Here is a 46,332-nt window from a genome sequence, read left to right on the forward strand (position 1 = left end):
TTATCCATAAACAAAAAATAGGCTACTTTTTCCTTCTTATCAATCCTTGTTGAGAGGATGAGCAGATAACCCGATGAGGAGGAAAATATGTCAAGAAAGAAGACCTGGGATATTTCGGATGCCTTTTCGGGAATTGGTGCAACCCCTGATTCCCACAGATCCAAGAGTCTCCAACAAGACCTACCAACGCCAATGAGGGGGTGGCAGGAAACCGAAATATTCCAACCGCCTCTACTTTTCGGCAATGGTTTACGTCTTACGGACTGGCATCAACTGGAATGCCTTGCCCCGTGAAAAGTTTGGCGGGCTGAGCTCCTCGGCACTTCACGATAAATTCCAGCAATGGAGTGTGGCCGGTGTGGTTACTAAAATTTGGCAGCGAGGTCTGGCCGAATACGACGAACTGCAAGGAATTTCTTGGGCTTGGCAAGTGGCAGATAGTTCTAGCATCGAAGCACCACTGGCCAGAGAGTCCGCTGGTCCAAACCTGACGGATCGGGGAAAAGAAAGGCTCAAAACAACATGTTCTTGTCGACGAGAATGGCATCCCTATCTCGCTCGCTACTCGTCAGTGCAGCCAACCGGCATGACAGCGTGGCTCTGGAGCCTTTACTCAAAGCAGTCCTCGTTTCACCGACGCCAGCAACGCAGCGGAACTTGTGCCTGGATGCAGGGTACGTCGGCAAAGAGGAAGTCGTCCAATGCCATGGCTTCATCCCACACATCCGTGTCCACGAGGGGCGGAGAAAAAAGAGATGGAGACCAATCCCAAGTTCAAGGCGCGAAGATGGGTCGTCAAGTTGACTCACTCCTGTTCAATCGTTTTCGAAAGTTGATTCCCAGGTATGAAAAAACGGATTGCTCCTACCAGGCCTTGACTAGCTTAGCGGCAGCAATAATCACTTTGAATAAGATAATGTCTATTTATGGATAAGCTCTAAATGTGAGGCAGTCCGGAGTTTGGATTGGTTTCACTAGGATAGTCACCTAAAAATTCCTCAGACTCGAATAGAGACGAACTCATTTGACGGTTATAGTCAGATCTGGGAAAGCCAATCAAACGGATCTCTATTGCATTCACTCGAAGGAATGAAAGGAAATTCACATGCTTACAGCCCAAGAGGCACTGATGCGGTTGCAGGAAGGCAACAAGCGTTTTGTGGAAGGACAATCAACCTATAATAACAATGACACACGCCGCCGAAATGAATTGGTGGATGGTCAAACGCCCTTTGCCATCATTTTGGGTTGCTCAGATTCAAGAGTTCCAGCCGAGATTGTCTTCGATCAAGGACTTGGGGATCTATTTGTGATTCGAATCGCTGGAAATATTGTCGCCCCTTCCCAAATAGGGAGTATTGAGTTTGCGGTAGAGACCTTTCAGACTCCCTTGGTCGTCGTGCTAGGACATACACGCTGTGGAGCTGTCGCAGCGACGTTAAATCAAATCCGTCAACCCCAAGCCAGTCGCTCTCAGCATCTGCGTTCGATTGTGGAGCGTATTCGTCCTGCAGTGGAACCCTTATCAGAAATTCGGACCGATCTCACTCACGAACACCTGCTTGAACGGGCAATCCGATCCAACGTAAGAATGTCTGTCAATCAGTTGCGACATGGATCTTCTTTCTTGGAAGAAATTCATGATAGTGGTTCTCTTTGGATTGTTGGAGCCGAGTATTCTCTTGAAAGTGGACAAGTAGATTTTTTTGAGAGCCAACACTAATTTATATTTGCTTCATTCGAATCATAATGAAATCCTTGAATTCGAATCATCTAGTCATTAAAGAAACTAATCTTTATTGCAGATCTGAGAGTCTATGAAAATTTAAAAAAATAATTTTTTAAATAAGCCAATTACAAAAGAGATTTAATTTTAAATTCACCGTAAGAACTAATTTAGTATCTAAATGACAAAAATAACGCTCAATTCTATCATAAAAATAATTTAATTATTAAAAATTAAATTATAACGTTATAATATTAAAATATAATACAAAGATTCTGATAGATGGTAGAAACTCGTTTTGAGTCAAACAATGCAAAGCCATTATAGTGGTATTTCGTTGTTTAACTGTTTTTTAATCAAAGAAAGGAGAAGGTCATGAAGAGACTTATTTCATTACTAGCAGTCTGTCTGTTGGCTTCAACTGCAACTGCTGCAAAATTAAATATGCTGATTAATCAGTCGCCATGGTTTGATGGATTTCGTAAAACACTTGTCATGTATGAGGAGGAAACGGGAGAAACTATTGAACTCGATGTGACACCCTATCCAGGAATGTCAGAAAAAATAAGGAATAGTATTAGATCACCAGAAGCCATATACGATATCGTCATTACTTCGACTGAATTTATGGCTACTTATGCCAATAGCGGAGAATTTATTAATTTCAATGATATCGATCCAGATTTCAAATTAGATAGTGGAATCTGCGGTTACCAAGACACTAGCTATTGGAATTATGAAACCAGATCATTTGATGCAAAGAATGGTGAGTTTATTGGTATTCCAGTAAATGGCAATGTACAGGTTCTATACTATAGAAGAGACTTGTATGAAGAGAAAGGACTACAACCTCCAAAGACATGGGATGATTTGATTAAAAACGCAGCTGAATTTCACAATCCTCCAAGAATGTATGGAATGATTCAGAGATCGGAACGTGGTGCCGTAACCTATAATTTTGGTCCATACATGTTTAGCCACGGTGGCGCCGTTTACAAGGACCCTCAGAATGGAGATTTCAGTATCGTTTTCAACAGCGAAAACAATAGAAAAGCCTTGGAGAAGTATCTAGAAATCCGAGACAAGGTTGGCCATCCAAATGCTCACTCAATTGGTCAAGGAGAGATGATTCAGTACTTACGAACGGGTAAAGCAGCTCATGCAATCGCTGTTATCGCAGCTTGGGGAGGAATGGATGATGAGGAAAAATCTGCTGTAATTGGCAAGATGGGTGCGGCCTTGATTCCAAGTGGGCCCAATGGGAGCGCAAGCAGTCTTGGACACTGGGAGGCACACATTCCAAAGAACGTGAAGCCAGAACATCAAAAGGCAGCTCTGAAATTTCTTAAATGGCTTGTAACAAAAGAAAATCAGATCAAATACACAGAAAATGGTGCTGTACCAGTAAGGTGTGATCTGATTTATTCTCCAATAGCGAAAGAAGATCGATTTAGATTCATTGAAGCTCTTGGACAGAACTCTGAAGTTGCTAAGTTTATTGCACCGACAGTAACCGCAGTAGAGTCAACAGCCATTACGAATCTTTACCTGAATAAAATTGTTGCAGGTGAGATATCAATTGTTGATGGCTTGAATCAGGCAGCTGAAGAATTACATAAAATCACTGCCGATAACGGTATGAAGACTGGAATGCTGCCCAAGCTCAAATAGTAAATAAACTAGGGCGGTTCATCCGCCCTTTGAGTAAAACTATGGAAAATCGTTCAAAAGAAACTGACAGGTATTGGAATGTTTTATCCCTTGCACCACTATGCTTACTTCTGTTTTTTCTAACAATCATTCCTCTGCTAAGCCTTATCTATACATCATTCTTCAAAGTTACATGGAGTGGTGGTTATTTGTATGAAGGAGTTGGTTTTCAAAACTTCTTCGATTTAGTTGAGAATAAATTTTACATTCCTGGTGTTAAAAATACTATTCAGTTTGCTCTAATTACAGTCATAATTCAGATTTTAATTGCCTACGTAATTTCAATTGTTCTCAATAAAATTAAATATAGGATTATCTATCTATCGATTTTCATGCTGCCAATACTTTTGCCGCCAATTGTGATTGGCTCAATTTGGCGGTTGATGTATGGTTTTGATTTTGGACTTTTCAATTACTTACTTTCATACCTCGGAATAATGCCAATTGATTGGTTGGGAGATCCTAAAATTGCTTTCATATCTATTATTATTCTTGATATTTGGCACTGGACTCCTTTTTCAGTTATTTTGTTAATTACAGCCATTGAAGGAATTCCGAAAGACATACTTGAAGCAGGCTTAGTTGATGGAGCAAACTTTTTGAAAGAGGCTTACTATTTAATCACTCCATTGATTATGCCTACAATTATTGTAGCGAGTCTCTTTAGATTTATAATGTCATTCAAAGTTTTCGATGAAATTTATCTACTAACTCAAGGTGGACCTGGAACTGCTACGGAAGTTGTCAGCTTCTCTATTTATGAAACATATTTTGAGTCTGACAATATTGGTCTGGGTTCGGCAATGTCTGTAACCACTCTGATCTTAATTATTCTTATCATGTATGCTGTTCAGAAAATTTATATAAAGCTGAGATTGAACGCGCATGACTAGATTCTTATCACATTCACTATTAGTGATTCTTTCATTCATTTTCTTGCTTCCATTTGGTTGGATTGCCAGCCTAGCGTTTAAACGCCAAATTGATATTCTCATGACTAATATTATTTCACCTATTAGTTATGGAAATTTCATTAAATTGTTTGCATCGAAAGAATCTACATTTAGTAATGATATCCTAAATTCTTTATTTATTGGATTGAGTTCTACACTTATTGTGCTGATTGTATGCTCACTCGCGTCATTTACACTGACGCGATTAAAAATCGAAAAATGGGTGGGAATTATTATTTTTGGATGGTTGTTGGTGTTCCATATGATACCACCCATTACATTCATTGGCTCCTGGTTTGTTTTAGCAAATTCACTTGGTTTGTTTAATTCTTACAGTGCACTCATCATTGCTCACGCTACAATAAATTTACCATTAGGACTCTTTATCATTACTAACTATATGAAAGAGATTCCTCATGAAATTCAGGAAGCTGCAGTAATTGATGGTGCGTCCAATTATCAAACTTATTTTAAAATTTTTCTACCCTTGCTATTACCTGGTTTGTTCACAGCGGCAATAATTATTTTTCTCTTCAGCTGGAATGACTTCATGATATCTATCAACCTTTCTGCAAAAGCAACACAGACTGTCCCTGTTTCAGTAGCCACCTATGCTCAACAGTACGAAGTAAGATATGGAGAAATGGCGGCAGGCTCACTGGTTTCATTAGTACCTGGGCTATTACTTACAATCTTTGCAAATCGCTATATTGTGAGAGGAATAACCGCTGGTTCTGTGAAATGAATTTTAGCTTATCATTTAAAAGGATAGTCAATGAAACTTGTCTTCATCTTGTTTGATTCACTTAATCGTCATCTCCTTTCGCCCTATGGTGGACAAATTAATACCCCAAATTTTAAACGGCTTTCAGAGAAGGCTCAGACATTCAATAAACACTATGTTGGAAGTTTGCCTTGTATGCCAGCTCGCCGGGATATGCATACTGGTCGGCTAAGTTTTTTACACAGAAGTTGGGGCCCGTTGGAGCCCTTTGATAACTCCTTTCCTGAAATTCTTTTCAAAAATAATGTCTACAGCCATCTAGTAAGCGATCATTATCACTATTGGGAAGATGGTGGCCTTACCTATCATAATCGCTATGACAGTTATGAATTCATTAGAGGGCAGGAGGGTGATGCATGGAAGGCAATGGTAAAGCCACCTTGGGAACGCCTGAAAGAGAAATATGACTCCAATCAGCTATCAACGGAGAATAGAAATTACTTTAGAAACAATATCATCAATAGAGAGTATTTACTCACAGATGAAGATTACCCATGTGTTCAATGCTTTAATCATGGAATTGAATTTCTAGAAAACAACCATGAAGCAGACAACTGGCTATTGCAGATTGAAACATTCGACCCACATGAACCTTTCACTGCACCAATGCGTTTTCGGAATAATTACGAAACCAATTGGAAAGGGGGAATCAGGGATTGGCCAAAATATGGAAGAGTTGAGGAACTCGAAGACGAATATAACGAGCTAAGGTCAAATTATTTTGCACTCCTTGAATTATGTGATGAGCAACTGGGTCGTGTTTTAGATTATTTTGATCAAAATGATCTTTGGGCTGACACCGGCTTAGTGGTAACTACAGATCATGGGTTTTTACTAGGTGAGCACGATTTCTGGGCTAAAAACAGAATGAATATGTACCAGGAAATCGTCAACATTCCCTTCTTCCTCTACCATCCAAATCAAAATCAATCACAAGAGTGTAATTCACTGACACAGACGATCGATATCTGTCCTACGATTTTAGACTTTTTTGGGGTTGATCCTCCATCGGAGTGTCAGGGTCAATCTTTACTCAGAGTCGATGCAGAGAGCTTCAATCATCGAGAAGCTCTGATTTATGGATATTTTGGTGGTGCTGTGAATGTAACTAATGGCGAGTATACCTACCACAGATATCCTTTTGACTTGATGCAACAGGAAATTTTTCAATACACCTTAATGCCAACTCATATTCGTCAACATTTTTCAGTTGATGAATTACAGCACGCAATGTTGAACGAGCCATTTGACTTCTCCAAAGGAGTACCCTTACTAAAAGTTCCTGTAGTTCAACGTTCTCCAATTCATCAGTATTATGGTCCTGGCTGCATGATAGAGAATGATACTAGACTCTATAATATTATTGATGATCCAAAACAGCAAACGATGATCAAAGATTCGAAAACTGAATCAACGATGACTGAGTATATTTCTCAATTGATGAAATGGAATCAAGCGCCACCAGAAGCCTTTACTAGATTACAGATCTGAATCTCTGAGTTGTTCAGCAGAAGAGACGATATTTTCGTAGAGATGAGCCACACTACGATTTGTTAACGTTGATTCTTTAAATAGAACACCGGTTGTATAACTGATTAGAGGTTCAACCTTAACAGGATAAATTTCATGGCTCTGCAAAATCTTTTTCATCATCGAAGGTAGTCTGAGGATGTATTCGCCCTGAACCGTCAATTGAATACCCAAATAGATTGATGTGGTTTCCAGAGCATATACTGGATTTTGAATTTGATTTCTTATGCAAAATTCTTTGACACCATTATTGTCGTAAGTTTCGTTGCCCCAAGAAATCCACTGATACTTTGTTAAGTCCTTCACTGGTTTTTCACTTTTGAAAATTGGATGAGACTTATGGGCGTAAACAATTTGTGAAAGCGGAAGCAATCCACGATAGCGTACTGGCTTTTGGATTTTTTGATAATTGGGTTCAGCTCCTAATATGAGCGTGATTTCATCTTTAATTAATTCATCACGCAGCGTTGTAACAGATCCGTATTTTATATTTATAAAGACATGATTATTGTTTCTTTGATATTCCGCAAGAATTTTTGGGAGTAACACTGTACTCCAAGCATGGCCCGCTCCAATCGTAATTTGATTCCTATTTTTAATTTCTTTCAATCTTTTGATTTCAACCAGGGCCTTGCCTTCTTCTTCTAGCAATTTTAACGCATGCTCATATAAAATTTCACCTTCTGGTGTTAAGTTCACTCCACGTATTGATCGTTCAAAAAGTTGGACACCAAGTTCATACTCTAGGTTTTGAAGTGTTTTACTGACGGATGGTTGTGAAATATTTAAACGTTGTGACGCACTGTTTATACTTTTGCTCTCAACAACAGCAATAAACTGCCTAATTTCTCTTGATAGCATTATTTCTAAGAATAAAAATTTATGAAAAACACTATTGTTTTTTTCACTGATCAGCAAAGAGGAGATACTCTCGGAGCTAATGGCAACCCATCAGGTTTGACTCCCAATCTAGATTATTATGGAGCCAAAGGGATCAATTTTCGAAATGCATTTACACCCCAACCTGTATGCGGTCCAGCTCGATCTGTGATGCAAACTGGAAAATTTGCAACGAAAACAGGTTGTTTCCGCAATAAAATTCCTCTAGATCTATCCGAATGGACAATCGCTAAAACTCTAGAGGCAAATCATATCCAAACAGCATATTTTGGTAAGTGGCATCTTGGTAATCCAGACTCATTTGGAAGTGTAATCAAACCAGAAAGAGGCGGCTATGAGTTTTGGCTTGCTGCCAACCTCCTTGAGTTCGTTTCCAATTCCTATGACACACGCCTGTACGATTCCAATAATGAAGAAGTTCGTTTACCCGGATACCGTATTGATGCAGTTGTAGATGCCGCGATTCGTTATGTCTATGAGAATCAAAACAAACCATTTTTTATCTTCATTTCCTTGCTTGAGCCACATCATCAAAATCATCTTGATAATTATCCGGCCCCTCATGGATATGAAGAAAGATATCGAAATTCCTGGATTCCCTTGGATTTGCAAGCTCTAAGTGGTTCTACCTACATGCATCTGCCTGGATATTACGGAATGATCAAACGGATTGATGAAGCATATGGTCGTTTGATTGATGCACTAGCCAGTTTGAATCTGTTTGAATCCACCAACGTGATCTTTACTTCAGATCATGGCAACCAATTCAAGACCCGAAATGATGAATACAAGAGGACTCCCCATGATAGTGCTACTCACATTCCACTAGTTTGCACAGGCGGAGATTTTCTGATTTCTCGCACTGTCAGACAAATCGTAAGCTTAGTTGATATTGTTCCAACAATTCTCGACCTTCATCAATTAAATATTCCTGAAGATCTTCATGGTAAATCACTGCTGCCACTGTGCTACGAGACACATCCAAGCTGGAATAATGCAGCCTTGATTCAAATCAGCGAAACTCAGATAGGCCGTGCCGTTCGGACAGAAAAGTGGCTATACGGTGTAACTGGTAATGGAGATCCTTGGAGCGACAGCGCGGCAAGTCTTTATACAGGAACTTACCTGTATGATCTCCAGGCAGATTCGGCCCAGCTACACAATCTCATTAACTATCGCTCTCACATTCCAGTGCAGCAGGAGCTCAGATTACTGCTGAAAGAACTGATGATTCAGGCTGATGAAGCTGACTTTGAAATTGAGATCACGGATTCTGATCAAGAATACAACCAGCTGAAGTCAGAAAACACTTTCCCTTATTTTCCTGAATATCTGGTTGATTTTCGTTGAATAAACGCATTTGAATGTTGCCATTTTCTTTCTCCATAATTCTTCCAAAGCCTCTTGGAGTGTAACGAATTCCTTGATTTGATTCTTCTGAGAATTGAGCTACCCTCCTTTGATATTTTTTCAAGCAGACTTCCAGCTACTCATCCAACCTTTTCGTGTTTCATAGACAAATGGCGAATTCCTTCCGCTTCTCCATCGACCGTGGAGGCACATTTACTGATGTGTATGCCGAGGTGCCTGGAGAACCCGGCTTTCGTGTGGTCAAGCTACTCTCTGAAGATCCAGCACACTACCCTGATGCACCCCGCGAAGGCATCCGTCGGATTCTTGAAGAAGTCACCGGTCATCCATATCCCAAGGAAGGCTTCGTGTCGTCTGATATCGACTGGATCCGAATGGGAACCACGGTTGCTACGAATGCCTTGCTTGAACGAAAAGGTGCGAAGACGTTACTTGTGATCACTAAGGGCTTTGGCGACCTGCTGCAAATCGGCAATCAGAACCGGCCACGCATTTTTGACCTGGAGATCCGCAAACCTGAGTTGCTGTATCAGCAGGTGCTTGAGGTCGATGAGCGGGTTCGACTCCGCAGAGCGGATGATTTACATCCCGGTATTGTGGGTACCACTGGTGAAGAGTTCCTTATTCTTGAAAAACCTAACCTGGAAAAGGTTTGCAACTCCTTAGAAGAAGCTAAACAAGCGGGTATTAAAGCCGTAGCGGTTGTCTTTCTACACGCCTATGCGTTCCCACAGCATGAACAGGATGTCGGAGCGTTGGCCCGAGAACTTGGCTTTACGCAGGTTTCGCTCTCTCACGAAGTGATGCCGATGGTTAAAATGGTAGCACGTGGTGACACAACGATGGTAGCTGCATATCTCACCCCACACATCCGCCAATACCTCAATAGCTTCCGCTCGGGTTTTTCGGATGGACTGGAACAAAGCAACCTGTTCTTCATGCAATCCGACGGAGGCCTGACTGCCGCAGACCGCTTTCAAGGCAGCAATGCGATTCTTTCTGGTCCGGCTGGAGGAGTGGTGGGTTATGCGCTGACCACGGACCTTGGCAAGCCCGTGATTGGCTTCGACATGGGAGGCACCTCGACGGATGTTTCACGTTACGGCGGAGACTGGGAACATACCCGTGAGAGCGAAACAGCGGGTGTCCGTATCCAGGCCCCTCAACTGGACATCCGTACGGTCGCTGCAGGTGGTGGTTCCCGCCTGTTCTTTCGCCAAGGACGCTTTGAGGTTGGCCCCGAATCAGCAGGAGCCCATCCGGGTCCAGTCTGTTATCGTAAGCAGGGACACTTGGCAGTAACAGACGCCAATCTTGTACTGGGTCGGCTGCACCCTGACTATTTTCCACAAATCTTTGGTCTCCAGGAAAACGAACCGCTCGATCTGGCTGGCGCTCGAACTGTCTTACAATCCCTGACCGATCAGATCAACGATGAAACTGCGTCCACTGGGCAATCAGGTTGGACTGTCGAAGAGGTTGCCTTGGGATTCCTGCGTGTTGCGAATGAAACGATGATCCGGCCGATACGTGAGGTTTCCGTGCAGCGTGGCTTCGACATTCAGGAGCATGTGCTGGCCTGTTTTGGAGGAGCTGGAGGACAACATGCCTGTGCGCTGGCAAGAGATTTAGGAATCTCCCTCGTCTTCGTCCATCGTTTTGCCGGCATTCTCTCTGCCTATGGAATCGGGCTTGCGGATCTGACCACAGAACGCCAGGAACCAGCTGCAGAAGTGCTGGCCCAGGTTGGAGACCTTTCTCCCACTCTGCCCAGCAACCTAGCCGAACGTTTGACTGAACTGTCAGCTCAGGCAGCTGCAGAACTTCAGGAACAAGGAGCGTCTTCCTCCACCTTGCAGGTGCAGCACTTTTTGAACCTGAGCTATCAGGGAACCGACACTCACCTGATGATCCGGGAACCAGAGGATGGCAACTACGCCCTGAGTTTCCGACAAACCTATCTCCGTGAATACGGCTTTGAACTGGAGCGAGAAATTTTGGTGAATGACTTGCGTGTGCGTGTCATCTCCCCTTCTCCAAGTTTGCAGAAGTTCAAGGTTCCTCCATCCGAGGGTCCGGCTGAACCGATTGATCAGACCCGCTGCTACTTTGAGAATGGATGGCACCAAACCCCGGTCTTTCGCTGTGAATTACTGAAAGCTGGGCATCAGATTTCCGGACCAGCGTTGCTGCTGCAGGATACCTCGACGATCGTGATCGAGCTAGATTGTCGAGCAGAAATCAGCGAATACGGTGATGTGCTGATCCATGTCGAGGCCCCTACTCATCGGGAGGTTGGAATTACTCGGGACCCGATCCATTTGTCAATTTTCGGCAACTTGTTCATGTCGATCGCCGAGCAGATGGGCCGAACGCTGCAGCGCACCTCGATCTCGACCAACATCAAGGAGCGTCTGGACTTCTCCTGTGCGATTTTTGATTCTACCGGTGGCTTGGTAGCCAATGCTCCTCACTTACCGGTTCATTTGGGTGCCATGAGTGAAGCTGTACGGCAGCAGGTGCGGATCCAGGGAGATAACCTGCGGCCCGGAGATGTGCTGGTGACCAACCACCCACAGGCTGGAGGCAGTCATCTTCCCGACATCACCGTGATCACTCCTTGTTGGCAGGATGGACAACCCCTCTTTTATGTAGCAAGTCGTGGACATCATGCTGACATCGGTGGAATCACTCCTGGCTCGATGCCTCCCTTCTCTCGTACGCTGGCCGAAGAAGGGGCCTGTTTGAAGAGTTTCAAGCTCGTCGAGAATGGGATTTTCAACGAAGCAGGGATTACGGAGTTGCTAGAGGCCCCAGCTCGAATTCCCCGACTCCCTGGAGAATTGCCGATTGCTGGAACGAGGCTGCTGGCGGACAACATTTCCGACCTCAAGGCCCAGGTGGCTGCTAACCAGCGCGGTATTGACCTGATTCAGGAGATGGTCGAACACTGGTCGCTGGAAGTCGTGCAGGCCTACATGAAACACATCCAGGACAATGCGGAAGAGTCCGTCCGGCTGATGTTACAGCAACTCTCAGTTGGGAAAAATCTGCCAGAAGTTGGGACCATTCACGCAGTTGACTATCTGGATGACGGCTCACCAATCTGTCTTGCCTTGACCATTGATCGTCATGACGGCAGTGCTTGTTTCGATTTTGCAGGAACCGGCACGGAACTCTGGGGAAACCTTAACGCACCCAAGGCTGTCACTTACTCAGCAGTGCTCTATGCTTTGCGGAGCCTGATTCGTCAGGACATGCCGCTGAATCAGGGTTGTCTGAATTCCATCAAAATTCGCATCCCCAACGGTTCTCTCCTTTCTCCCTCTGAAGAGGCCGCCGTGGTCGGAGGCAATGTGCTCACCTCACAGCGCATCACCGACGTGATTCTCAAGGCCTTCGGAGCGTGCGCCGCTTCCCAGGGCTGCATGAACAACCTGACCTTTGGTAACGAACGTTTCGGTTACTACGAGACAATTGGTGGTGGTGCCGGTGCTGGCCCAAGCTGGCATGGTCAGTCCGGAGTGCACACCCATATGACCAACACTCGCATCACCGATCCTGAAATCCTGGAACGACGCTATCCGGTTTTGTTGCGAGAGTTTTCAATCCGGAAGGGATCTGGTGGAAAAGGCGAATTCAACGGAGGGGATGGTTTGGTGCGGGAACTGGAATTTTTGGAGAAGCTGCAGGTCGCAATCCTTTCTGAAAGAAGGAGCCACGCACCCTACGGCATGGCTGGAGGCAAAGACGGGCGGTGCGGTCGTAACCTCTTTCTACGTAAGAACGGTCCAGCGCTAAATCTTGGGGGTAAGAATGAGATCCAAGCTCAATCACAGGACCGCTTCCGTATTGAAACCCCCGGAGGTGGAGGGTGGGGTCAGGTGAAAGACTCATGAAGCCGAATCCAAACATTTTTCAAACAAAGTTTTCAGACTAACAGCGTTCAGTAGAATTTATTGGTCTGCAACTGCTGATTGCTCACAAAGATCCAGCAATTCCTGGATTTCGGCACCACGGGCAAAATCAGGTTGGTCGTTCACACCGCTTTGAATGCTCTGGATGAAGCGCTGGTACATGTTCGGTACACTGCCACATTCCAGTACCTCCCACTTGGCTTTGTCGATATTTGGACCCACACACCATTCCAAGGTCGTCATCGACTTGTCCAGATCGATGCGCAGGGAGCCTTCGCTACCGAAGACACGCAGCGCCACGGTGTTGTCATGGCCTGTCGCCCAACGGGAGGAATGGACAGTCCCCAGAGCGCCATTGGCATAGCGAACACTGATCACAAAGGAGTCATTGGCATCCAGAGTATACTCTCCCATTTGTGTGCCTTTGACATTTGGGAAGGTCTGGAGTGTACAGTGAAGGCTTAACAAGGGACCGATCGGATAAGTTGCAAAGTCAAGGATGTGGACACCAATGTCTCCCAAAGTACCCTTGCTTCCATGTTGAGTGGAGAGTCTCCAGAGCCACTTGTCCTCCTTCTTCCAATCTCCCCAGGCCTTGCTGACCAGCCAGCTTTGCAGATAGCTTGCTTCCACATGCATGATGTGACCGAGCTTTCCAGCCTGAATCAATTCATGCGCCTTGTGAATCGCTGAGGCATTGCGATAGCTGAAGTTGACCATGTTGATCACTCCAGCCTGTTGAGCTGTCTCAGCCATCTTCAAGGCATCAGCATGATTCTCAGCAAGGGGTTTTTCACAGAGAATATGCTTGCCAGAGGTCATTAGTGGAAGTGTGGTTGCACAGTGGAAACGATCTGGAGTGACGTTGGCCACCGCATCAAATTCGGTAAAGGCCAACAAACCTTCCAGGCTGCTGAAGGCCTGTGGAATGTTGTTCTTCTTCGCAAACTTCTGAGCAACAGTTAGATGAATGTCTGCACAGGCAACCAATTCAACGCCTTCGATTTTCTGAAATTCTTCGGCATGGCGCTGTGCCATTCCCCCCGTGCCAAGTATCGCTAAGCGAATCATCGTAATCCTTCGCTGCCAGGTTCATGGAGTTTAGGCCCTCTCTCCTGAATATCTTCAATCGGAGGAGTTGCCTTGCGAGTATAATTGTCCAGCCAGAGTCCTGGGGTAGGACAAGCCCACTTGACTGCGTTTTTCAGGACCAGTTGGATTTCGGGCTGATGATAGATGGGATAGGTTTCATGCCCTGGGCTAAAGTAGAATATTTTCCCATTTCCTCTTAGGTAGGTCAGGCCTGAACGGAAGACTTCGCCTCCTTGGTACCAGCTGCTAAAGATCATCTCATGGGGAGTTGGCACCTGGAAAGGTTCGCCGTACATTTCTGTCTGAGAAACTTCAAAATAGCGTCCCAATCCCTGTGCAATGGGGTGTCCGGGATTACAGACCCAAACCCGTTCCATTTCTCCAGCTTCTCGCCAGATCAAAGAGCAGGTTGTTCCCAATAGTCGCCTGAAGATCTTGGAATAATGCCCTGAGTGCAGCACCAATAGGCCCATCCCTTCGAGTACTCGAGCCTGAACACGATCAACGATCTGATCTTCCACCTTGCTGTGAGCTGCATGTCCCCACCAGGTGAGCACATCAGTCTGTTGCAGCACTTCTTCGGTCAAACCATGTTCGGGTTCCTGCAGTGTGGCAGTTCGAGCCTGAATTTCTGGGTCTTCATTGAGCGCATCAGCAATGCAGTTGTGCATGCCCATGGGGTAGACTTTCTGGACGATCTTGCTGGTTTGTTCATGAACATTTTCACCCCAGACAGTAACGCGAATCGACATGTTTCTCCGCTAGATTATAAATGTGACGATTGAGGAAAAAAGTTAACGCCTACCCTCACCTGAGTTGCAACGAGTGTAAAGTGAAAAAAACAGAGAAAATCTACTGAAGACGCCGTAGTTGTTGAAAAAAATCTGCCCTTGATTGTTTTTTTTGCAGCGCCTTTTGAACTACATCCATTTTGCCTCCTGGAGCTACTTGAAATAGGGAAGGATCGATATCATTGAGAAAGCGCGACATGGTTTGTGAAATCTCTTCTCGATAGCGCTTGCGTCGACGAGCCATTGAGAGGGTTAGCTCTTCTCGAGCTCTCGTAATGCCTACATAACAGAGTCGTCGTTCCTCTTCTTCACCACTTTCATCAAGACTTCGTTGGTTGGGGAAGATACCCTCTGCCATTCCCACTAGAAACAAATAGGGGAACTCAAGGCCTTTGGCGCTATGGAGAGTCATCAGGGTTACTTGGTTGCTGGCCGAATCTTCTTCCCGGTCATTCTGGGTAAACAGCATCACTCGCTCCAGGTAGTCTCGCAGACGTTTTTCAGGGTTCTGCTCTATAAACCGATCCAATCCTCGCATCAATTCCAGCACAAAGCCAACCCGCTTTTCTTTTGTCTTCGGATCGATTTTTTGTGTCTCCAGATCACGGATCAGCCCCACATCTGACAGCAAATCACGTAAGAGTTCCCCAAGTGGTTCTTGTTGAAAACGCTGCCGATAGCGCAAAATCATCCGTGCGAACGACTCCATGCTCATTGCAGCTTCAGTTGGAATTCTAGAGTGTTGCCGTGCCTGTTTGCAGATTTCAAAGAGTGGTTTTCCCAGTAACTGGCAGTAGTAGTTGGCCTGAATCAGAGAGGTCTTACCAATTCCTCGACGAGGATAATTGATGATCCGATGGAGGCTTACCTCATCAGAATGGTTATGAATCACCTTCAGATAGGCCAAGGCATCCTTGACTTCTTTGCGTTCATAAAAACTGGTGCCCCCAATCACTTGGTAAGGAATCCCGGAATCTCGCAAAGTTTCTTCAATTAGTCTGGACTGGAAATTGGAGCGGAAAAGGATTGCATAATCTGAGTGGGCGCGTCCGTGCCTCAGCACCTGAATCTTAATCCGACGGGCTACCAACTCTAATTCTTCGGTCTCATCTTTGCCCTCGATCCATTCCAGGGGCACACCGGTTGGCTTTTGAGACCAGAGCTCCTTTGGCATTCTTTGTGGGTTTTGCGAAATGACCTGATTGGCAGCCTTGAGGATTGTTGGTGTAGAACGGTAATTCTGTTCCAGGCGAATGATCTTGGCTTCTGGGAAGTCCTGTTCGAAATCAAGGATGTTGCGGACATCTGCTCCACGCCATCCGTAGATCGACTGGTCGTCATCACCCACCACACATAGATTGCGATGACGCTGGCACAGATGACACATCAGCTGGTACTGAACACGATTGGTATCCTGATACTCATCAACCATCAGATAGTGATATCGCTCTCGGATTGGTACCATGGCCTCAGAGTGTTCCTCAAAGAGCTTCAGGGTCAGTAGCAAGATGTCATCGAAGTCGATCGCATTGCAGCCTTTGAGAACGCGTTGATATTCCGCAAAGACTTGTCCAACTTGGGTGCTCCTGGTCGAGTTCCTCTGCTGAAGAAAATGATCTGGACCAAGTCCTCGATTTTTTGCTTGTCCAATCTCGTAGTGAACCCCTTTGGCATCAATCAAACCGGAATCTTCCAAATCATGATCTTCCATGATTCCTTTGATCACAGACTGCTGATCTTGGGTGTCATAGATCACAAAGTTTGAACGATATCCCAGTTGATCAATGTGCTCTCGCAGTAGCTGAACACCCAAGGAATGGAAGGTGCTCAACTGTACTCCCTTTTGCTTTCCTCTCAGTTCTTCTTTGAGCCGCCCCTTCATTTCACGGGCAGCTTTGTTGGTGAAAGTCACTGCCAAAATTTCTGCTGGTAGAACTTGCTCGACTTGGATCAACCAGGCAATGCGTTGAATGATTACCCTGGTTTTGCCACTCCCAGCACCGGCTAGCACTAGAATGGGACCTTTGGTGTAGGTGACCGCTTGATGTTGCTGGGAGTTGAGATGAGAGAGGTCCATCAATGAGCAGGTGTTTCAACAGAGGCGAGAGGTGTTCCCATTAGGACATCTCCCCGAATACTCTCCAGTTGAACCGGAATGAGTCGATTGCTGTGTATGCCTTTGTGCTTGGTAGAGTTCAGTTGAACGCGCAGGTAATTGTCCGTATAGCCACCTTGTCGACCGTCCGGTTTGGTCTTTTCCAGCAAGACGCCACGACTAGTTCCAACAAAACGCTGCATAAACTGATGACGCAATCTTTTGCTGAGTTCACGCAGTTGGGCAGCCCGTGCTCGCTTATCTTCTGGAGAAACCTTGGCTGACAACCTGGTTGCTGGAGTCCCAGCCCTCTCAGAGAAGGGGAAGACGTGCAAATAACTCATCGGCAGGTTCGCTAGCAAATTCAACGTCTCTGTAAACTCCGACTCACCTTCACCAGGAAATCCCACCATGACATCTGTGCCCACGCAAAGGTCTGGGATTTTCTGGATAGCATCTTCGACTTCACGGGCATAGTCGAGTGCGCTATAGCGGCGTTTCATCAACTCCAGAATCCGGTTGGAGCCGGATTGAACAGGCAGATGGAGAAAAGGTACTAACTTATGGCTCTGATCTCCCATTCGTTCCAACAGACTAGGGTCAACAGTGGTTGGCTCAATCGAAGAAATCCTGATCCTTTGTAGGTCTTTCAGAGAATCGAGAAAATCGACAATATCCACCAAACTGTGTCTGTGGATGTCATAGGTGCCAAGGTTCACTCCAGTTAGAACAATCTCTTGAATACCCGAAGCTACCTGTTGCTCTGCTTCTGCACAGAGGTTGTCAAACTCACGGTGTCGTGAACGTCCACGAGCAAAGGGGATGATGCAGAAGGAGCACATGAAGTCACAACCATCCTGCACCTTGAGTTGACCACGTGTTGGACCAAGAGGTCTCTCTGCTTTTCCTTCCTCGGCAAGAGGTAATGGTAGTGAGAAAGGAAGACGTCGAATCTTGTTGTGCACAATCTTTGGGGATTCTTGTGCTTCATCTAACAGAGGTAACCAGTTTGCTATTTGGTGCTTGGCTTCATTTCCAACTACAAGGCCGACACCAGGAAGATCTGCCATGGTTTCCGGTTCCATTTGAGCCTGACAGCCGGTTACTGCAATTCGTGCTTGAGGCATGCGCCGATGGAGTGATCTGATCAATTGCCGATTTTTCGAATCACTGGCTCCTGTGACCGTGCAGGTATTGACAATGCACAGATCTGCTTCAGCATCCTCAGGCACAATCTGGTAGCCTTGTTGGCTCAACTGATGTCCTAGGCTCTCACTTTCTGAATGATTGAGCCGACAGCCCAAGGTATGCAGGGAAACTCTGGTCGTCATGAAGGAAGATTGCTAAGATATTGGACAGTAATTGTTTGCAGACTCTTGAAATAAACGAATAAAGGTATCACAGGAAGGGCAAGTTGCGATGAAAAATTCCCAGTCTTGGAAGGGTCTATTATTCATACTCGGTTGTTTTGTGTGGTTTGCTTCCACAGCAGAGGCTGTAGGTGTGCGACTACAATTCCTGATCCCCACTGGGGGTTCTGCAGAAGTGAACGGTTTCAACGAGGAAGATCCACAAACCAGTGGACTTGGACTCTCTCTCCTGTTACCTGTGACAGAATCGCTACGAATCGTTGCAGGTTATAATTATTTTGCGGCAACTATCGAGGAAACTCAGGACAACGCAACCCTCAGCAGAAAAAACGATGGGGCTTTCTACGCTCATATTCTGGAAGCTGGTGTTGAATATACAGGTATCCAGCTATTCACAGATTACCAGTTGCTGCTGGGTTTGACGGCTCGAATCCCAATGAGTGCAGATGGTTCTGTCAAAACAACTGATACTGACAAAACAAACTCAACAGTCGATTCCACAAAGCTGAAAAGCACAGAACCGGTTGGAGGCGGTGTATTGGCAAACATAGGAGTTAGCCGTGGAAGGTGGGATGTAGGGATTTATTATCAGGGGACAAGCCTTGAATACGAGATCGGGGTTCCTCAACTGAGTGGGGAGGCAGAGAAGGCTAACGTGATACTGACGGAGTACGGGCTAAGTGTGGGATATCGGTTTTGAAGGGTGTTCTATACCAGTTCATTCCCTTTTTGATAAACTAGCAGCTCGTTGTTGATGCTCTACGCAGAATTCGTAGAGAATCGAAATTAATTCTGTAAGATCAATGGGTTTGCTGAGAAAGTACTGAGCCCCTGCGTTGATCAGGTCGATCAGGTAGTGGGGTTCGTCATGGGCAGAGATCACAATGATCATCTGATGCCGATCCTTCCGCCGAATGGCTTTCACCATTTCCACTCCATTGATCTTTGGCATGTTGATGTCTGTGATAATAATCTCGTACTTTCCAAGCTCGAACAACTCCAGTCCTTCCTCACCATTTTGGGCCAGATCAATTGTTTCAAAGAAATTTCTCAGCAAATGTGCTGTTTCCTGTTGCAACGTCCGATCATCTTCTACGTAGAGCAGGCTGACTCCCTTCGACACAGAGATCAGTTTCTCGATACTGTTCATCATTGAGATGCAACCTTTTTCGGATAGTTAAGCAGAGATCCCGGCTGTTCCGTTGACAAGTTGAGATTTGTTGTTTGCGCCTCAGTCATTATGTTTTGCTCAGCATTTTCGGGTAATCGCTCATTGAGTTCCACTCGAAAACACGCTCCACCATCTTTGTTTGCCACAGTCAACTTGCCTCCAAGATGGTCTTCAATGATCATCCGGCTCATGTACAAACCCAAACCGGTACCATTAAGTTTGTTTTTTGTTGAAAAATAAGGAAAGAAGATTTGATCAACCACCTCCTCAGGTATACCTCCAGCGTTATCCTGCACTTCTAGTATTTGTTTATCCTGCTGAGCATAGGTGCGCAGGATAAGCCTCTTTTTATTTATTCCACTTTCCTTCAACGCTTCTTCAGCATTTTTCAACAAGTTGATCAATGCTTGCTGGACTTCATTCGTGAACAGTTCCGACTGGGGTAGTTCGCCAAACTCCTTGACCAGTTCGATGTCCTGTGTTTGCAGAGATAATCCCATGATTTCCACGGTGCGTTGCACCAACTCGTTGAGTTGTACGAATGCACGTTGACGGTCTGGCCGAAAGAAATCCCGGAAATCATTTATCGTTCGAGAAAGAAAGGAGGTAGTATCTTGAATTTTTTTCAACTTCTCAAGTGTCCCCTCAGTGGTGGCATTACCAAGCTGCTGTTCCAATTTGATGGAGGCTGCGATCATGTTAATAGTAGCCAATGGTTGGCGCCACTGATGAGCAATCATCGCCAACATTTCTCCCATCGAAGCCATCTTGGTCGATTGGACGAGCTGTTGCTGCATCTGCTGTAGTTCTTCATAAGCCTGTTTCAACTCTTCGTGACTAGTCTGCAAGTCTGTCGCTGACTCCTGAATCAGTTGAATTTGCAACAAAAGCTGGTTTTGAAGATGTTGGAAAGCGTTGACGAGCTGGTGGGATTCCAAAGTGTTTGCGGGAATATCAGCTAATTCAAGATCTCGGAGTTGAGCTTCGAACTGCTGCAGAGAGTCACTGTTCCTCAGAGAATCTGTTTTGAGTAATGCTAGGCGGGTGGTTAATTGCTGAATCGGAGCGGCAACACGACGTGCTACCACTACAGAAATAATCAGCCCAAACAATATTAGAAGTGCTTCAATAATCAGGAGTGATTGTTGGTTTTCTGCAACAGCCTTGTCTAGTGGTTGCTGAGACAAACCAATGTGCATGACTCCAACGGGCTCTCCCCAAAAAACCAACTGGCGACGAGCTTCAAACACAACTTCTCCAGCTTTTCCACGGACTTCCTCGTCAATCAGGGCATCAGTCAACAGAATCTGTTCCCTGAGCTGATAGTCACCAGTTTGAGTTACCGTCCTTCGTCTCGGTGCATCACGAGTGTCAAGAATCTTTATCTGAGAGGGCTCCCACTCAATAACCCCGGGTTCATACTTCTCAATCAGATTATCGTCATAGGCAAAAAGAATTTCGTTCTCTATACTGCGAACGAAGACATAAACCAACTCTGGTTGTGAATCGAGAAGAGTGAAGTTGATCTCTAGCTGGGCCCAGTTGGAGGTGCCCACCCACTCTGTTGTCTTGGCGGCAAGCGATTCAGAGATCCAATAAATACGCTCAAAGTATGCGTTGCGGAGGCTCTCAACTTGGCGTTTTTGACCAATGTACCAAGTCAGGGCATTCGAGAGGAGCAAGGCACTCCCCAAGGAGATGAGGAGCACCGTGCGGAGTCGGATTGGTTGAAAAAGCATGAAATGAAAGGAGGTCAGCGTGTCTCAATTTTTTGTAGGAAAAATAAGAATTGAGGCAAACGGCCTGCCAAATTAGGATGTTCTGCGACAGGAAATACTACGCTGTAAGGTCCACCATAGGCAGAGATGATTTTCTGATTGTCAAAGGATCGAAGAACAACGATTGGTTTGCTCAAATCCTCTTTCTTCAGAGTAACAGAGTTGCCCACGTACGGAGTCAGTACAACCTCATTGAAATTATCGGAAGTTAGAAAATCTCGCAGAAATGCTCCCTCCGTTTGTGTATCTCGGTCCGGAGAAGGCAAGGGCTTACGATACCCTCTGGGAATTGGAGGGACGTAGTTTAAGAGTTCTCCAGGGAGAACTGCAATTGCTTTAGCATCCATCACTCTGGAGTTTCCACCTTCAACAACGGTTAACTCTGGAGTGAGGGAGGTTCCAAGAATTACCGTGTCGATGTACCAGTTGTATAGACCCTGATCACTGACCTGCTCATGCATCACCATATACGGTCCACCTCGATTCTTTTTAATGCGCTTTCCACCGCTGGAGAAAGCGATCATCACATTATCTTTTCGAATCTGCTCAATTGGTTCGTAGGTGACATAGACGTTGTTGGCAATGAAAGTGACCCCGTCAATGTTTTCATCAGCCTTGGTCAGCTCAATGATTTTCTCAAGCGTGATTCCCTTGAATTCCTTCTGACCATCGTCTGGGAAGTTAGGATCCTGGGAGGTGTAGGTTGTGGCGTTTGCTTCCATCATTTTCTGATCCAGCACAAAAGCTTGCCCTGAGTCTGCGCCAAGCTGTCCGATGATCTGAATTTGTGTTTGACGCGCCAAAAGGTTGTTGTTCATCAGGATGCAAGTAAACGCGAACAACCCTAGAATGAATCCTACTCGTTTCATATTTTCTCCAATCAGAGTTACCAAAGCTAGAACCACGTCGGGCTTGAATACACTAATTGCTGCTTTGAAAAAAACTTTAGTAACTTCTTTGATAGAAAAGAGCAAATTCGATGTTTGCAACCAAGTGGAGAAGGGGGTAGCAAGCAGAAGCTGTCCGAGGAGGAAAAAGATGTGATCAGCTTAGTTGAATGACCACGTCAGTAGCAGCACTAATCGCCAGACTGAAGTACCCAATTTTGCGGCTGACCACAAAGATTGTAGTCAGCTCTGGAGAACCAACCGAGGCAACTCCAGGATAAAAATTGGGCAATGCGTGCGCTATCCCATGCACCTGGCAAACCAACAGAATCAAGCCGAATAGCTTCCAAACGTTGATTCAATGGCAAGGATGGAGAAAGAAGCCGTTCAATCAAGTTCATCTCACTGTGCCCATCCCGAGACCACTGCACCTGCTGCTGCAATGCGTCTCGCAGGTCCATCTCAGCGACACCGTTGGTCGTAGCATATTTATCTGCTTCGGTAGATCCTGATTTACTGAAATTGGGAAGAATGATTTGACCGAAACACATCCAAATAACGAAAGCCATGCTTGTCAGAAAAAGACCACGGACCGTTTCTACCCCAGCCCCGGCAAACAGACTGGCAGACCAAAAACCGTATAGGTTCCAGATAATCGCAACCAGTACTCCACGATGGCGACTGTGAGTGCGAACAGCTCCCACTCTACGTAAAATCTGAGCCCGGAGTTGGTCTTCAGACATTTCCAACCAGCGAGAGGGGATGATTGTTTTTTCAATCCAAGGCAGCCCAGTGATGCCTCCAGCAAATATAGGATTCTCCTCTCGGACAACATCAGTGCGACGACTGAGTAGTTCTCCGATACGGTTTCTCAAGTTTTCACGGTCTTCACTGTGCAATTTATATCCAACCAACCAGCGAGCGAGGGGTGCTTGCAGCAAAAGCATGATTAGAGACATGCAGATCAGTAGGCCCATGACACCCCAAGTCCCATAGAGCTTTCCGATCTCCATGATCAGCAAACCAGAGATCAGGAGAATGCCTGCATGTACTAAAATCCCGCGAAGTAAACGACTCCAAAACAGCGAGAAATTGCGCTGAATATTCTGAGCCAATCCAGGGATGACATAGCCCCCTAGCAAATCCAGCGGCAACATAATCAACACATAGGCAATTACAATCAGTGCCCACCACTGCACTTCCACCAACAAGGAAGCTGGTTCTGCTGGAAATGCGCTTGATGGCCACTCATTGAATAACCCGACACAGGCCAAACCAACCCAGAAGATCAAGTTGAACAGTCCAAACCAAGCCCGTAGATTTGTGAATTTCATTATTGCTCTCTAGTTCGAACATTGAGGGATCCAACAAGATCCCTCAAGTTCACGATCAAGTGACAGACTGCAAACTGATTCTTCAGCACAGCCCCATTAACCAATCAGGCTTTGGCAGCAGCTGCCTTCGCTGGAACAGGTGCGCTGTCTACAATGGTCTTCTCACGAGCAATGAAGTAAACCATGACTCCATATCCACACTTCGCAGCAATGTCTGCAATGGTGTAGCCCACCTGAATACCAATCTCAGCGTCTGCTGTTCCTCCTGCAATGTTAAAGAGGTACGCGATTGGATAGAACATCCAGGTCACTAGTAAAACCATGCGGGTCTGTTCTACCAATTCTTTCACACGACCAGTCTCGTGCTCAATTTCAACCGCTAGTTCTTTCCAAAGCGTCCTCAAGATGTAGACGAATGGAATGAAGGACAGTACGAAGAAGATCGCCTGAGTGCTACCACTGTCAGACACCTCACCTGGATAGCCAAGTGCGATCATTAGGACGGAAGCAATAACCAAGCGTCCGAGCAAATCCATGGACTTCTCACGTGGCAATGCCAAGACAACGATCAATTCCACTAGCAGCAAAGGTACTGTCAGCAACCAGTCCACATAACGATAGGCATCGTTGAAAGGTACTCCGGTAGCCATATACATTCCATTTTCACCAATGGTGTACGCTTCATCCCAACTTTGGAAAATTCGGAAATAGTGGTAACCGGCAATCAATACCACCAAGCCGGAAACAACAATTGCTGGCCGATACTTGACCGCAATGTTCTCCTTGGCAAGAACGAAGAAGACGAAGGTGCCGAACATTGCGGCAATCGTCAGAGAGAACATGTTGTAGACCAGCGAAAATTGGTCCGGACTCAACTCAGGCATACGTTCTCCTTTTGTAGGAGTTAGGTTATGTAAGAAAGCTATAAGCCTTCTCGCCTCATGAAACAGCCGACATAACCAATGGGTTCCTTTGGTTTCTCAGCTAGTTCTTATCCTTTGACAAGAACGAAGGTTCAATCGACAAAAAGTAGACCAATTATGAAAAATTTATTTGAAAAAATAAGCTAAGAAATAAATTTTATTTTTTATGATAAAAATAACTTTTTTTAATTTTTTAGTGATAAATTTAGATCAGAGTTGATTATCACTCTAAATTTATCATTTTTCTATATTGATAAAATTATTATAGGTATTCGATTAATTAAATAGTTAAAGTTGTTTCTGGTAATGTAAAGAGTAATTTATAATTTCGTGAGAAATCTTTTGTTTAACTCTTCTTATTTTTATCACGAAAATTTATATTTTATATTTAAATTGTATTATCAGTATTTTAATAACTAAATTGGCTAAGCACACTCATTGCAAAAAGTTGGTCCTTCATTCAAACTGCATACGGAGGTTCCATGGAAATGAGTTCAAATGCTATTTATGATAATCCCTTTAGAGTATTGGGAGAGCGATATTTTTCTTTGCATATGAACCGTATCAAACTGATAGAAAAAGAATTTATTTCAGAAAATAAATGTTTGAATTCTTTAAACTGGGCAGCGCAGAAAATTAAAATTGTACCAGCAGAAATGAAATCTTTTATGCGGCAAAGTGGAATATTAAAAGATAGTGCTGACTATCATTTAATGACGGAAGGAAAACTCTTTAGAGCGCAGTTGGCCTTGGCTGCAGCGCACCTTCATCGTTTAGATGAAAAGACTGCACTACAGTTGGCCTGTGTAACAGAATTTATTCATAACGCATCGCTCGTCCATGACGATATTCAGGATCAGGACGAAACGAGAAGAAACTTTGCAACGGTTTGGAAGCAATATGGATCAAACAATGCGCTTCTTTTAGGGGATTTGCTGCTGAGCAAAGCCTATGAAATGCTAGGCATCCTAGGCATGCAGCACTACCGTGGTCCAAGATTGATCAGTCTACTTGGTGAGAAGATCGCACTGCTGATACAAGGACAGTCAGATGAGTTGGAGTACCAAAGTGATTTGACTCTGCCTCTACAAACCTATGAACACATCGCACTCTGCAAAACAGGAGCTCTGCTTTCCTTTCCCGTGGAGGCCGCCCTAATCTTGTCAGGTGTTCAAGAGAGGGAATGTGGCCGCGTAAGTCAAATTTTTAGCCGATTCGGAGTGGCCTACCAAATTCATGACGACATCATTGATTTATGCGCTTCAAACAAAGGCCGTGATTTTCCGGGTTCAGATCTGCGGGAAGGTCGGGTCAGCGCAGTAATCCTACAATTTTGGCAGCAATCCTCACCGAAAGTGAGGGAGCAATTCGAAATTTTCTTTAAGGATGAAAAATGTCGTCGTGAACCTAAGCAATTAGCCTACTGGGTCAATGCACTGGCCAACACACAGGTTCTGGAAGCAAGCTTTCAATACCTTACCGAGACGCTTGCAAACTGCCGCCAAGAAGCTGCCGAGCTACCAGATCCTCTAAGTTCATTCATGTTGTTAGTCATCTCTCAGTTGGAAAAGCGCTTTCAGCCAGAACTGGAGTTGCTGGCATGACAGCATCGCCCACAGCCCTGGTAATAGGCTCCGGTTTTGGAGGTCTCGCTGCAGCCCTTCGTCTGAAAGCCAAGGGCTATGAGGTCACAATTGTTGAGCGTCAGCAAGATCTTGGTGGAAGAGCACGGGTCTTCCATAGAAATGGCTTTGTCTATGACGCTGGACCAACCGTAGTAACAGCACCGTTTCTACTTGATGAGCTCTTTCAACTCTTCAACCGGAACCCAGAAGATTACCTAAAGATTGTTCCAGTCGAACCCTGGTACCGCTTCCGATTCAATGATGGAGAAACCTTCGATTATGGAGGCACCATTGAGGGTACTTTGAATGAAATTGAAAGACTCTCTCCAGAAGATCGTGATGGATATTTGAATCTTGTTCAGGAGTCACAGCAAATCTTTGAAAAGGGTTTTAGCGAACTGGCTCATATTCCGTTCCATCGATGGGGTACAATGCTCCGTCAGATTCCTGCGCTAATAAAACTTCGCAGTTACCGTTCAGTCTATCAGATGGTTTCAGCTCACCTGAAAGACGAACGCCTCCGTCAGGCTTTCAGTATTCAGCCCCTCCTCGTGGGTGGAAATCCCTTTACTACTACCTCGATTTACTCGCTGATTCACTATCTTGAACGCAAATGGGGTGTACACTTTGCCATGGGCGGCACAGGCGCCATCGTGGCTGGATTCGAGAAATTGCTTCGAGAAGAAGGTGTTGAAATAAAAACGAATACTACTGTCACCAAGATCATCACCCAACACCGACGGGTAACCGGAGTAGAACTTGATAACAGTGAGAAACCATTATCAGCAGATTTAGTAGTTTGTAACGCAGACCCCCCCTTCGTCTACGAACATCTGCTTGATTTTCCTCAGCGCAAACGTTGGTCGAGTTGGCGCCTTCGTCAGTTGCGCTACTCAATGGGACTCTTCGTTCTCTATTTTGGGACAACTCGTCAATACCCAGAAGTAGCTCATCACACAATCACGATGGGACCTCGCTATAAGGAACTGCTAAGCGATATTTTTCACAAAAAGCATCTTGCTACAGACATGAGCTTGTATCTGCACCGTCCGACAGCAACAGATCCAACGATGGCTCCTGCTGGTTGTGATACTTTTTATGTTCTCTCTCCTGTCCCAAATAACCTTAGTGGGATCAACTGGGATGAAGTAGGGCCGCGTTATCGTGATGCCGTTGTCAAAGAGTTGGAACGTACTCTTCTACCTGGCTTGAGCGAGTGCATTACAGAGGAATTTTTTGTGACTCCTGATTACTTTGAGCAGGAACTTCTGACACGCCATGGCACTGGATTTTCGATCCAACCACTGTTTACCCAATCTGCCAATTTCCGTTTTCACAATAAGTCAGAAGAAGTGGAAGGCCTCTATTTTGTGGGCGCTGGAACACACCCTGGAGCAGGGATGCCAGGAGTATTGAGTTCTGCGAAAGTTTTGGATCAACTGATCTCTTCAGTATCCAACAAAACGACTCCGCTCAGGGCTCTGAAAAAGACATCATCATCCCGCACAAAATCTGAGACAAAAACTCATGCAGCGGTATTGGCCTATCATGGAAAAAGCTTTCACTGGGCTGGCCAACTGCTACCACAATCACAGTTTAATGACGCCTCATTACTATATGCCTTTTGTCGGCATGTAGATGATTTGGCAGACGAAGCAAGTGACTCCGAAGAAGCTAAAACTCGACTGGATCAATTGTGTCAGGACCTTTGGAGTGACAAGCCCAAACAGCCTTTGAACCAAGCGTTTCGTGAACTGATGGCAGATCAACAGTTGGAACAGTGTTGGGTAGAAGACTTGATTGAAGGTGTACTTTCTGACTTAGGGGAAGTCTGTCTGCAAACCAAGGAAGAACTTCTCTGCTACGCCTATCGAGTTGCCGGAACAGTTGGTTTAATGATGGCCCAGGTTTTGGGCTGCCGTGATCCCAATGCATTGGCGTTTGCGACTGACCTGGGAATTGCCATGCAACTGACCAATATTGCTCGTGATGTCCATGAAGATGCCCAACGTGGTCGCCTCTACTTACCTCAGCAATGGCTTGGAGAGAATACAGTATCCGCTGTGCAGTTGATTCAGGGGGACCAAGAAGCACGTCAAGTAGTTGAAACAGCCGTGGAACGCTTGCTTGATCTCGCAGAGTTGTATTATCGCAGTGGGTACCACGGCATGCGCTACTTGCCCATGCGTGTACGCTTGGGAATCCTCACAGCACGGGCACTTTATCGTGCAATTGGGGATGAAATTTACCCCGAGCCTAGGATTATTTGGGACAGGCGAGCCCGTGTTTCTATGTCTCGTAAGTGTAAGTTGACCATCACTAGTTTGTTTGAATTTCTCTTTGATACCCAAACCTGGCCAGTAGGGAAACCTCAGCAACACGAACCACAATTGCACCAGCACCTGAATTATGTGCGGATTGGCTAAAATGCAGGTCTGGGACGCAATCGTAATTGGAGCTGGCTGTGCTGGACTGACTCTCGTCAATGAGTTGATTACTCGTGGGGGGGACCGGCTTAGGGTTTTGTTGTTGGAAGAAAGAAACGAGTACACAAATGATCGTACTTGGTGCTTCTGGAATACGCTCAATCATCGTTTTGAAAATGTGGTTTCCTGTCGTTGGCCAAGTTGGAGTGTCCATTATGCAGGAGAAGTTACCCACTGCCGAGGCGCTTACCAATACCAGTATTTGCGAGCAGAACACTTTTACAAGCTGGCCCTAGCTCCAGTCTCTTCTTCGTCAAAAACAATTCTGAAATTGGGGGAGCATGTCCAGACTGTTCAGGAGGAGGAAGACCTTGTTAGTATTCAAACCCATCAAGGGACACATGTGGGTCGGTATGTCATCGACACACGACCGATGGATCAGCAGAATCGAAATGCAAAGCATCCTGATGTCCATTGGCTTCAGCATTTTTTGGGCTGGAAAGTAAAAACAGAGCACGCTTGTTTTCAAAGTAAGCAAGTCACTCTGATGGACTTTATAGGAGGGGAAGATGCAGCGGAAGTTCTCGAAGTTAGTGATAAAGAAACAGATGTTGCTCTGCCAGGCATCCCTTTCATCTACGTCCTACCTTTCTCATCAACCGAAGCACTAGTTGAGAGTACTTGGTTTGGGCCAAAGGTGTTGGCAAAGAGTGTCTATCGAGAACAGCTGCAAAGGTATCTGCAAAGGAAAGAAGCGGGGAAATACGAAATCATCGAACAGGAATATGGTGTGCTGCCAATGTCCACGCTACCAACGACCACGCAGCCAACAAGAAGAATTAGGTATCTTGGTCTGGCAGGTGGTGCAGCCCGCCCCAGTACTGGCTATGCGTTCTTGGCAATTCAGCGTCAGGCACAAAGGCTTGCGGATCAATTATTAAAGGGGGACTGGGAAAACTTCCCAGATTATTACAGCACCCAATCCCGATTATTGGACGCTATTTTTCTAAGAGTTCTTCAGGAAAATCCAAAACGAGGTCCTGAATTGTTTTGGCGGCTGTTTCGATATGCAAACCCGGATGCGCTAGTTCGCTTCCTCGCCGATACCGCATCACTGAAAGATCTGTGGGAGATAGCTACTTGTTTGCCCTCTGGAATCTTTCTCAAGCAAAGTCTTGTTCCAAACTTTTTGCAGAAAAAAGAAATGGGAACTACTCAGATTCAGGGTATCTAGTCAATGCTCAATATCCAACTGAGTGAGGAACAACAACGACTTTTTCTGTTACTTGGTGGACTGTTCCTATTGGCAGGAATGAAGGAGTGGTTTGCTTGGCAAGAATGGCACTGGGGTTTCCTTTTTCTATTGATTTCTCTGCTGGGCTTGCCACACGGTGCTTTAGATCATCAGGTTGGCCGTTCCTGGCTTGAGCCAATGCAAGGGCGAATTTGGCCATTCAGCTTCGGATTGTTTTATCTAGGACTGCTTGGGCTAGTCCTAGTCTGCTGGATTCAGTGGCCAGCATTGCTACTCTCTCTTTTCCTGCTGTTGTCAGTTCTCCACTTTGGGCAAGAAGATACCGCATCATTGGATCTGGGAGAAAGGCTCTACTGGACACACGTTGCATTTCGGGGCCTTTTACCACTCTGCGCTCCAGCATTTTTTGCAACTGAAACAACAGGACAACTGCTCGCTCCCCTGCTGCTTCAACCAGAGTTGGCTGAGCATGCTCAAGGTGTCGCAATTTTTGGAGCCACACTCTTTGCGCCCCTGTGTCTCCTTGGGGTCCTGATTTATGCTCGCTGGTGGCAGATTGGTGGGCCATTGGGGAAAATCATTGAACAAATCACAGAATCTATCCTGATCATACTCTGCTTCGTTCTACTATCTCCCTTGGAAGGCTTTGTTCTCTACTTTTGCCTCCATCATTCTTTACGACATAGCCAAGAGATGGCACAGTGGCTTTTTCCGAATGACTCAAAGCCACTTCGTCAATTTTGGAAGCAGGCTCGGCCTCTAAGTTTGGCTGCAATGGTCATGGCTCTGTTTGCCTGGATTTGGCTGCCCAACCGTGCTTTGGAGTGGGGTGGCTTGCAGGTGATATTCATTGGTCTTGCGGCTCTGACCCTTCCACATGTGGTTTTGCACTGGTTAGTCTTCGACCTCCGGCGACCTCTGCCGGTCTTTTCGACTCCTGAGCGAGAATTCTCATGGAATCACATCTCCCATTGAAAGTGTTGCTGGCTGCGCCTCGGAGTTTCTGTGCTGGAGTAACCCGAGCCATTCAGATTGTTGAAGCCTGTCTGGAACGCTATGGGGCCCCTGTCTATGTTCGGCATGCGATTGTTCACAATGAGCACGTTCTGAGAGAGATGGAAGCCAAAGGAGTGATCTTCGTTGAGGAATTATCAGAGGTTCCAGATGGTGTACCAGTTGTGTTTTCTGCTCACGGCGTTCCTCCATCAGTTGTCAATGCATCTGAGGAACGCGGACTCCCAACGATTGATGCCACCTGCCCCTTAGTGGCCAGAGTCCATCAAGAGGCGGTTCGCCATCACAAAGCTGGTTGTCAAGTGTTGGTAATTGGCAAGAAAAACCACCCTGAGATACTTGGTCTTTTGGGACATCTACCTGCTGAGGACTGTCAGGTGATTGATGATATTGAAACTGCCCGAAATATTCAGATTCTGATAAATCAGCCGGTTGCATACGTTACGCAAACCACACTCTCTGTAGAGGACACTGGGCAAATCGTTGAGGTATTGCGCAAGCGCTTTCCCAAGCTGATTGACCCACGTAAGGAGACAATTTGCTATGCAACAACGAACCGGCAGCAGGCAACCCGGGCTATCGCATCACGAGCTGAGGCTTTCCTTGTGCTAGGCAGCCCTACTTCCTCAAATTCAACACGTCTGACCGAAGTGGCGAGACAGGTTGGCTGTGAAAGAGTCCGCTTGGTTCCTGAACCCGACGAACTAAATTTAGCGTGGTTAGATGATGCCAATGTTTTGGGCTTGACGGCAGGTGCTTCGGCTCCAGAATATCTTGTACAGCAACTCCTTGACCGACTAGCGCTGAGAAGAACTCTTGTAATTGAGGAAGTTCCTGTAACCGAAGAAAAGATTCAGTTTCGCCTTCCTATTGAACGCTTCCCCAAAATTCCCCAAATGCCCATCTCAAGACCTTCCATCAAATCAAAAGATTCCCAAGCAGGTTTTCACCGAAATAAGTCTATCGCTTTGAGCCAAGAGTTGCATCTGGCCTAAGAAGTTGATTTTTTTATGGGCTTGGCTTCTTTGATCTTTATGGTCGAAAACTCTTCTCCAATTCTGAAAGCTGAGGGATTATGCCTATCATGATTCCTTTCTGAAACAGGGAATCCATGAATTTGGGAACTCTCCGATGCCAGTTCACAGAAAATTAGTGATCAAGAATGATGGTTTCGCCAAAAAATAGCTTCCAAGTGCAAGGTCTTCGCTCTCCCGAAGACTTTTACTGGGTACTTCAAGATCCAGCTCCACTCGCAGGGATGTGCCTCCCAGAAACAAATTGGCCCTGGCAGTCCATTTATGATTCTGGTTTCACCAACTTGATTTCATTGCATCCAATGGAGCACGACCCAAGTCCACTAACGAGCATTCATGATCAATCGTTGGAAGATCTCATTAGCGGTGAGTCACCTAAGGACCCGGTACTTGAAATCTGCAGAATCCGATCTGCAACAAGGACCATTCTCAAGTCACTGAGTGACAGTAAAGGAGTTGTAGCCCATTGCTGGGGGGGACGAGGTCGAACTGGAACAGTTCTCGGCTGTGTTCTACGTGAGTTGGGTTATGCGGGAAAACCCGTTGTGAAGTATCTGGATGAGATTCAACGTGTAAGGGGCCGAGAAGGTTGGCCAGAGGCTATTTGGCAATCAGAAATTGTTAGGAAATGGCCGGATGTATGAGGAGGACTCGAGCCTGAAGAGTGTTGGGTTCTTGAAAAGAGCCCATGAAAAAGTTTGTGCTGATTTTGTTTAGTCACTTTAAAACCATTGTCGATCAATGCTGTAGAATCTGGCTCAGGAACAGTTTGGTTCGATCACTCTGTGGGTTGTTGAAGAATTCTTCTGGTTCGTTCTGCTCAATGATCTGTCCCTCATCCATGAAGATCACACGATTGGCGACGGTTCGAGCAAAGCCCATTTCGTGGGTCACTACCAGCATCGTCATGCCTGTGTCAGCCAACTCAATCATGACATCCAAAACCTCTTTGATCATTTCAGGATCCAGGGCAGAAGTTGGTTCATCAAAGAGCATAATGCGGGGTTGCATGCAGAGTGAACGTGCGATGGCTACCCGTTGTTGCTGACCACCAGACAGTTGACCTGGATATTTGAGAGCCTGATCTGGAATCTTGACTCGCTCCAAGTACTTCATTGCGGTGGCTTCTGCCTCTGCCTTGGGTTGTTTACGAACCCAGATCAGCGCCAATGTACAGTTCTCCAATACGGTGAGGTGTGGAAACAAATTGAAGTGTTGAAAGACCATCCCAACTTCTCTTCGTACTTGCTCAATATGCTTCAGGTCGCTGGTCAGTTCAATTCCATCTACCACAATCCGCCCTTCTTGATGCTCCTCCAGTCGATTGATACAGCGAATAAGAGTTGACTTACCGGAACCTGAGGGGCCACAGATCACGATTCGTTCACCCGAAGCCACTTCCAGATCAATCTCTTTGAGAACATGGAATTGCCCAAACCACTTGTTCATCTTTTGAATTTGGATGATGGGCTCTCCGGAGATCGTCATATTTTTGTCATTGGCAGTATTTTGCTGACTAGCTGGACTCATTTACTAAACCTTTTAGCGGTGTTCAGTTTGTAACCTACGTTCTAAGAATTGGGAATATCTCGACATACTAAAACAACACACAAAGAACAGGAGACCAATAAATATAAACAACTCCCAATAGATACCATTCCAATCAGTTGTTGCTCGGATCGCATTTGATAGACCAATCGGATCAAGAAGACCAATAAAAACTACGAGAGTTGTATCTTTGAAAAGACCGATAAATGTATTCACGATCCCTGGAATTGAAATTTTCAGAGCTTGGGGAAGAATAATTAGCCGCATAGATTGCCAATAGTTCAAACCCAAGCTTGAGGAACCCTCATGCTGCCCAACTGAAAGTGCTGCAAGACCACCGCGAATTACCTCAGCCATGTAAGCAGAAGCAAACAGAGTGACCATGATTACAACTCTCAGCATCAAATCGAAATTCGTACCTGGTGGTAGAAAATAATTTAATAGAAGTGAGGCTGTAAATAGCCAGACAATCAAAGGTACTCCACGAATAATTTCAATGAAAAAAACACAAATTTTATTAATGATAAGCAGATTTGATTGGCGCCCAAGTGCTAACAAAATGCCAATTGGTAATGATAAAATTATTCCAGTGATACCAATTATTAGAGCCAACATGAATCCACCGAATTCTTTTGATGGAATGTATGAGAGAGAAATTGGTATGAAACTGTCTAGATGCTCAGCGACTGGGGTAAGTAAAAATAACCAGTACAAAACAGCGAAAACAAAGGTGATTGGTATGCTCAATACGGATAGCTTGGATCGGCTTATTTGCTGAAAAAGCAATATGCCTAGCAGAAAATTGAAAGCAGCAGAAACTGGTCCCCAAATGGTATTTCCCCATAATAGCCAGAAGCAAAGAAAAGGAGAAGAAAAGGTTAAAAGATACAGCTCTTTTCGTACACTTGTGAAAAGTACTGGGGATATTGCAAAACCAAAGAGTATTAGCGCTAAGATTGGACGCCAATAGCTTTCAGGTGGATAGAAACCAAAGAGCAATTGATGCCATCTTTCATTGATCACTGCCCAGCAAGCCACATTGGTGTTCCCACCAAGGCTTTCTCGAATTTTTCTACATTCGTTGAGTGAGTCAGCCTCCCAAACGCCTTGTGTCATCCATGGTAAAATTTGTGAGAGAAGACCGTAAATAAGAAAAAGTGAAAGGATTGTTAGAATTGAGTTTATGGTGTTTGAAAACAAATTTTCTCTCACCCACTTTGTCGCGCCAATTTCAGACAAAGGGGGAGCTTTTGAAGGTATCAACTCTGTTCGCACAAATAGTTTGGAAGATGGACTACTCACCTCAACGACCTTTGAGTTTGACTGAGTTATTATAAATATTCATCACAGCTGAGATTACTAAAGAAGCAAGGAGATAGAACAGTCCCAGCATTAACATGCCTTCAAGTTCACGCCCTGTCTGATTAATTGTTATCCCCCCAAGTGTAGAACGTACATCCATATACCCGACAGCAATTGCCAATGAAGAATTTTTCGTAAGATTTAAATACTGTGAGATAAGAGGAGGAATAATGACACGGAGAGCTTGGGGTAAGATAACCAGATTCATTGTAGGGTTGGGTCGCAAACCCAAAGCATAGGCAGCTTCTGTTTGTCCTTTTGATACGGAGAGAATGCCACTTCTAACAATCTCTGCAATGAAAGCTCCTGTGTAGAGCGATAAGGCTAACCAAAGAGCAATTAGTGAGTTTCTTAGTTGTAATCCACCACGAAAATTAAACCCACCAAGAGTTGGATAATCTAGTGAAACAGGCTGCCCCAATACGAAAAAAGTTATGATGGATGGAATGATTACTATCCCGGTTGAAATCCAAAATGTTGGAAGGGTTATTCCTGTTTGTTGTTGTCTTGAAGTTGTAATTTTTTTAAAGCCCCAAACACCAAGAAGTGAAAGTAAAAAAACAAATATTAAGATCCCAGAACCTTCACCCCACACTGGGAAAGGGATGTAAACTCCTCGGTTTGAAATAGCAACACTATCAAACAAAATCATTGAAGCACTTCCCCCAGCTCGAAAATCTCTTGGACCAGGAGTGGATTCAGTCATCACCGCGAAAATGATGAGGATCCATAAGAGCAGTGGAACGTTTCGGAATCCTTCCACGTAGATTGTCATTAGACGTGCAACAATCCAATTTTTGGAGAGCCGGAGGACTCCTGCAACGATCCCAATTATTGTGGCAAGTGCACAGCCTAGAAAAGCCACAAGCAGTGTATTTAGTATACCTACTAGTGCTGCTCTACCGTGCGTAGAGGTGGAAGAGTATTCAATGAGGCGCTGATTAATGTCATAGCCTGCGATGTTGGTAAGAAATCCAAAATCAAAGTCTTTGCCGAGGGCGGTTAAGTTCTGAATTGTATTATTGACGAGCCATGAAAAGAACAGAACCAACAAGCACATGGCTATCGCTTGAACTGTCAGCGATCTGTATTTTGTATCGTAGATCAACTGGCGCATTTGGAACAATGGCTTCGGTGGTTCGGTCACTTTCATCATGACGACTTTACCTATGCTCCAGAACTAATTTCAGTGGAATTTTGGATCCACTGTTTTGCCTTGGATGTGGATGGATGAGAGCGGGACGCAGGGTACAACAAAATTGTACCCTGTGATAACTAGATTTTAGCGGAAGGGAGGTGAGTACAGTAAACCTCCATCGGTCCACTGTGCATTAAGTCCACGGGCCAGACCAATTGGGGTACTAGAACCAATGTTTCTTTCGAAAGACTCCTCATAGTTACCAATGTTTGAGATGATGTTTCTAGCCCAATCAGATGACAATCCCAACATCTCTCCGAGATTACCTTCGCTACCTAGTAAGCGGTTAATTTCCGGATTGTTGGTCCCTTTGGCCATGTCTGCAACGTTCTGTGATGTTACGCCGTATTCTTCGGCAGCCACCATCGCATTTAGGGACCAACGCACTACATCACCCCATTCATGGTCACCATGTCGAACCAGAGGCCCAAGTGGTTCCTTAGAAATGATCTCAGGTAGAACAACGTGGTCGCTTGGATTTTCAAATGATGCTCGAGTGGCAGCAAGTCCGGAAGCATCAGTTGTGTAGACATCGCAAGCATTTGCCAGATACTGTTGTTGTGCTTCAGAGTTTGTCTCAACAGGTACAGGCTCATAGTTCATTCCGTTCACACGGAAAAAGTCTGCAAGGTTCAGTTCTGTAGTGGTACCAGTTTGGATACAAACAGTGGCCCCATCTAACTCGGTAGCTGAAGTGACTCCAAGGGATTTTGGTACCATGAAACCCTGACCATCATAATAGTTGACCCCTGTAAATTCGAACTTCAGGTCAACGTCTCGTGAGAATGTCCAAGTGGTATTTCTCGCTAGCATGTCAACTTCACTCGAAGCCAAAGCAGTAAATCTGGTTCCTGTTGTCAAGGGAACGAAAACTACTGCTTGGGGATCACCCAATACAGCGGTGGCTACTGCTCGGCACATATCCACATCAAAGCCTTCCCAGTTCCCGTTGGCATCAGGGGCTGCAAATCCTACAAGACCTGTACTAACCCCACAGTTTAGACTTCCACGGTCCTTCACTGTACCCAAGGTGCCTTTCTCGTGACCACCAGCCATGGCAATTCCACCCAAGAGGGCAACAGACAGACAGGACAAGAATAATTTTTTCATCTTCATCTCCTCAATCGTTTTGATTCGAAGGCCATCAGCAACCTTAATTGCATGGCAAAGACTCATTTACACGAGGCATTATTCAGACTACATTTGGGCTGGATGTCAAGATTTAATCCTTATAAATCAAGGATTCCCAGACTCTACGACACATTACTGCAACTATCTTAGAGAAATTGGACTGACAAAATCTAGTAGAATACAGATATTTCATTGGCTAACAAAACCCTAATCAAAATCGATTGCTGAATCAAAAATATTAGACCCAATGCTGTGCTTCCGTTACAACTGCAATGAAAAGCTTGTATTCTACCAGCACTCTTTTACATTGATCGACATTCAAAACTAGGAATAATGAGAACAAGAAAAATCAACCTCTCCTCACGCTCATTGCCGCACATGCGGTTCTTACCTCTGCAAACCCTATCCATAGAGAAAGCATGTCTGACAACAAATTTGGATGCCGCCGAGATTTTGATACGGGCAGTGGCAAAGCATCCTACTACAGTCTAGAAGCCTTGGAACAAAAGATTGTTGGAAACATCAGTCGCTTGCCTTTTTCCATTCGGATTTTGTTGGAACAGGCACTGCGCAACTATGATGATTTTCAGGTTCTTGAAGAGCACGTTCACACCCTGGCAAATTGGGATGGCTCTGTCTCAGATAAGGAAATCCCTCACAAGCCGACCAGAGTCATACTACAGGACTTCACAGGCGTACCAGCCGTGGTAGATTTGGCATCACTGCGTTCAGCGATGGCAGAGATGGGTGGCGACCCAGAGGTGATCAATCCCCAGGTTCCAGTTGATCTTGTGATCGATCACTCGGTTCAGGTCGACCACTTCGGTGGTGCAGATTCTCTTGATCGGAATATGCAGATTGAATTCGAGCGCAATCAAGAACGCTATGAGTTCCTCAAGTGGGGACAGAATGCCTTCCGGCAGTTCCGTGCATTTCCGCCGGGTGTTGGCATTGTTCATCAAGTGAATCTGGAATATGTAGCAAACGTTGTTCAGTTGGTGGATGGTGTCGCTTTCCCAGATACGCTTGTCGGTACAGATTCCCACACAACAATGATCAATGGTCTTGGAGTAATGGGCTGGGGGGTTGGTGGAATTGAAGCAGAATCGGTGATGCTGGGCCAACCAATCTACATGCTGATGCCTCAAGTAGTGGGTTTCAAGTTGACCGGACAACTACCTGCTGGAGCAACCGCGACAGATCTTGTCTTGCGCGTCGTTGAAATGCTTCGCAAGAAAGGGGTCGTCGAAAAATTTGTTGAGTTCTACGGCCCAGGCTTGGGCAACCTGAAACTTGCGGATCGTGCCACCATTGCCAATATGGGTCCTGAGTATGGCGCAACCATGGGCTTCTTCCCAGTGGATGACGAAGCGTTGAACTATTTGCGTCAGACCGGACGACCTGCAGAAGTGGTTCAGCGAGTAGAAGCTTACTGCAAAGCACAGGGACTCTTCCGGACCAACAGCACTCCAGACCCGATGTTCAGTGACGCACTGGAATTAGATCTGTCAACTGTGGAACCAGCCTTGGCAGGCCCCAAGCGTCCGCAAGATCGTGTGAACCTCTCGACGATGCAATCAGCCTGGCAAGAAACTCTGCGCAAATCGATCAAGCAGGGAGGCTTTGAACTAGGAGAGACTGCGCTGTCGAAGCAATCAGCCATTCAAGGACTGGACGGTCAAACCTTGACCCATGGCGATGTGGCAATTGCAGCGATCACTTCCTGTACGAATACCAGTAATCCATCAGTAATGATTGCAGCGGGCTTGCTCGCTAAAAAAGCCAACGCACTTGGGTTGAGAAGCAAGCCTTGGGTGAAGACTTCGCTTGGTCCAGGTTCCCGAGTCGTAACAGCCTACCTAGAAAAAGCAGACCTGCAGCAACACCTTGATGCACTGGGCTTCAACACGGTTGGCTATGGCTGCACGACCTGTATTGGTAACAGTGGTCCTTTGCCAGACAACATCGTCAAGGCAATCAATGACGGTGACTTAGTGGTCACTTCAGTACTGTCTGGGAACCGAAACTTTGAGGGAAGAATCAGTCCGAACGTCAAAGCTAATTACCTTGCCAGTCCCCCACTGGTGGTTGCGTATGCGCTGGCTGGGACGGTCAACATTGATCTTCAGAACGACTCGTTGGGTAAGGACAAAGACGGCAACGATGTCTTCCTTAAGGATCTCTGGCCAAGCAATGAAGAAGTCGCCGCCATGGAGAGTACGATCAGCAGTGATATGTACTCAAATGAATACGGCAAAATGGATACAGTGACACCAATGTGGAATGAAATTGAGGCCAAGACCGGACAAGTTTATGCCTGGAGTGAGGCGTCAACCTATATTCAAAATCCAACCTTCTTCCAGGGTATGGGGACAAGCGTCAACCCGATCAATGACATTGAGGGTGCTCGTGTGTTGCTCAAACTGGGTGATTCCGTGACAACTGATCACATATCACCTGCAGGATCTTTCAAGCCTGATACGCCAGCAGGTAATTTTTTGGTGGATCGAGGGGTTGCCGTTAAAGACTTCAACTCCTATGGTTCCCGCAGAGGTAATGACCGGGTCATGGTGCGGGGAACCTTTGCTAATGTGCGCATTCGCAATCAGATCGCACTAGGAACCGAGGGTGGCTTTACGAAGTACTTCCCAACTGGCGAAGTGACCACGATCTATGACGCAGCAATGCAGTACAAGGCCACCAATACACCGCTGGTCGTGCTGGCTGGGGCGGAGTACGGAACTGGTTCTTCCCGTGACTGGGCGGCGAAAGGAACCTTCCTGCTAGGGGTCAAAGCAGTCGTTGCAGCCAGTTTTGAACGAATTCATCGCTCCAATTTGGTAGGGATGGGTGTGCTTCCATTGCAGTTTAAAAATGGGCAAACTCATGAGTCCTTGGGCTTGACCGGTGAGGAAACTTACTCGGTGTTGGGGCTTAGTGATGAAATGCAGCCGATGCAGGACGTGATTCTCAAAGTCAATGATCAAGAGATCCCTGTGCTCTGTCGTCTCGATAACAAAGTGGAGATCGAATACTACCGCAACGGTGGAATTCTACATACGGTTCTGCGTAACTTCATGCGAGAGAGTGGGAAGTAAGCGGATTTTCTTCAGAAGTAGAGTCTTTGGAAAGCCCACGTTTCCCTAGGTAGCGTGGGCTTTTTTATTTTGAGGGTATGGTGGATTTTGGAGTCGGTGCAACACAGATGAATTTGCAACTCAAAAATAACTCTCGTAGGATCCCTCATGGACTCGACGCTCGGACTCCATCGGTGAGCCAAATCGTTCAGAACGATGCTGGAAGGGATCTTCTGGAGCAAAAAAGGATTCTCCGCCTGAGAAAAAAATCGCCCCACCAAACAACACGACTAAGATGATCAGGATGGCCTTCCGTTCCTTTGGATCAAAGTTCTGAAACATCAGCACTCCTGTGGTTGAGAGGAAGTCGGCCAGAAGGACTGCTCGGTATGGGTGAGTTGAATGGATAGTTCTGGATATCCAGCAAAGTGCTTGCGTAATTTCTCAGCAACATAGGCCGATCGGTGCTGACCTCCTGTGCATCCACAACTTACCATTAGTCGCTCAAAGTCCCGAGCGATGTATCTCTTCACACTCAGTTCCAAGGTTCCTTTTACATGATTGAGGAACATTGCGGTTTCATCCTTTGCTTCCAACCATTCTTGAACCGAAGTGTCTAGTCCTGTCAATGCTTGGTATTCCTCAAATTTTCCTGGATTCGGAAGGCAGCGACAATCGAAAACAAAGCCTCCTCCATGACCGCTTCCATCAATGGGAATTCCAGATCGTCGAAATCCAAACGAGTAAAGATCAAGGAGCATTGGCCTGTAGTTAATTGGGGAAGTTCATGCCCAGGTCATCTGTCTAAAGAATCTTGCTGTGAATATCCTCAGTATTCAGTACGATCGTTCGGAAGTCAAACCAGACCACCTGACTTGTTAACATTGAGCCTGTGAAGTAACTATCTCAGAAAACTTTTTTCTCTTTTTCGCCTCTCCAACTTCTAATGCCTTTGAGCCTGCAGTTTCAGCTTTCCCCTGAAATAAAGGGAATCAGTCTTTGTCTACTGGCCTACTTCTGCTTTACCTGCGGTGATGCTGTGATCAAAGTGCTGGGTCCTCATTATCCTGGTTTACAGATCTTCTTCTTGAACATGGTAGCCTCTACTCTTGTAGGCTTTGTAGTGGTACTGCTGACGAGCAATGTGAAAAATCTCCGCATTCACCAGCCCTGGTTACACCTGACAAGAGGTTTACTGCTCCTAGTGATGCAGTTTTCCGCAACCTACACATTCAAACATGTGCCCCTGGGGAGTGCCTATTTATTGGTCTTTTCGGCACCCTTGATCACAGTAATCCTAGCTCATTTCTGGTTGAAGGAGATTATCCGACCTCAACTCTGGGCTTGTGTGGGGACTGGATTTGTTGGGGTTATGATTTGTCTCCAGCCAGGCAGTGCAGAGTGGCATCCAGGGCTGCTGACAGCCTTACTGATTGGCATTGGGCATTCAATGCTGAACCTGCTAGTACGACAATACGGTCAGCAGGAAAGCCCCCACGCCTTAATGTTGACGAGTATTCTAACAGTCGCTGTAGCCAGTTGCTGGATTCCCTTCACAGACATCTGGCAACCTTTACAGTGGGATTTGTCAGGTTGGCATTTGTTGTTTGGCCTGTTGGGAGCTATTGCCGGCATTGCAATCACTGGGGCGTATCAATTGACGCATGCTTCACTGCTCGGTGCTTTCCAATATAGCCAATTGCTTTGGGGTGTTTTGCTGGGATATTTCTTTTGGCAGGAGGTTCCTTCTGCTGCAGTTTTGGTTGGCACTGTCTTGATCGTTGGTAGCGGTTTGGTCATTCTACGTCTTCGAAGGCCTCAGCCTGCGGCCAGTTCACCTTTGGCTTCAACGCTTCTTTCTTAGGAAAATCCATGAAATTCTTTGTTGATACTGCTGATGTGTCAGAAATCCGAAAGCTCAATGAACTTGGCATCGTGGATGGTGTCACGACTAACCCCACATTGATCGCCAAGTCAGGACGCCCCATTCGAGAAGTTCTTGCTGAAATCTGTGACTTGGTTGATGGGCCTGTCTCTGGGGAAACAGTCTCAACGGATGCGGAGGGGATGGTTCGTGAGGGACACTGGCTCCGAGAGATTGCTGATAATCTGACCGTGAAAGTACCCCTTACGGCGGATGGCATCAAAGCCACCAAGATCCTAAGCGATGAGGGAATTCCAGTCAATGTAACCCTCTGTTTCAGCTCAGGACAGGCCTTGCTCGCAGCGAAGGCAGGAGCCACCTTCATCAGTCCGTTTGTCGGACGGTTGGACGATATCGGACTGGAGGGGATGAATTTGATTCAGGACATTCGCCTGATTTATGACAATTACGGTTTTGATACGGAGATTCTGACGGCTTCGGCGCGCCACATTCCTCACTTGCTGGAGGCAGCTCGCTTGGGTTCCGATGTGATCACCGCGCCACCGCAGGTTTTCTGGCAACTTTTTGAACATCCAATGACAGACAAGGGCTTGGCAGCATTTTTGGCAGATTGGGAGAAGACTGGGCAGAATTTGGGGTGATTCCAAACAGGGAACGAGAAGCCAATCAAGCTGATTGATCAGCTTTTGAAAATTAGAAGGTGAAACCAATGCCTGCGCTAGCTAAAGGACTACTGATATTTGATTCATTGTCCAATAACAAAACCAAGTATAAGCTGAGTTGTTAGTTCACTACCAAGACTTTAACATGAATCAATAATGGAAGTGTCGTTGAAGTTGACGGTGATCACGCCAATATTAGCAGTTAGAGTCGTTGACGAATAGCCAACCCCGATTTGAGATGAGTGAATATATGGGGGATTGTATCCGGAAGCAGAAGGTGGTTCATAGCCATCCAGATTCTCACCTAATATCCTTGCTTAAATTTGTCCCATAAATCGTACTCGACTGGGATGAGCGGTTAGGAGGTTGGGAGTAGGCAGAATCAGGGCAGCCGAACTAACCGCTAAGAATTTCTTGAACATAACGCTTGCTCCTTCTTAAAATAGTAGTCAGAACTGTGCGGACAAAAAATATTGGCCTCACAGTAGAAGCTTGGATAGTGAACTGAGGTGAGTTCCATAGGAAGGCTGACCATTTTTATGAATAAAAAATTTAGCTTCTACTTCCAATGATTTGGACGAATATAGCTTGGCTAGCTTTAGGATGGTCGCTGATCCTCTTGGGAATCATGATTGTGCCCCTACCGTTACCGCTGGGGTTGGTTTCTTTCACCTCTGGCCTGGCAATTATCCTACCCAGAAACAAGACAGCCCGACGCATTTTAAGCTGGGGGCGTCACAAATGCCCCTGGGCTTTCGGTCCGGTGCTAAAAGTCTTGGAGAAGTTAGAAAAATCGCGCTGGCTTGGGGGTCGCCGAAAATCTTCGTCTCCATCCACAGAGATACCAGAATAATACATAATTGCACTTTGGCTTACTCTGACCTCTAAAGCCTCTGTCTATTTTATTCAGTGGATAGTCATACTGCAGCTCAGGTTGATTTGAACTGTCTGCACGTCACTCGTATTTCCCGCCTCGATTGTCAGAAAATTTAGTGAAACAACGTGTCGAATCGGATAAAGGGAATCACAAATATTTTCTGGCGCTTCTAACTGCAGTGAGATCTGATTCCCTCCTAAGAGGATGCTTGGGCTCAGGCCAGTGAGTTCATAATAGCCGACCTTTTCGTCCCCAAAACGTAGTAATAAATCGAAATTCTGTATGGGATTGTTCTGCAGAATAAGGGCAATTTGCACAGCATTCCCAGGTTCTAAATTCAGATTGCTCTGTGAAGATGTTACTATCGAAGCGCTTGGAACTGCTGAACCTACCCAAGTGGCTTTTTGGGAATTCAGTAAAATGGAAATCTGCTTGTTTAGAACGTCGGCTGTGTTTTTGGTTGAGTCATTCTTTGCGGGAGTTTGGTCTGAAGCACAGCCCAAAATAAGAAAAATTGAGCTAAAAATGAGGAATCCGAGAAAATTGCGGAGCGACTTCATCAAGAGTTCCATGGTCCTAGAGATGTCAAAGTCAACTCATCCTATGGAAGTGCGGATTTGACAGCCATTTGTTGTAAGTGAACTGACATAATGTGGTATGCTGACCCCTGTCGACGAATGAACCAATGGGCCTGCTACATCGTGAAGGTCAAAGTCTGGACTGAGTTCATAAAGAAAATCGACTAGGGTTCGTTTGTCACGGGTGCTCAGGCTGGTGGACAAATAGGGGTACATCAAGTCGTTGCTGTCAAAACTATGGCTCCAAATACCCAGCATGTGTCCAAATTCGTGTGTGGCAACCGCAGTTGTTGTTGCTTGGTCCTGACCCTTGAGCATATAGATTTCTTTGTCCGTGGTGGCTTGCCCTAACACGTGAGGACTACCGGCTTTTGCCAGCATCTGTGTGGAGTTGAGCCAATAAACCTTCACATCAGGTGAACTTGCGCTGAAAGAGACGCTGATACCAATTTCATTGAGCGTGCTAGCCCAAGCGGTTACGCCTGTTTCAAACCAACTGAGTTCATTAACACTTCCACCAAGTGAATAGGTGGCGTTTGTTGCATCTTTGTCAATCACAATCGAACTGTTTTTTCCCCAGTGGAAGATATATCGGCTCGTGACTGGGTAGTAGTCCTTGGCAGCGGTGTAAGACTCTGAATCACTACAGCCAAAGAGCAATAGTCCCGAACCTCCAATCAAAAGATTTCGGCGAGTCAAGGGGCACATTTAATTCCTAGAAGCGATAGGTTAGAGTCGTCAACAAAGCTAGCCCCCCCAGGTCAAAATTCTGTGTTTCCTGGATACTCTTTGCATTGTGGCCCGGTCTGATATCACTCGAATCAATCTCATTTTGAGCGATGATGTAGCGAGCTCCCACAGACCATTGCAATCTGCTATTGAATATATGATAAAGTCCTTGCAAGATCCCTGTGGTTCCTAAGGTTTCAGAAGTTCTGGTGCCAAGCTGATCTTTGATATTGTCGGTGGTTATGTATGAACTACCATATCCGTAGAAAGTTCTGCTCAAGTTATTAACCCCACCGCCAACCGACCATTCCCAATTTCCACGATATGAGGAGAGCAGCAGCAAAAGGGTTTGCAAATCCAAAGTATTCTCCTGCTCCTCTCCATTCAATGTTTGATAACGTATTCTCCCGCTCGTCGATGAGTATTCCAGGCCAATTCCTACTCCAGAAGTCCTTAAAAAAGTTACTCCAACTAAGTAACCATCTAAGCGGATGCCTTCTGCTCCATATCTATCCTTGAGATACTTATTGTATCCTTCGTTGGATCGAAGTTCTTGTGTAGAATATCCGTAACGCCAGAGCGAATCGCCCCACGCTTGATCTGCAGCTACAAACAGAAGTGCAGATGCAAGCAGCAGATAGACAAAATTATATTTCATGGTCTCAGAGTACGGTGGCATCAAGTTCTTTGAGCCGTGCCAGATGTCTAAAAGATGATCAGCAAAGGTACTGCAATAAATGTAGACATCAACGCAAAAAAACTGAACCTAAAGGGGCATACTTCTCGCATTTTTGTGGAATAAAATTAATTACTAGAATGCTAAAACAAAATCAGATGAAACTCAAACTGACCTACTTTTTAACAATTCTAACCATCTGCGGATTGCTGCTCTGTGGCGGATTCTGGATTGGTGATTCATGGTGGGAAAAGTTGGTGAACGCTGCTGGATCCGGAGTTCAGCCTGTTCAGGCCGCAGCTGATTTGGGTGAAGAAACAAAGATCACCTACCGTATCCAAGTGCGTGATGCGGAACAACTGCCTTTGGAGCGAGCGTTTGTTTCCTTGCAGAGCTACCCAGAATACCAGTGGTTCACCAATCAACTCGGGGAAGTTACACTACGTGTTGAGCCAAACTCACACCACGTGAAGGTTGTGGCTAATGGATTCATTACCCAGACCTTTGCCCTTCCTGCGGTTGACGGTCGTGATGAAGTGATCGTCAGTTATCAGTTGAAGCCCAACCCTTTACTTGCGCAATCAAGTCGCTAGCCATTTTTGGGGATAGCCTGTAGGCAGATCAAATCTCCAGTTCCTCTGCTTTCCAACCAACAATCGTCAGTAATAGCTGGAATCATCCAGCCTTCCTCTTGTCGAACTGTCCCACAACTCTCACCACCGACCAACAACTGGCCGTATCCATCTACACCCATCAATAGTTGGTATTTTCCTTTCCCTTCAAGTTTGATACGTTGCCCAACTGGGACACAAAGTCGGAAGGCGTCAAAGTCTGGAAAGTCGACCACTCGTTCACAACGAAGTCCATCTTGTTGCCAGATCAACTCGGGTTGTGGAGGTTGATATATTTCGGGTTTCATCCCT

General features: G+C 45.7%; 39 protein-coding genes and 2 pseudogenes. 21 read left to right on the plus strand and 20 right to left on the minus strand.

All coding sequences use genetic code 11. The annotated features are described in order from the left end of the window. Positions 1-118: 118 nt before the first annotated feature. From P8O70_08190 to P8O70_08215, 6 genes and pseudogenes are all read left to right on the plus strand, one after another. Positions 119-934, plus strand: a pseudogene (locus P8O70_08190) (IS5 family transposase). A gap of 171 nt (positions 935-1,105) precedes the next feature. Further along, positions 1,106-1,723 carry a carbonic anhydrase gene (locus tag P8O70_08195; GenBank protein ID MDG2196857.1) on the plus strand — a complete coding sequence of 206 codons (618 nt, stop codon included), beginning with the start codon at positions 1,106-1,108 and terminating at the stop codon, positions 1,721-1,723. 378 nt (positions 1,724-2,101) lie between these two features. Then, positions 2,102-3,397, plus strand: a complete 1,296-nt coding sequence (locus P8O70_08200; GenBank protein MDG2196858.1) for an extracellular solute-binding protein — start codon at positions 2,102-2,104, stop codon at positions 3,395-3,397. A 41-nt stretch (positions 3,398-3,438) separates the two neighbouring features. Beyond that, positions 3,439-4,329, plus strand: coding sequence for a sugar ABC transporter permease (locus P8O70_08205; GenBank protein MDG2196859.1), 891 nt, complete (start codon positions 3,439-3,441; stop codon positions 4,327-4,329). Beyond that, entirely contained in the window at positions 4,322-5,134 is an 813-nt protein-coding gene (locus P8O70_08210; GenBank protein MDG2196860.1) for a carbohydrate ABC transporter permease, read from the plus strand. The genes P8O70_08205 and P8O70_08210 overlap by 8 nt, the downstream gene beginning before the upstream one ends. A gap of 30 nt (positions 5,135-5,164) precedes the next feature. Then, on the plus strand, positions 5,165-6,664 hold the full coding sequence (locus P8O70_08215) for a sulfatase (protein MDG2196861.1): 1,500 nt from the start codon (positions 5,165-5,167) through the stop codon (positions 6,662-6,664). On the opposite strand, the gene P8O70_08220 is transcribed toward P8O70_08215, so the two are convergent. Further along, a complete protein-coding gene (locus P8O70_08220; GenBank protein ID MDG2196862.1) occupies positions 6,653-7,564 on the minus strand; it encodes a LysR family transcriptional regulator in 912 nt (303 codons plus the stop codon). The two genes, P8O70_08215 and P8O70_08220, sit on opposite strands and share 12 nt — an antisense overlap. 21 nt (positions 7,565-7,585) lie before the next feature. On the opposite strand from P8O70_08220, the gene P8O70_08225 reads away from it, so the two are divergent. Both P8O70_08225 and P8O70_08230 read left to right on the plus strand, forming a co-directional pair. Beyond that, positions 7,586-8,953, plus strand: a complete 1,368-nt coding sequence (locus tag P8O70_08225) for a sulfatase-like hydrolase/transferase (protein ID MDG2196863.1) — start codon at positions 7,586-7,588, stop codon at positions 8,951-8,953. Positions 8,954-9,123: 170 nt separating this feature from the next. Next, entirely contained in the window at positions 9,124-12,873 is a 3,750-nt protein-coding gene (locus P8O70_08230; protein MDG2196864.1) for a hydantoinase B/oxoprolinase family protein, read from the plus strand. 57 nt (positions 12,874-12,930) lie between these two features. Here the strand turns inward: P8O70_08230 and P8O70_08235 are convergent, their stop codons facing one another. The 4 genes from P8O70_08235 to mtaB all read right to left on the minus strand — a co-directional run bounded on the left by P8O70_08235 (position 12,931) and on the right by mtaB (position 18,200). Further along, entirely contained in the window at positions 12,931-13,962 is a 1,032-nt protein-coding gene (locus P8O70_08235) for a Gfo/Idh/MocA family oxidoreductase (protein ID MDG2196865.1), read from the minus strand. Then, a complete protein-coding gene (locus tag P8O70_08240; GenBank protein ID MDG2196866.1) occupies positions 13,959-14,735 on the minus strand; it encodes a ThuA domain-containing protein in 777 nt (258 codons plus the stop codon). The genes P8O70_08235 and P8O70_08240 overlap by 4 nt, the downstream gene beginning before the upstream one ends. Positions 14,736-14,835: 100 nt before the next feature. Next, entirely contained in the window at positions 14,836-16,851 is a 2,016-nt protein-coding gene (locus tag P8O70_08245) for a UvrD-helicase domain-containing protein (protein MDG2196867.1), read from the minus strand. Further along, positions 16,851-18,200, minus strand: coding sequence for a tRNA (N(6)-L-threonylcarbamoyladenosine(37)-C(2))-methylthiotransferase MtaB (gene mtaB / locus P8O70_08250; protein ID MDG2196868.1), 1,350 nt, complete (start codon positions 18,198-18,200; stop codon positions 16,851-16,853). Before mtaB ends, P8O70_08245 begins: the two co-directional genes overlap by 1 nt. An 88-nt stretch (positions 18,201-18,288) precedes the next feature. On the opposite strand from mtaB, the gene P8O70_08255 reads away from it, so the two are divergent. After that, complete coding sequence (locus P8O70_08255) at positions 18,289-18,939, plus strand: hypothetical protein (protein ID MDG2196869.1); 651 nt, start codon at positions 18,289-18,291, stop codon at positions 18,937-18,939. Between the two features lie 18 nt (positions 18,940-18,957). On the opposite strand, the gene P8O70_08260 is transcribed toward P8O70_08255, so the two are convergent. The 5 genes from P8O70_08260 to P8O70_08280 all read right to left on the minus strand — a co-directional run bounded on the left by P8O70_08260 (position 18,958) and on the right by P8O70_08280 (position 24,293). Further along, positions 18,958-19,392 (minus strand): response regulator, encoded by a 435-nt coding sequence (locus P8O70_08260; protein ID MDG2196870.1) that lies wholly within the window; start codon positions 19,390-19,392, stop codon positions 18,958-18,960. Next, complete coding sequence (locus tag P8O70_08265; GenBank protein ID MDG2196871.1) at positions 19,389-21,149, minus strand: ATP-binding protein; 1,761 nt, start codon at positions 21,147-21,149, stop codon at positions 19,389-19,391. Before P8O70_08265 ends, P8O70_08260 begins: the two co-directional genes overlap by 4 nt. 14 nt (positions 21,150-21,163) lie before the next feature. Further along, entirely contained in the window at positions 21,164-22,057 is an 894-nt protein-coding gene (locus P8O70_08270; protein ID MDG2196872.1) for a hypothetical protein, read from the minus strand. A 209-nt stretch (positions 22,058-22,266) separates the two neighbouring features. Then, entirely contained in the window at positions 22,267-23,409 is a 1,143-nt protein-coding gene (locus P8O70_08275; GenBank protein MDG2196873.1) for a hypothetical protein, read from the minus strand. Between the two features lie 104 nt (positions 23,410-23,513). Then, complete coding sequence (locus P8O70_08280; GenBank protein MDG2196874.1) at positions 23,514-24,293, minus strand: bacteriorhodopsin-like; 780 nt, start codon at positions 24,291-24,293, stop codon at positions 23,514-23,516. A gap of 695 nt (positions 24,294-24,988) precedes the next feature. Here P8O70_08280 and P8O70_08285 point away from each other — a divergent pair. The 7 genes and pseudogenes from P8O70_08285 to P8O70_08315 all read left to right on the plus strand — a co-directional run bounded on the left by P8O70_08285 (position 24,989) and on the right by P8O70_08315 (position 32,330). Next, positions 24,989-25,936 carry a polyprenyl synthetase family protein gene (locus tag P8O70_08285; GenBank protein ID MDG2196875.1) on the plus strand — a complete coding sequence of 316 codons (948 nt, stop codon included), beginning with the start codon at positions 24,989-24,991 and terminating at the stop codon, positions 25,934-25,936. Then, positions 25,933-27,414: pseudogene (gene crtI, locus P8O70_08290) on the plus strand (phytoene desaturase family protein). The gene P8O70_08285 and the pseudogene crtI overlap by 4 nt, the downstream one beginning before the upstream one ends. 81 nt (positions 27,415-27,495) lie before the next feature. Next, positions 27,496-28,383, plus strand: coding sequence for a phytoene/squalene synthase family protein (locus tag P8O70_08295; GenBank protein MDG2196876.1), 888 nt, complete (start codon positions 27,496-27,498; stop codon positions 28,381-28,383). Position 28,384: 1 nt separating this feature from the next. Continuing rightward, a complete protein-coding gene (locus P8O70_08300; GenBank protein ID MDG2196877.1) occupies positions 28,385-29,617 on the plus strand; it encodes a lycopene cyclase family protein in 1,233 nt (410 codons plus the stop codon). A 3-nt stretch (positions 29,618-29,620) separates the two neighbouring features. Then, positions 29,621-30,613 carry a Brp/Blh family beta-carotene 15,15'-dioxygenase gene (locus P8O70_08305; GenBank protein MDG2196878.1) on the plus strand — a complete coding sequence of 331 codons (993 nt, stop codon included), beginning with the start codon at positions 29,621-29,623 and terminating at the stop codon, positions 30,611-30,613. After that, entirely contained in the window at positions 30,592-31,647 is a 1,056-nt protein-coding gene (gene ispH / locus P8O70_08310) for a 4-hydroxy-3-methylbut-2-enyl diphosphate reductase (protein ID MDG2196879.1), read from the plus strand. The genes P8O70_08305 and ispH overlap by 22 nt, the downstream gene beginning before the upstream one ends. Before the next feature lie 167 nt (positions 31,648-31,814). After that, positions 31,815-32,330, plus strand: coding sequence for a tyrosine-protein phosphatase (locus tag P8O70_08315; GenBank protein ID MDG2196880.1), 516 nt, complete (start codon positions 31,815-31,817; stop codon positions 32,328-32,330). Between the two features lie 94 nt (positions 32,331-32,424). Here the strand turns inward: P8O70_08315 and P8O70_08320 are convergent, their stop codons facing one another. The 4 genes from P8O70_08320 to P8O70_08335 form a co-directional block, all read right to left on the minus strand. Then, positions 32,425-33,216, minus strand: a complete 792-nt coding sequence (locus tag P8O70_08320) for an amino acid ABC transporter ATP-binding protein (GenBank protein MDG2196881.1) — start codon at positions 33,214-33,216, stop codon at positions 32,425-32,427. A gap of 12 nt (positions 33,217-33,228) precedes the next feature. Beyond that, positions 33,229-34,536 carry an amino acid ABC transporter permease gene (locus tag P8O70_08325; GenBank protein MDG2196882.1) on the minus strand — a complete coding sequence of 436 codons (1,308 nt, stop codon included), beginning with the start codon at positions 34,534-34,536 and terminating at the stop codon, positions 33,229-33,231. Between the two features lies 1 nt (position 34,537). Then, entirely contained in the window at positions 34,538-35,752 is a 1,215-nt protein-coding gene (locus tag P8O70_08330; GenBank protein MDG2196883.1) for an ABC transporter permease subunit, read from the minus strand. Between the two features lie 126 nt (positions 35,753-35,878). Continuing rightward, positions 35,879-36,910, minus strand: coding sequence for an amino acid ABC transporter substrate-binding protein (locus P8O70_08335; protein MDG2196884.1), 1,032 nt, complete (start codon positions 36,908-36,910; stop codon positions 35,879-35,881). Positions 36,911-37,344: 434 nt separating this feature from the next. Between P8O70_08335 and acnA the strand changes: the two genes are divergently transcribed. Beyond that, a complete protein-coding gene (gene acnA, locus P8O70_08340) occupies positions 37,345-40,023 on the plus strand; it encodes an aconitate hydratase AcnA (protein ID MDG2196885.1) in 2,679 nt (892 codons plus the stop codon). Between the two features lie 120 nt (positions 40,024-40,143). Here acnA and P8O70_08345 read toward each other — a convergent pair whose 3' ends face one another. Beyond that, positions 40,144-40,344, minus strand: coding sequence for a hypothetical protein (locus P8O70_08345; protein ID MDG2196886.1), 201 nt, complete (start codon positions 40,342-40,344; stop codon positions 40,144-40,146). After that, positions 40,344-40,763, minus strand: a complete 420-nt coding sequence (locus P8O70_08350; protein ID MDG2196887.1) for an RNase adapter RapZ — start codon at positions 40,761-40,763, stop codon at positions 40,344-40,346. Before P8O70_08350 ends, P8O70_08345 begins: the two co-directional genes overlap by 1 nt. Before the next feature lie 185 nt (positions 40,764-40,948). Here P8O70_08350 and P8O70_08355 point away from each other — a divergent pair, with 185 nt between their 5' ends. The 3 genes from P8O70_08355 (at position 40,949) to P8O70_08365 (ending at position 43,402) form a co-directional block, all read left to right on the plus strand. Next, positions 40,949-41,866 carry a DMT family transporter gene (locus P8O70_08355; GenBank protein ID MDG2196888.1) on the plus strand — a complete coding sequence of 306 codons (918 nt, stop codon included), beginning with the start codon at positions 40,949-40,951 and terminating at the stop codon, positions 41,864-41,866. An 8-nt stretch (positions 41,867-41,874) separates the two neighbouring features. Further along, positions 41,875-42,528: a fructose-6-phosphate aldolase gene (gene fsa, locus P8O70_08360; protein ID MDG2196889.1), complete on the plus strand. Its 654-nt coding sequence runs from the start codon at positions 41,875-41,877 to the stop codon at positions 42,526-42,528. 589 nt (positions 42,529-43,117) lie between these two features. After that, the gene (locus tag P8O70_08365) at positions 43,118-43,402 is read left to right on the plus strand and encodes a PGPGW domain-containing protein (GenBank protein ID MDG2196890.1); all 285 of its coding nucleotides are present in this window, start codon (positions 43,118-43,120) and stop codon (positions 43,400-43,402) included. A 53-nt stretch (positions 43,403-43,455) separates the two neighbouring features. On the opposite strand, the gene P8O70_08370 is transcribed toward P8O70_08365, so the two are convergent. Genes P8O70_08370 through P8O70_08380 form a run of 3 tightly spaced genes read right to left on the minus strand, consistent with a single transcriptional unit; the run spans position 43,456 to position 45,391 of the window. Beyond that, positions 43,456-43,986, minus strand: a complete 531-nt coding sequence (locus P8O70_08370) for a hypothetical protein (GenBank protein ID MDG2196891.1) — start codon at positions 43,984-43,986, stop codon at positions 43,456-43,458. 36 nt (positions 43,987-44,022) lie between these two features. Further along, positions 44,023-44,712: a matrixin family metalloprotease gene (locus P8O70_08375; GenBank protein ID MDG2196892.1), complete on the minus strand. Its 690-nt coding sequence runs from the start codon at positions 44,710-44,712 to the stop codon at positions 44,023-44,025. A gap of 7 nt (positions 44,713-44,719) precedes the next feature. Beyond that, positions 44,720-45,391 carry a hypothetical protein gene (locus P8O70_08380; protein MDG2196893.1) on the minus strand — a complete coding sequence of 224 codons (672 nt, stop codon included), beginning with the start codon at positions 45,389-45,391 and terminating at the stop codon, positions 44,720-44,722. 176 nt (positions 45,392-45,567) lie between these two features. On the opposite strand from P8O70_08380, the gene P8O70_08385 reads away from it, so the two are divergent. Further along, positions 45,568-46,002, plus strand: coding sequence for a hypothetical protein (locus P8O70_08385; protein ID MDG2196894.1), 435 nt, complete (start codon positions 45,568-45,570; stop codon positions 46,000-46,002). Here P8O70_08385 and P8O70_08390 read toward each other — a convergent pair. Continuing rightward, positions 45,999-46,332: hypothetical protein (locus P8O70_08390; protein ID MDG2196895.1), on the minus strand; the 334-nt coding region annotated here is incomplete at its 5' end. The genes P8O70_08385 and P8O70_08390 overlap by 4 nt on opposite strands.

Source organism: SAR324 cluster bacterium (genome assembly GCA_029245725.1).
Taxonomy (GTDB): domain Bacteria; phylum SAR324; class SAR324; order SAR324; family NAC60-12; genus JCVI-SCAAA005.

Bases quoted from the DNA above. Each gene is read 5' to 3' on its own strand.
- P8O70_08320 (MDG2196881.1), bottom strand. From the start codon at position 33,216: ATGAGTCCAGCTAGTCAGCAAAATACTGCCAATGACAAAAATATGACG.
- P8O70_08260 (MDG2196870.1), bottom strand. From the start codon at position 19,392: ATGATGAACAGTATCGAGAAACTGATCTCTGTGTCGAAGGGAGTCAGC.
- P8O70_08285 (MDG2196875.1), top strand. From the start codon at position 24,989: ATGAAATCTTTTATGCGGCAAAGTGGAATATTAAAAGATAGTGCTGAC.
- P8O70_08200 (MDG2196858.1), top strand. From the start codon at position 2,102: ATGAAGAGACTTATTTCATTACTAGCAGTCTGTCTGTTGGCTTCAACT.
- P8O70_08210 (MDG2196860.1), top strand. From the start codon at position 4,322: ATGACTAGATTCTTATCACATTCACTATTAGTGATTCTTTCATTCATT.
- P8O70_08255 (MDG2196869.1), top strand. From the start codon at position 18,289: ATGAAAAATTCCCAGTCTTGGAAGGGTCTATTATTCATACTCGGTTGT.
- acnA (MDG2196885.1), top strand. From the start codon at position 37,345: ATGTCTGACAACAAATTTGGATGCCGCCGAGATTTTGATACGGGCAGT.
- mtaB (MDG2196868.1), bottom strand. From the start codon at position 18,200: ATGACGACCAGAGTTTCCCTGCATACCTTGGGCTGTCGGCTCAATCAT.
- P8O70_08335 (MDG2196884.1), bottom strand. From the start codon at position 36,910: ATGAAGATGAAAAAATTATTCTTGTCCTGTCTGTCTGTTGCCCTCTTG.
- P8O70_08205 (MDG2196859.1), top strand. From the start codon at position 3,439: ATGGAAAATCGTTCAAAAGAAACTGACAGGTATTGGAATGTTTTATCC.
- P8O70_08365 (MDG2196890.1), top strand. From the start codon at position 43,118: ATGATTTGGACGAATATAGCTTGGCTAGCTTTAGGATGGTCGCTGATC.
- P8O70_08195 (MDG2196857.1), top strand. From the start codon at position 1,106: ATGCTTACAGCCCAAGAGGCACTGATGCGGTTGCAGGAAGGCAACAAG.
- P8O70_08280 (MDG2196874.1), bottom strand. From the start codon at position 24,293: ATGCCTGAGTTGAGTCCGGACCAATTTTCGCTGGTCTACAACATGTTC.
- fsa (MDG2196889.1), top strand. From the start codon at position 41,875: ATGAAATTCTTTGTTGATACTGCTGATGTGTCAGAAATCCGAAAGCTC.
- P8O70_08300 (MDG2196877.1), top strand. From the start codon at position 28,385: ATGCAGGTCTGGGACGCAATCGTAATTGGAGCTGGCTGTGCTGGACTG.
- P8O70_08235 (MDG2196865.1), bottom strand. From the start codon at position 13,962: ATGATTCGCTTAGCGATACTTGGCACGGGGGGAATGGCACAGCGCCAT.
- P8O70_08225 (MDG2196863.1), top strand. From the start codon at position 7,586: ATGAAAAACACTATTGTTTTTTTCACTGATCAGCAAAGAGGAGATACT.
- ispH (MDG2196879.1), top strand. From the start codon at position 30,592: ATGGAATCACATCTCCCATTGAAAGTGTTGCTGGCTGCGCCTCGGAGT.
- P8O70_08265 (MDG2196871.1), bottom strand. From the start codon at position 21,149: ATGCTTTTTCAACCAATCCGACTCCGCACGGTGCTCCTCATCTCCTTG.
- P8O70_08330 (MDG2196883.1), bottom strand. From the start codon at position 35,752: ATGATGAAAGTGACCGAACCACCGAAGCCATTGTTCCAAATGCGCCAG.
- P8O70_08345 (MDG2196886.1), bottom strand. From the start codon at position 40,344: ATGTTTCAGAACTTTGATCCAAAGGAACGGAAGGCCATCCTGATCATC.
- P8O70_08240 (MDG2196866.1), bottom strand. From the start codon at position 14,735: ATGTCGATTCGCGTTACTGTCTGGGGTGAAAATGTTCATGAACAAACC.
- P8O70_08370 (MDG2196891.1), bottom strand. From the start codon at position 43,986: ATGAAGTCGCTCCGCAATTTTCTCGGATTCCTCATTTTTAGCTCAATT.
- P8O70_08230 (MDG2196864.1), top strand. From the start codon at position 9,124: ATGGCGAATTCCTTCCGCTTCTCCATCGACCGTGGAGGCACATTTACT.
- P8O70_08220 (MDG2196862.1), bottom strand. From the start codon at position 7,564: ATGCTATCAAGAGAAATTAGGCAGTTTATTGCTGTTGTTGAGAGCAAA.
- P8O70_08355 (MDG2196888.1), top strand. From the start codon at position 40,949: ATGCCTTTGAGCCTGCAGTTTCAGCTTTCCCCTGAAATAAAGGGAATC.
- P8O70_08245 (MDG2196867.1), bottom strand. From the start codon at position 16,851: ATGGACCTCTCTCATCTCAACTCCCAGCAACATCAAGCGGTCACCTAC.
- P8O70_08305 (MDG2196878.1), top strand. From the start codon at position 29,621: ATGCTCAATATCCAACTGAGTGAGGAACAACAACGACTTTTTCTGTTA.
- P8O70_08215 (MDG2196861.1), top strand. From the start codon at position 5,165: ATGAAACTTGTCTTCATCTTGTTTGATTCACTTAATCGTCATCTCCTT.
- P8O70_08375 (MDG2196892.1), bottom strand. From the start codon at position 44,712: ATGTGCCCCTTGACTCGCCGAAATCTTTTGATTGGAGGTTCGGGACTA.
- P8O70_08270 (MDG2196872.1), bottom strand. From the start codon at position 22,057: ATGAAACGAGTAGGATTCATTCTAGGGTTGTTCGCGTTTACTTGCATC.
- P8O70_08385 (MDG2196894.1), top strand. From the start codon at position 45,568: ATGAAACTCAAACTGACCTACTTTTTAACAATTCTAACCATCTGCGGA.
- P8O70_08350 (MDG2196887.1), bottom strand. From the start codon at position 40,763: ATGCTCCTTGATCTTTACTCGTTTGGATTTCGACGATCTGGAATTCCC.
- P8O70_08275 (MDG2196873.1), bottom strand. From the start codon at position 23,409: ATGAAATTCACAAATCTACGGGCTTGGTTTGGACTGTTCAACTTGATC.
- P8O70_08315 (MDG2196880.1), top strand. From the start codon at position 31,815: ATGATGGTTTCGCCAAAAAATAGCTTCCAAGTGCAAGGTCTTCGCTCT.
- P8O70_08380 (MDG2196893.1), bottom strand. From the start codon at position 45,391: ATGAAATATAATTTTGTCTATCTGCTGCTTGCATCTGCACTTCTGTTT.